The 55405-nt window shown below is 53.5% G+C and carries 40 protein-coding genes (1 of these 40 running past the window's edge); 17 read left to right on the forward strand and 23 right to left on the reverse strand.

The window, feature by feature from the left end:
• The 4 genes from FRY97_RS09445 to FRY97_RS09460 all read right to left on the reverse strand — a co-directional run.
• Window positions 1-227, reverse strand: the beginning of a protein-coding gene (locus tag FRY97_RS09445; RefSeq protein WP_147167202.1) for a TonB-dependent receptor. Its footprint begins 2143 nt before the window's first position; 227 of the gene's 2370 nt are visible here — the first part of the coding sequence; the start codon lies at window positions 225-227; its stop codon lies off the left edge, out of view.
• 15 nt (window positions 228-242) lie between these two features.
• Complete coding sequence (locus FRY97_RS09450) at window positions 243-1550, reverse strand: hypothetical protein (protein ID WP_147167203.1); 1308 nt, start codon at window positions 1548-1550, stop codon at window positions 243-245.
• Between the two features lie 1028 nt (window positions 1551-2578).
• Window positions 2579-3217, reverse strand: a complete 639-nt coding sequence (locus tag FRY97_RS09455) for a Crp/Fnr family transcriptional regulator (RefSeq protein WP_147167204.1) — start codon at window positions 3215-3217, stop codon at window positions 2579-2581.
• Window positions 3218-3319: 102 nt separating this feature from the next.
• Window positions 3320-5737, reverse strand: coding sequence for a TonB-dependent receptor (locus tag FRY97_RS09460; RefSeq protein WP_147167205.1), 2418 nt, complete (start codon window positions 5735-5737; stop codon window positions 3320-3322).
• 146 nt (window positions 5738-5883) lie between these two features.
• On the opposite strand from FRY97_RS09460, the gene FRY97_RS09465 reads away from it, so the two are divergent.
• Together FRY97_RS09465 and FRY97_RS09470 are read left to right on the forward strand one after the other, a co-directional pair.
• Entirely contained in the window at window positions 5884-6504 is a 621-nt protein-coding gene (locus FRY97_RS09465; protein ID WP_147167207.1) for a MarR family winged helix-turn-helix transcriptional regulator, read from the forward strand.
• Window positions 6505-6791: 287 nt separating this feature from the next.
• Window positions 6792-7919 carry a glycerate kinase gene (locus FRY97_RS09470; protein WP_147167208.1) on the forward strand — a complete coding sequence of 376 codons (1128 nt, stop codon included), beginning with the start codon at window positions 6792-6794 and terminating at the stop codon, window positions 7917-7919.
• On the opposite strand, the gene FRY97_RS09475 is transcribed toward FRY97_RS09470, so the two are convergent.
• Complete coding sequence (locus FRY97_RS09475; RefSeq protein WP_147167209.1) at window positions 7905-10448, reverse strand: PKD domain-containing protein; 2544 nt, start codon at window positions 10446-10448, stop codon at window positions 7905-7907. The genes FRY97_RS09470 and FRY97_RS09475 overlap by 15 nt on opposite strands.
• A gap of 401 nt (window positions 10449-10849) precedes the next feature.
• Complete coding sequence (locus tag FRY97_RS09485; protein ID WP_147167212.1) at window positions 10850-11176, reverse strand: 2Fe-2S iron-sulfur cluster-binding protein; 327 nt, start codon at window positions 11174-11176, stop codon at window positions 10850-10852.
• A 257-nt stretch (window positions 11177-11433) separates the two neighbouring features.
• Between FRY97_RS09485 and rplS the strand changes: the two genes are divergently transcribed.
• Window positions 11434-11790, forward strand: a complete 357-nt coding sequence (gene rplS / locus FRY97_RS09490) for a 50S ribosomal protein L19 (RefSeq protein WP_147167213.1) — start codon at window positions 11434-11436, stop codon at window positions 11788-11790.
• A gap of 157 nt (window positions 11791-11947) precedes the next feature.
• The gene (locus tag FRY97_RS09495) at window positions 11948-13747 is read left to right on the forward strand and encodes a serine hydrolase (RefSeq protein ID WP_147167214.1); all 1800 of its coding nucleotides are present in this window, start codon (window positions 11948-11950) and stop codon (window positions 13745-13747) included.
• A 15-nt stretch (window positions 13748-13762) separates the two neighbouring features.
• Here FRY97_RS09495 and FRY97_RS09500 read toward each other — a convergent pair whose 3' ends face one another.
• Window positions 13763-14956, reverse strand: a complete 1194-nt coding sequence (locus tag FRY97_RS09500; protein WP_147167215.1) for a DNA binding protein — start codon at window positions 14954-14956, stop codon at window positions 13763-13765.
• Window positions 14957-15125: 169 nt separating this feature from the next.
• Here FRY97_RS09500 and hpf point away from each other — a divergent pair, with 169 nt between their 5' ends.
• Window positions 15126-15428 (forward strand): ribosome hibernation-promoting factor, HPF/YfiA family, encoded by a 303-nt coding sequence (gene hpf / locus FRY97_RS09505; RefSeq protein ID WP_147167217.1) that lies wholly within the window; start codon window positions 15126-15128, stop codon window positions 15426-15428.
• Between the two features lie 294 nt (window positions 15429-15722).
• On the opposite strand, the gene FRY97_RS09510 is transcribed toward hpf, so the two are convergent.
• The gene (locus tag FRY97_RS09510) at window positions 15723-16505 is read right to left on the reverse strand and encodes an enoyl-CoA hydratase/isomerase family protein (RefSeq protein WP_147167218.1); all 783 of its coding nucleotides are present in this window, start codon (window positions 16503-16505) and stop codon (window positions 15723-15725) included.
• 180 nt (window positions 16506-16685) lie between these two features.
• Between FRY97_RS09510 and FRY97_RS09515 the strand changes: the two genes are divergently transcribed.
• From FRY97_RS09515 to FRY97_RS09525, 3 genes are all read left to right on the forward strand, one after another.
• The gene (locus tag FRY97_RS09515; protein ID WP_147167220.1) at window positions 16686-18113 is read left to right on the forward strand and encodes a pyridoxal phosphate-dependent decarboxylase family protein; all 1428 of its coding nucleotides are present in this window, start codon (window positions 16686-16688) and stop codon (window positions 18111-18113) included.
• Window positions 18114-18190: 77 nt separating this feature from the next.
• Window positions 18191-20752 carry an alpha-glucan family phosphorylase gene (gene glgP, locus FRY97_RS09520; RefSeq protein ID WP_147167221.1) on the forward strand — a complete coding sequence of 854 codons (2562 nt, stop codon included), beginning with the start codon at window positions 18191-18193 and terminating at the stop codon, window positions 20750-20752.
• An 860-nt stretch (window positions 20753-21612) separates the two neighbouring features.
• Window positions 21613-23100, forward strand: coding sequence for a hypothetical protein (locus FRY97_RS09525; RefSeq protein ID WP_147167223.1), 1488 nt, complete (start codon window positions 21613-21615; stop codon window positions 23098-23100).
• 313 nt (window positions 23101-23413) lie between these two features.
• On the opposite strand, the gene FRY97_RS09530 is transcribed toward FRY97_RS09525, so the two are convergent.
• The 3 genes from FRY97_RS09530 to FRY97_RS09540 form a co-directional block, all read right to left on the reverse strand.
• Window positions 23414-23971 carry a hypothetical protein gene (locus FRY97_RS09530; protein ID WP_147167224.1) on the reverse strand — a complete coding sequence of 186 codons (558 nt, stop codon included), beginning with the start codon at window positions 23969-23971 and terminating at the stop codon, window positions 23414-23416.
• Window positions 23972-24102: 131 nt separating this feature from the next.
• Window positions 24103-25500, reverse strand: coding sequence for a hypothetical protein (locus tag FRY97_RS09535; RefSeq protein ID WP_147167225.1), 1398 nt, complete (start codon window positions 25498-25500; stop codon window positions 24103-24105).
• A 423-nt stretch (window positions 25501-25923) separates the two neighbouring features.
• A complete protein-coding gene (locus FRY97_RS09540; RefSeq protein WP_147167226.1) occupies window positions 25924-26487 on the reverse strand; it encodes a 30S ribosomal protein S16 in 564 nt (187 codons plus the stop codon).
• Window positions 26488-26928: 441 nt separating this feature from the next.
• Here FRY97_RS09540 and FRY97_RS09545 point away from each other — a divergent pair, with 441 nt between their 5' ends.
• A complete protein-coding gene (locus FRY97_RS09545; protein WP_147167228.1) occupies window positions 26929-29616 on the forward strand; it encodes a choice-of-anchor L domain-containing protein in 2688 nt (895 codons plus the stop codon).
• A gap of 5 nt (window positions 29617-29621) precedes the next feature.
• Here the strand turns inward: FRY97_RS09545 and FRY97_RS09550 are convergent, their stop codons facing one another.
• Window positions 29622-30098, reverse strand: a complete 477-nt coding sequence (locus FRY97_RS09550; RefSeq protein WP_147167229.1) for an Lrp/AsnC ligand binding domain-containing protein — start codon at window positions 30096-30098, stop codon at window positions 29622-29624.
• A gap of 537 nt (window positions 30099-30635) precedes the next feature.
• On the opposite strand from FRY97_RS09550, the gene FRY97_RS09555 reads away from it, so the two are divergent.
• From FRY97_RS09555 to FRY97_RS09565, 3 genes are all read left to right on the forward strand, one after another.
• Window positions 30636-31025 carry a hypothetical protein gene (locus tag FRY97_RS09555; protein WP_147167231.1) on the forward strand — a complete coding sequence of 130 codons (390 nt, stop codon included), beginning with the start codon at window positions 30636-30638 and terminating at the stop codon, window positions 31023-31025.
• On the forward strand, window positions 31022-31552 hold the full coding sequence (gene yjjX / locus FRY97_RS09560) for an inosine/xanthosine triphosphatase (RefSeq protein WP_147167232.1): 531 nt from the start codon (window positions 31022-31024) through the stop codon (window positions 31550-31552). The genes FRY97_RS09555 and yjjX overlap by 4 nt, the downstream gene beginning before the upstream one ends.
• Window positions 31553-31807: 255 nt before the next feature.
• A complete protein-coding gene (locus FRY97_RS09565) occupies window positions 31808-32596 on the forward strand; it encodes an OmpA family protein (protein WP_147167233.1) in 789 nt (262 codons plus the stop codon).
• A gap of 16 nt (window positions 32597-32612) precedes the next feature.
• Here FRY97_RS09565 and FRY97_RS09570 read toward each other — a convergent pair whose 3' ends face one another.
• Window positions 32613-33041 carry an NUDIX domain-containing protein gene (locus FRY97_RS09570; RefSeq protein WP_147167235.1) on the reverse strand — a complete coding sequence of 143 codons (429 nt, stop codon included), beginning with the start codon at window positions 33039-33041 and terminating at the stop codon, window positions 32613-32615.
• A gap of 499 nt (window positions 33042-33540) precedes the next feature.
• Here FRY97_RS09570 and FRY97_RS09575 point away from each other — a divergent pair, with 499 nt between their 5' ends.
• From FRY97_RS09575 to FRY97_RS09585, 3 genes are all read left to right on the forward strand, one after another.
• A complete protein-coding gene (locus tag FRY97_RS09575; protein WP_147167236.1) occupies window positions 33541-34656 on the forward strand; it encodes a PLP-dependent cysteine synthase family protein in 1116 nt (371 codons plus the stop codon).
• Between the two features lie 138 nt (window positions 34657-34794).
• Window positions 34795-36138: an ATP-binding protein gene (locus FRY97_RS09580; protein ID WP_147167237.1), complete on the forward strand. Its 1344-nt coding sequence runs from the start codon at window positions 34795-34797 to the stop codon at window positions 36136-36138.
• Window positions 36138-37385, forward strand: a complete 1248-nt coding sequence (locus FRY97_RS09585) for a tetratricopeptide repeat protein (protein WP_147167239.1) — start codon at window positions 36138-36140, stop codon at window positions 37383-37385. Before FRY97_RS09580 ends, FRY97_RS09585 begins: the two co-directional genes overlap by 1 nt.
• 288 nt (window positions 37386-37673) lie before the next feature.
• Here the strand turns inward: FRY97_RS09585 and FRY97_RS09590 are convergent, their stop codons facing one another.
• The 6 genes from FRY97_RS09590 to FRY97_RS09615 all read right to left on the reverse strand — a co-directional run bounded on the left by FRY97_RS09590 (window position 37674) and on the right by FRY97_RS09615 (window position 44800).
• Entirely contained in the window at window positions 37674-38279 is a 606-nt protein-coding gene (locus tag FRY97_RS09590) for a TrmH family RNA methyltransferase (RefSeq protein WP_246141647.1), read from the reverse strand.
• A gap of 147 nt (window positions 38280-38426) precedes the next feature.
• Window positions 38427-39929, reverse strand: coding sequence for an ABC transporter substrate-binding protein (locus FRY97_RS09595; protein WP_147167243.1), 1503 nt, complete (start codon window positions 39927-39929; stop codon window positions 38427-38429).
• Complete coding sequence (gene guaA, locus FRY97_RS09600; RefSeq protein ID WP_147167245.1) at window positions 39886-41439, reverse strand: glutamine-hydrolyzing GMP synthase; 1554 nt, start codon at window positions 41437-41439, stop codon at window positions 39886-39888. Before guaA ends, FRY97_RS09595 begins: the two co-directional genes overlap by 44 nt.
• 120 nt (window positions 41440-41559) lie before the next feature.
• Complete coding sequence (nusB, locus tag FRY97_RS09605) at window positions 41560-42495, reverse strand: transcription antitermination factor NusB (protein WP_147167246.1); 936 nt, start codon at window positions 42493-42495, stop codon at window positions 41560-41562.
• A 146-nt stretch (window positions 42496-42641) separates the two neighbouring features.
• On the reverse strand, window positions 42642-44252 hold the full coding sequence (locus FRY97_RS09610) for a hypothetical protein (RefSeq protein ID WP_147167248.1): 1611 nt from the start codon (window positions 44250-44252) through the stop codon (window positions 42642-42644).
• Entirely contained in the window at window positions 44249-44800 is a 552-nt protein-coding gene (locus FRY97_RS09615) for a DUF1599 domain-containing protein (RefSeq protein WP_147167249.1), read from the reverse strand. The genes FRY97_RS09610 and FRY97_RS09615 overlap by 4 nt, the downstream gene beginning before the upstream one ends.
• A 273-nt stretch (window positions 44801-45073) precedes the next feature.
• On the opposite strand from FRY97_RS09615, the gene FRY97_RS09620 reads away from it, so the two are divergent.
• Entirely contained in the window at window positions 45074-45736 is a 663-nt protein-coding gene (locus FRY97_RS09620; RefSeq protein WP_147167251.1) for an IMPACT family protein, read from the forward strand.
• A 9-nt stretch (window positions 45737-45745) separates the two neighbouring features.
• Here FRY97_RS09620 and FRY97_RS09625 read toward each other — a convergent pair whose 3' ends face one another.
• From FRY97_RS09625 to FRY97_RS09635, 3 genes are all read right to left on the reverse strand, one after another.
• Window positions 45746-47686 carry a S9 family peptidase gene (locus tag FRY97_RS09625; protein WP_147167253.1) on the reverse strand — a complete coding sequence of 647 codons (1941 nt, stop codon included), beginning with the start codon at window positions 47684-47686 and terminating at the stop codon, window positions 45746-45748.
• Between the two features lie 774 nt (window positions 47687-48460).
• Window positions 48461-50266, reverse strand: coding sequence for a PKD domain-containing protein (locus FRY97_RS09630; RefSeq protein WP_147167255.1), 1806 nt, complete (start codon window positions 50264-50266; stop codon window positions 48461-48463).
• A gap of 396 nt (window positions 50267-50662) precedes the next feature.
• Window positions 50663-51469 carry a T9SS type A sorting domain-containing protein gene (locus FRY97_RS09635; RefSeq protein WP_147167257.1) on the reverse strand — a complete coding sequence of 269 codons (807 nt, stop codon included), beginning with the start codon at window positions 51467-51469 and terminating at the stop codon, window positions 50663-50665.
• Window positions 51470-51873: 404 nt separating this feature from the next.
• On the opposite strand from FRY97_RS09635, the gene FRY97_RS09640 reads away from it, so the two are divergent.
• The gene (locus FRY97_RS09640) at window positions 51874-54156 is read left to right on the forward strand and encodes a TonB-dependent receptor (RefSeq protein WP_170254570.1); all 2283 of its coding nucleotides are present in this window, start codon (window positions 51874-51876) and stop codon (window positions 54154-54156) included.
• A 329-nt stretch (window positions 54157-54485) separates the two neighbouring features.
• Here the strand turns inward: FRY97_RS09640 and FRY97_RS09645 are convergent, their stop codons facing one another.
• Entirely contained in the window at window positions 54486-54842 is a 357-nt protein-coding gene (locus FRY97_RS09645; RefSeq protein WP_147167261.1) for a hypothetical protein, read from the reverse strand.
• Window positions 54843-55405 lie beyond the last annotated feature (563 nt).

The following is a 55405-nucleotide window of genomic DNA, read 5'->3' on the forward strand; positions in this document are numbered from 1 at the left end:
GCATAGTTCGTTATTACGCCCCTGCCAGTTTCTAGAGCATAAACACTTGCTCCTACCAACGGCTCTTGCGTAGCGGCATCCGTGAGATAACCGTGCAGAGCACAGTTCTGAGCATGCCCAACCGAAACAGTAAAACAGAGCAGGATGACACTAAGGCCTGAACAAATACCGGACCTGAACAAGTAGCCCCGGCCCGGCATAGATTGATTCGCTGAGGAAATATTCATATTTTTTATCAAGTTCTAAATGCACGGACCCTGAAGTGGGGGTTGCGTATAGCAAGTACCACTATCTGTAACAGGATTTCCTCTGTAGGCATAATGCTCCATTGAAAAAGAACCACAAAAACCTCTGCAATCCTCACATTGGAAAACCTCCGTAACAATTTCATTGTCGTTCTCCGCTTGATCAGAAATATTTACAACTGTTGAGGCACCACCAAGTTCCAACACACTGATGCTGCCCTCATGCCTGATAACAGACATCTCATACTGCCACCATATACCAAAAAGTCGGCGCTGGCCTTTGGTACGGACATTTCCCGTGAGGTTTCCTGTGAAAATATTAGTACGGTGCTCTAATTCCCCCTTAACTCGCCTGCGCTTTCTTCTGCTTCCACCTTCTTTCCATTCGCTACTACAAGTATGTATGTTAGCCCTTGCATTGCTGCCAGAGCGAAAAATAGGAATACGCTGGAAAGTCTCATTATTGAGTAGTTGGCTCTCACTTTGTGTAAAGAAAGTGTCCTCAGGGACTACTAGTGCAAAATCTCGATAAATCTTGTAAATATCTCCAGCAATTTGGAATAGCGCTTCTTGATTAGCCATGTATTGTAGCCCTGGATCATCTACTACCTTTTCATAGGAAACTTCTCCAGAGTCGTCTATAAGCACACCTATGTTGGAATAGGCATCTACTCCTGCAAAAACAGCTGCCTCAGATAGTTCTTTAGTAGCAGTCATAAAAGCACTCTTGGAAGATGTAAAGCCTTTCAATTCTTCCAATATAGGTTGTTTTGTGCCATCATTGACAATCGATGATCTAATATGATCTGCATCCGCAATTGACTCAAAAATCAGACGGCCATCTTTCAGATAAACATCCCTGCCATAAATGATTAATTTTTCATCGAAAGCCGTTACATCGAGATTTGGATGCAAAGTAGAAGCTTTTTTTGATTCCACTAAGGGCTTCCCATTGGCCTCCACAGGTAAAGCATGCTCTTCTTTATCACAGCCTGCGAAAACCAGTGTCAATAGTAGGACTACCATTGATATAAACTTCAGATGCCTTCTTCTCAGGAGGGGCCCAATATAGAAGATCGGGAAAAAGCCAGAGCCGTTTGCCTCTGAAAGCAGGGGGCTGCCTTTCCTGTGACTAAATAGATTTGAAAATCCAGATAGGAACTGTCCGCCTATTGAGCACTTAAAGAAACTAGCTCGGCAAACCGTTTTAAGCGCTACACTAGGCGTGATGCGTGATGCGTGATGCGTGATGCGTGATGCGTGATGCGTGATGCGTGATGCGTGATGCGTGATGCGTGAGAACATAGCGTTATTTTTTAAAAGGGAAAACAATATTTTATTACACAAATATAAACAATGCCGATATTAAACCAAGACAACAGCGCTGCATTTTCAAATAAAAAACAAATGTATCCTGTTTTCAAAATAATACACTGTTCGTGCATTCAAGTAATAACTGTAACATCAATATGCGCGCGCACCAGGCCACTCAGCCCCGAAAAGCCCTTGCGCCTATCCGTGGCAGTACCATAGAGAAAATACCGCTGTGGAGAAGAAAAACTAAGCATGGTCCAGGTCTTGAATGATTTGGGCCAGGGCCGAAATCGACTGACTAAGCAGCCTCCATTCTTTATCCGGCCAACAGATCACCAGTTCGTGTTCTTCAGCAGGCTGGAACTGCCGAAAACCTGCCCCTTCTCCGGGCATGGGCCAGACAGGCGCCGTTAGTATTCATAGCATTTGCTCGGGTGGGCGCCTCGCTGCACACAAAAAGCCTTTTTGCTTAAACCTAAGGTGGCTTGCTCCGCTAATAAAGCCCACCATTTTGTACGCGTGTGCTTGGATTCAAATCTTTGGCTTTACCTAAATGCGGATCCACCCGAACCAGCAACCAAGACGCCTTTGCTCGGACGCTTATGCACTATACTCGCCGGCCTAGCGCTGCGCAGGGGTTTAAGAGCTGTTCGGATTTTACCCTTCGAGCTGCTCTTGCCAACTTTTGTCCTGCTCTTCGTTGTTTTTCGGTCATGTAGCTAGGCTATTGGATTCAAGAATGGGGCCCTTTGTCCCATTCTTGAATATAAAACGCCTCGATCAGGGCAAAATTTGGCTGCGTTCGCTCCAAAAGCAAAATCTGAACAGCTCTAAGCCCGATAGGGCCGAGCGGACAGCGAGCCCCGCAGCATAGCGGCACCTGCCACCGGGCAGGGGCAGGCCCATCACGCGAAGCAAGCTGGGCAGGCCTAAAGAAACGACAACCTGGATAGCGCCTAAGGGCACTAGCAACTGGCAATGAGCAGGCCAGCCCTATCACCTTTCCACCTCTCCCTAAATCAGCACACTTCAAGTGCCCCATCTCCCAGGCTGCGCACCAGCCCTTCTGCCTCGAGCTTTTTCAGGGTACGGGTGATGACTTCCCGGACAGTGCCAAGGTCTTCTGCCAGCTCCCGGTGGGTCACCTCTACGATGCGGTGCCCTGTGAGGCGGCAACGCTCCTGAAGATAGGAGAGCAAGCGTTCGTCGAGCCGGTGGAAAAGCACCTGCCCAATATTGTCTACCAAGCCAGCATAGCGCTGCTGATACTGACGGAAAAACAGCAGGTTCAGAACGGGGTAATCGCGCAGTAATTGGGGGATATCATCACTTGAGATCAGCAGCAGAGCCGTGTCCTCCTCCGCCTCTGCCACAATCTGACTAGGCTTCCCTTCCAGTACGGCACTAAAGGACATGACGCAGCTCTCTTCAGGGCGGATGTAGTACAGCAGCAACCGCCGGTCATCCATCGTCAGGTATACCTTTACCCTGCCCGACAGCACCACCGGGACCGCACGCACATACTGCCCTACCTGCAAAAGGGTAGCCCCAGCTGGCAATTCTGCCAGCCGGCCTTCCCGCAGCAGGTGCTCTTGCAGTTCTGCAGGCAGCGCTTTCAAGCAGCGCCTTACCCAAGCCGATTTATCTGCTGATACCATTTTTTGCCCGCAAGATAAAATAGTCGGCGCTGATAAAGTAGGCCCAGCACAAAGTTTTGCCCCCTTCCGAAAAACCAGAAAGGGGCTTTGCTGCTCAGCGGTTTATATCTCTATCATCAGCCCGATGCTCGGCAGCACTGTGCCGGTGCCTGTATTGATGGTTTTGAGCAGGAACCGCTGTTGGTTCACAGGGGCATCCGGATTGGCGATCACGCCATCTCCTACCGGCTGCCCATCCTCATCTAGAGGACGGTCGAGGATGAGCTGATCTTGGCCGACCGCGTTGCCGGTTACATTTTCTACATCAAGGAAGATATTTAGGCTCCACTTGTCAAAGAACCACTTCTTGTCCACCCGGATATCAATGGTGCTGCTCAGGTCCTGACGGCGGGTGTTCAGGAGGTTGTAATTCGGTATGCCGCGCCCGTTGGCCTGCCAGTTGAGGACCAGGGAGGAGGCATCGGAGAAGGGCGTAAAAGGCAGCCCGGATTGAAACCGCCAGTTGACGCCCACTTCCCAGTTTTTCCCAAAGCGCTTGCCAATGACCAGGTTCGCAATGTGGCGGGCATCCCAAGAGGAAGGCACGAAATTGCCGTTCTTGTCCTGAAATTCGCTCCAGCCCAATGTGTAAGAAGCTATGCCGTAGAAGCCTTTGTAAAGCCGCTGCTGGAACAAGAACTCCAGCCCATAGCTGCGCCCGTCCGAGCGGGGCACCACCGGCTCGTTGCCAATCACGCCAAAGTCTCCGCCAAGGTTGGCCAGCGTAAGGCTGTCGCGCAGCAGGAATGGGTAGTCCCGGTAATATTTGTAGTACCCTTCGATGCTGATTTTGGAACTGCTGGCGGTGTTGAACTCAAAACCTGCCACGACGTGGTCGTTCCGCAAATAGCGGATACCGTTCTCCCGGTTTACCAGCACGCCATCTTCCTGATAGCCCATGACGGTATAAGGAGGCAGCTGGTAATAAATGCCTGTGTTCATATTAAAGCTCAGCCGCTCCCCGAGGGCGTAAGACAAGGAAAAGCGGGGGGAAAACTGCTCTGCCAGGTTGCTCATCTCATCGCTGTAGTCATTGGCATCCATGCGGAAGCCTAGGGAGAGGGATAAGCGCTCATCAAAGAATTTGCGGCTGCCCTGCGCAAAGAGGCCATAGCGGTTGAAGCTCAGTTCGGAAGCAAAATCAATGGTCTGTGGGCCGGCCGAGGTAAAAATGCGGTTGAAAGTGCTGTTGTTGTACTTCACCATCTGATAGCCCGCTCCGTAGTTCAATTTGAAGTTGCCCAGCCTCAGATCATGCTCTACCCTGAATTTATTCTCGATCTCCTGCGACTTATAGTCCAAGACCAGGTTGTCCGGGCTGCTGTCGTCGTTATTTAAGTATTTGATGCTCTCGTTGTTGAGCATATTGCGGCTCACCACAAAAGTCCAATAGCCATTGTCTGCATAGCGTTTGTACACCAAGCCGTTGGTATAGTTCCACTGAGGGGTGACAGGCAGCTGATTGAGCAGGAACTGCTGTTCTTCCGTTTCGTTAGCATCTAGGTTGAGGTCGAATTGATCGATAGCACCCAGCCCGATAAATGTGAGCTCGTTCTTATTGTCGATTTTGTATTTGACCTTTGCCTGGAAATCGTTGTAAGTAGGCAGGAAAGGCAGCCCGATGACATCGAACAAAAACTGCAAGTAGCTGCGGCGGGCAGAAGCCAGATAAGTCACCTTTTCGCCAATCGGCCCCTCTAGGGTCACGCCGATATCCGTTGCGCTGAGCATAAAAGTACCGCCCATGCGGTCGTCCCGGCCATCTCGCTGCTGAAACTCCAGCACAGAGCTGAGGGCATTGCCCCGGTTGGCGGGAAAGGCCCCGCTGTAGAAGTCTACCTCTCTGATAAAGTTGACGTTGATCAGCCCTACCGGGCCACCGGACGCCCCCTGCGTAGCAAAATGGTTGATGTTGGGCACTTCCACATCGTCCAGGTAAAAACGGTTTTCATTGGGCGCGCCCCCACGGATGATGAGGTCGTTGCGGAAGCTCGCAGGCGTAGTCACCCCGGGCAGGGTCTGTACGACCCGGGAAATATCGCGGTTGCCGCCGGGGTTGCGCTGTATCTCGGCCACGCCTATGGTGCGCAAAGACACCGGGCTCTCTTCCGTTTTCTTGAACGGAGAAGCCCTTACCACAACCTCCTCCAGCTGTTGTGCCGCCTCCTCGAGCGCAAAATCCACTACAGCAGGCTTGGAGTTGGTCACCTGAATTTCATAAGCCGTCGCCTCAGTATAACCGATGTAGGTTACCCGTACATCGTACAGCCGGGGCTCCAGGCCTGTTATCTCATAGTTGCCGTCTATATCGGTTGTGGTGCCCTTGTCTGTGCCCAATACCAGAACATTGGCAAAAGAGATGGGCTCGTTATTGACTGCATCCTTCACGGCGCCCTTCACGATACCGCTTTGTGCAAAAACCGCTGTGCTAAGGCAGCTGCCTATACAGAGTAAAAAGGTAGCTAGCTTTGAAACTTTCATGTGCTTTTTTTGTCCTCCCCCCTGTGGAAAGGGAGGGGCTTACCAATAAATCAACCCGGAGAACGCTCCCCATAACGTTGCCAGAACATAAACGGCAAAAAAGGGTTTATGCCATATCATACTTTTTTAGTGCAAAATAAAACCAAATGCAAAAAGAGCAGATTTTGCAGGTCCTAGACTGGCTGGAAGCCTACGGCCCGGAGGAAGGGGAGCAGCTCTCGCCAAAAGCCTTTGGGCTGTGGCTGCAGCGCCAAACTGGGGAGGGCGCCAACAGCAGCCCGGAAAGCAATATCGACGGCTTGATCTCGATGCACTTAGGCTTCATGGCCAACTATGCAGCATTCTATGGGCGCCGGGTCTTCAAAGGGTCTGAGCTCTACTCTTTCACCGATTGGGCCTTCCTCGCTACGCTCAGCCAAGCAGGGGCCATGACCAAATCTGCGCTCATACAGGCCAATATCCTAGAGAAAAGCACCGGCACAGAGGTCATCAAACGGCTCCACCGGCAGCAGTTCATCCGGGAAGAGCCCAACCCGGAAGACCGTAGGGCCCGCTTAGTCCTCCTTTCGGAAAAAGGCAGGGCTGTGCTGCAGGAAGCCAACGAACGGGTTTTCCCTTTGGGGAAAATCATCACTGGCACGCTCTCTGAAAAAGAAAAGCAATCGCTGCTCAGGATACTGCAGAAATTGCACGCCTTCCACGCCCCTTTGTTCAAAGCCAAGGATGATGAAAAATTCTGGGAGCTGTTCAGGCAAAACCTGCCCTGAGCGCCCCCGCCAAAAAAAATGAACTTTTTTAATCCGCCCTTCCACCTCCTTACGTAACTGTAACCGATTAAAACGTTAAACAGGGGCCCTGTACTGCTCTGACAAATAAACACAACACACAAAAACCGAAATAGCCGGTGGCCACTAACGCACAAAGTTGAGCAGATTTCCAGGAAAGCCTCTTACACACAAGATGTTCCTTATTAGTGCCCCCGGCTATTTCATTTCCCCTCCCTTCCTTTTTCCCTTATCTTGCGCCGGCATTACCCTACAACCTCCGGTTGCCTATGAGAATATTGGTCGCATGTGATTCCTTTAAAGATGCTTTGCCAGCGGCAGCAGTCTGCGAGGCCATTGGCCGTGGGCTTCAGGAAGCGCTCCCTGCAGCGGCAGTCTCCCTGCTCCCGCTCGCCGATGGCGGAGAAGGGACAACCGAAGTGCTCGCTGCACATGCAAAAGCCACTTGGGCAAGAGCCCAGGTTTCCGGCCCGCTCGGCCGGCCTGTTCAGGCGGCCTATGCACGCTCGGCCGACCGGCAGACCGCTTTCCTCGAAATGGCTGCCGCCTCAGGCCTTCAGCTGCTAAAGCCCGAAGAGCGCAACCCCCTCCTCACCTCCACTTTTGGCACGGGCCAGATCATTCAACAGGTTTTGCAGGCAGGCGCCAAAAAGATTGTCCTAGGCTTAGGGGGCAGTGCCACCAACGACGGGGGCATAGGCATGGCTGCAGCCCTGGGCTACCGATTCCTCGACGCTTCCGGGCACGAAGTGCCCCCCAATGGGGGCAACCTCATCCGTATACAGGAAATCGACAGCAGCGGGGTGCCTGCTTCCCTCCACAATGCAGCTTTTACGGCCCTTTGTGATGTAGATAACCCCCTGACCGGCCCAAGGGGGGCAACACAGGTCTATGGGCCACAAAAGGGGGCCTCCCCTGTACAGATAGCCCTGTTAGAAGACGGGATGGCGAACCTCGCGGCCGTCCTTCGTCAAACCTTCGGCAAGGACGTCAGCCATCTGCCCGGCAGCGGAGCTGCTGGCGGCATGGGCGCAGCCTGCATGACTTTCCTCAATGGAGAGCTGAAACCAGGTATTCAAGCCATTATGGAACTGACCGGTTTTGAGCAGCAGCTAAAAAGCGTGGACCTGCTGATCACAGGGGAAGGGAAAATAGACGAACAGACCCTGCAGGGAAAGCTCATCTCGGGCCTTTGTGGAAAGGCACAAGCCGCTGGCGTGCCAGTGATTGCTGTATGCGGTGCGCTTTTGGCTACAGCCAAATCCATACAGGACATTGGCCTGAAGGCTGCTTTTTCCATCCAAAACCGGCCACTGAGCCTCGAAGAAGCGCTAGCAGAAACCGCAGACCGACTGCAAGCCACTGCCTTCAATATCGGCCGGCTACTGCAGCAATAAAGTCCAAAGCCCCATCCCTTCTACCTTTAGAAAGTACCTGCCTTTCGGCAAATACGAAAAGTCCCAGCAAAGCCCATTGGCGTGCCCCTTGCTCACCGTTTGCCCTTGTGCATTAAAAAGGGCCCAGGGCAAATGAAGTTGAACATCAGCTCCGCCCTCTAGGCAGACCAGGCCGCTAGAAGGATTGGGGGCCAATACCCTGGCTGCGCCGCCTGCCTCTTCAACTGCAGTGGCCGATACCAGCACCAAACGGGTGACAGACTGCGCGCAGTTGGGGTTGAGGGCATTCAGCGTGACTTGATACGCCCCTGCCTCTGCATAAGTATGTACCGGGCTCTCCGCATTACTCGTGCTGCCATCGCCAAAGTTCCAGCTATAGGAGACCGCAGCCGCCGAGGTGTTTTCAAAGGCCACTTCCAGCCCTGATATGCTCCAGTCAAAAGCTGGAGCTGGCCGCTCATAAACGATAGCCGCCTCCTGCCGGACTACCGTGTCCGCCCCCAAAGGGCCTGCGGCTTGCAGAGTAGCAGGGAAAACGCCTGCACCGGTATACACTACCACAGGGGATGCTTCTGCTGATTGTGCAGGGTCGCCACCAGGGAAGCTCCACTCCAAAGTTTCGAAGAGGCCACTAGACTGGTTTTCAAAAAATACGGCCAGGGGCGCGCAGCCAGCGTTGATGCCCAAAATGCCTATCCCTGCCGTAGGGGCATCCCCCACCGCTACTATGCGGGAGAGGGTGTCTGCACCGCAGGCATTCTCAACGGCCAGGGCGACCTCATAGAGGCCCGGAGCAGTATAAGTGTACTGTGGCTCCGCAGACGTACTGCTGCCCCCATCTCCGAAATCCCACGTATAAGCTGCCGCATCTGGGCTGCTCAGGTTGGCAAAGGAAACGCTTAGCCCTGACACCTGCCATGAAAAGTTTGCAGCAGGCGGCTGCCCTTGTGCCAGGTACACACTTCCTGAAAAGACTTCCCCAAAGCAATTGCCCGCTCCATAAAGCCGGAAACGGTGCCCAGCTTCCCCCTCCGGGTTCAGCAATTGCAGCTGCAAGGTATTGACGCCCTGATAAGCCGGTCCGTTCTGAAGCGGCAAAAAGCCATTGCCGGTATCAGCCTCCCACTGCAGCTCCGTAAGGCTGCCGTTGGCCTCAGCGGAAAGCACCAGGGTATCGGCACAAGCCAGCAGGGTATCGGGCACCGATAGGGAAAGCTCGGGGGGGCTGCCTATTTCCGCTATGCTCAACGGTATGCCCTCTACCGCCAACAAGACCCCCGCTTCGCCCGCCATCGCACCATTGGGAGACTCCGGGCAGGCCGCCGAATTTTGCGAAAGCCCAGCTGCCCCGCCCGAAAGCTGTACGTTTGCAACCGGCCCGGCCCAAGCCACCGCACCGCCACTGCCGCCCCCGCCAGGCCCAAAACACTGCTCTTGGTTGTTATTATCGGTATGGCCGCCGGCGCCGCCCACCGCTTGACAGCTCAGCGCTGTGCTTTCTCCAGAAACGAGCAATAGGATGGTGCCGCCGGCACCGCCGCCGCCAGCGCCATCCCCTCCGGCAGTTGCAGCGCTTCCCCCGTTGGCGCTTATCGCATTCCCATTGCCCAAAATGGCATTGGCCACGATCAAGGCAATACCACCGCCATTGCCTCCTGCTGTGCCTACTTCATTATTGTCGTGCCCGGCACCGCCCCCACCGCCCATGAACAGGCGGCCCGCTGTGGCTGGGATATTGCGCCCCGGCTCTCCCGGGCTACGGCCCTGACAGCCAAAAAAGCTGGGGTTGTCGTTTTCACCCCCGATGCCGCCCCGGGAGAACAGGGCGCCACCGCCACCGCCTGCGTTGTGGTCATTGCCGCCACCGCCACCGTTGCCGGCAGGCCCGCGGCCACGGCTGAAGCCACCGGGGAAACCGGCTATGCCTTCCCCTTTTTCTCCGCCCCTTATACTTTGCCCCGCAAACCGGAAATCGTTGTAGTTGATCAGCCAGGTACAGTTGCCATCGTAATCAATCCCTGCCTGACCGCCACGGAACCCCTTGCCAGAGACATCTATATCTGCCAGCAAGCGCAGGGTATCTGCCCGGAATGCCAAGACCCCTCCTGACTGCCCATCCCACGGGGCGGCAGTGAGCGCCCCCTCCACAACAGCATCGTGATAATAAGGAAAGCTGATCAGCTGCAGCCCGGCCCCGGGCTGATAATCATCGTAAAGCAGCGTTTTGGAAAACTGTACCGTATCCCCATTCACAGCAGCTACCGATACCTGTTCATACCTCCCGGCCGGCCCCAAGGCCTCAATCGTGCCAAAAGCTGCGGTATTAGCGGTATTGATGGCCGCCCCCTGCATTTGAAAAAGCAAAAGGGTGTCGCCGGCTTCTATAAAAGAGGGCGCATCTACCAGGGCCCAACCTGCACAGGCACTTAGGGAAGTGACCGGTACATACTGATTGATAGTGCCAGACAGGGAAGCTTGCCCGGCAAGCCTAAGGGATAGAAGCAGGAGCCAAAAAGTGCATCTTCGCATGACATGGAGTTTTTCTCTACCCCCTAAGGTAAGCCAGCCTAGTGCGACTAGACCGAATTATTTGATAGTATTTCCATTCTTAAGCCCTTTTTGGCGCGTGGCCTTTAATGGCCCTAAATTTGCGGCGCAATCCACTAGCCACTTCCCAAAGGCGCAAACCAGATTATCGTTATTTGCCTGCCCCTGAGGTAAGGATGAGGGGGCCTGCCCCTGCCAGCAGGCAGGTGCCGCTATGCTACGGGGCTCGCTATCCGCTCGGCCCCTCGCCCTCGGGCGTCGGGTCTGGCCTTCGGCCACCCCTGCGCAGCGCTAGGCCAATGCCAGGCTAAAGCCCCAAGAACTTAAACGCCGGCCGCACTTTGGTTTACGCCACTTCCTAAAGAGAAAGGAGCTTAGCGCGCTTAAGCTTCCTCGTCTTCCGGAGCGAGCTGCACTTTCAGCCCGTCCAAAGCTGGCGACATCTGCAGCTGACAGCCTAAGCGGGAGTTGTCTTCGACGAAGAAGGCCTGGTCCAGCATATCTTCCTCGTCCCCTCCCATTTCGGGAAGCTCATGGCTGCTCAGGATATAGACATGGCAGGTTGAGCAGAGCGCCATCCCGCCACAAGTCCCTTTTACGGGAAGCTCGTACGCCTTGCAGACCTCCATGAGGTTCATATTCATATCCGTAGGCGCTTCGAGCTGATGCTCATTGCCCTCCCGGTCCACGACAGTCAGCTTGATATCCATAGGTTTTGAGAGATCGTTGGTGAAGGAAATGCCCTACAGTATTGAGGGCTCACTTTATCAGGCCGCAAATATCGCAACTAATTAGGAGCTGAATGCTATTTGGCGCCAGGATTCTTAAAGCACTGAGCCCATTGGCTCCCAAAAACAACAGCGCCTTCTTTTTTATCTGGGCTTAAGTTAGGTTTTATCAAGCCCATAGCTTACCTTTGCAGACCAAATCGAAAGGACCCTGATAATCGTCAAATAAGAGAAGTACGATGGATGCTATCAAGTTTGTACATGAACAGATGTTGGCTAAGAAAGAACTGCCAACTTTCCGCCCAGGCGACAACATCGTTGTAAGCTATAAAATCGTTGAAGGAGACAAGGAGCGTATCCAGGATTTCCGCGGCGACGTCATTAAAATCAAAGGGCACGGCTCGGGCATGACATTCACTGTCCGCAAAACATCAAGTGGTATTGGTGTTGAGCGTATTTTCCCAGTCTCTTCCCCCAATATCGTGGACGTTAAAATCCTTAAGCGGGGAAAGGTACGCCGTGCAAAGCTGTACTACCTGCGGGACCTTGTCGGCAAGAAAGCCCGAATCAAGGAGCGCAAGTTCATCAAGCAGTAAATCGAACCAAGTGTTTATACAGTCCGGGCAGTCAGCACAACAGCTGGCTGCCCGGATTTTTTTTGCCCTTTGTAGAAAAACAGCACCCCCTGCTCCAAATTTTCGCGGCAAACACCGAAACATAGCTACTTTGACAACGGACTAATCCGACCTCCCTATGAGAAAGGTATACGCTGCGTTTTTGGCCCTTGCTGCTGCCGTTGGCATCCTTCAGCCCTACCCTACCCTGCGGGCCCAATCTACAGACTTTGCCCCTATCGACAGTATGGCGCTGCAGCTGCTGCGCGACTGGAAAGTGCCGGGCATGGCTGTTGCCATAATTGAAGGCGGGAAAGGCGCCTACATCAAAGGCTACGGCCTGCGCGACCTGGAAGCCCAACTGCCCGTAGATGGCCAGACCCTCTTCTGCATTGGTTCTGCCACAAAAGCCTTTACCGCCCTTGGCGTTTTGCAGCAGGCAGAGGCGGGGCTGCTCAACCTCGATGACCCCGTGGCAGTACACCTTCCCAGCTTCCGCATGTCCGACCCCTATGTTTCCCGCCACCTTACGGTAAAGGACTTGCTCTGCCATCGTTCTGGGCTACCCCGGCATGATTTGAGCTGGTACGGCTCGCCAGCTAGCCGGGAAGCGCTCATTGCCCGGCTAGAACACTTAGCGCCTAGCGCCGGTTTCCGGGAGTCTTTCCAATATCAAAACTTAATGTTCCTCACCGCCGGCTACCTAGCTGGCCAGGTGAGCCAGTCGGATTGGGAAACACAGATTGAGACACAAATATTCGAGCCCTTGGGTATGGAACGGACCGGGTTTGATGTTGCTGAGATGGAAGCGGACCCCAATGCAGCCCGCCCGTATGCCCTCGAAGAGGAGCAGGAGGTCACTCGCGTCCCTTACCGAGATATCCGTACCATAGGCCCTGCAGGCTCGATCCAAGCCAGCGCAGCCGCCCTCATCCCTTGGCTCGGGGCACAGCTCAATGGGGGGGCGTGGAAAGGTCAAACGATAGCCAGCCCTGCCTCAATAGCAGCGTGCCAACAACCCGCTATGGCCATATCCGAAGCGTGGGGCCAGGCTTTGCTGTTCGACAATCAGGGGGCGCCTTCTGCCTACGGGCTGGGATGGTTCTTAAGCCATCACAAGGGGCACAGGCTCGTAGCACACGGCGGGAATATCGATGGGTTCTCTGCTGAGGTCGCATTGCTGCCAGGAGATTCCATTGGCGTTGCCATTCTCTCCAACCTCAACGGTACGCCAGCACCGCGCATCTTACGCAACTTTATCTTTGACTACCTGCTGGGAGAGGAGGGAACAGACTGGAACACCCCTCAGCTGGCCCGATGGAAGGAAATGTCCGCTAAGCCTGAGGCTGCGCCCGAAGACCTGGCGCGAGTGCCCGGGACCCGCCCTTCCCATCCTTTGGCAGACTACACCGGCGTGTACCACAACCCAGGCTATGACGACCTTGTCATTGTGGAAGCCGGAGACGGGCAGCTTGGGCTGAAAACCGTTTCAGACACCGGCCTCATACGGCTAGAACATTACCATTATGATGTCTTCACGCCTCAGGAAAACGGGTACGAGCAACTAAAAATACAGTTCATAAGCAATGAGGAAGGCAAAATCAGCCAACTGATGGCCCCACTTGAGCCAGCGCTGCCGCCCCTTTCCTTTGAGCGGCAGCCTGAAAACAGAGACTTTACCGTGGAAGAGCTGCAAGCCTTTGCCGGCGACTACCTCATCATGGGGGTGCAGAAGGTACAGGTCCGGGTAGAAGATGGGGCGCTAAAGCTGGAAGTCCCTGGACAGCCCGTTTATACCCTTGAACATGTAGAAGAGGAGACTTTCCGCCTCCGGGGCCTAGATGGCTACAAAGCCCGATTCCTCACTGGCAGGGATGGCAAAGCTCAAAAAATCACGCTCCTGCAGCCTAACGGCCAATTTACCGGCGAACGGCAATAGCGTTAGCACGGGCGCTCATTCTACCTTGAACTGCCGGATCATGAGCGCGCCGCTTTCTTCCAGATTGGAGCTGACGATGATGGTCTGCTCGCGCACGCCATCATCAATAGCCACCGCCACGGTGTTAGGACGGATATCGCCCAGGTCGTCTGCATGCAGTACCAGGAAATTGGAAGGCTGGGAAAGGGTGACCGGGATGGCGATGCGGCGCTTGCTCACGCGGTACTGATGAAGAATGCGCTCCCCGTTCAGGAAAAGAGTGGCGACGTCCCCATCGACTGTACCGTTGTCCCATATTTTTATTTTCAGGTTGGGGGCAGCCACTTCCACTACCCGCTGCACCTTGATGGCCCGCTGATTATCTGACTCATAGGGACGGGATACGGCTTGCTGTACCTGAACAGCTTCTGGGTTGAGGAGGGCACGCTCCAAGTACAGGCTGCCGCTTGCACAAGGCCCGGTTTCCAAGTTGTACCCCTCAATAAAGCCCTTCCAGCCTCCATCGAGCACCAGGCGGTTTTCTTCCTTACGGAAACGCAAGCTGCCAGATTTGATGCACCAAGGCCAGTCGGGGTCCTCTCTTTCTACGACCTTGCTCTCTTCGAATTGCAGCACGCCTGAAACCGCATCGAATGTATAAGACAAGGCCATTTTAGCACTGCCGCCACTGCCCTCAGATACGATATAAGATACCCCTTGTCCATCCGCTTTCAAGTTAAGAGCAATGTAAAAGCCATAGCCGCGGTCGGATTGGGAAAGCGCTCCTGACCATTGCCCTTCAATGCCCTCTACAGCCTCCTGCCTGACGTGTGGAGCGCCAGGCCTATGCAGGGACATTTGCCCAGGCGTACAGCCATCAGCCCGCCAAGGCCCGCTTAGGCGCTGGCCGTCAGCTGAACTTTCTAAAGTGGCGTATTTCATGCACCAGGCAGGTGACTGCGGCGACAATTGGGCCACTTCCTGCAGCACCAGCTTCGCGCCATCCCAAAGCCCTGTGACCTGAAAACGAGCCGCATGCCGCCCATCCATAGTCTCTGCTCGTGCTGTACCGCTCACCCCCTGCCCTGCCTGTGCCAATTGCAGCGCATAGCGGAAGGTATCTGCCTTGCCCTCCTGCACGAGCCAGCCCTCCCATTCCCCTGAGAGGTCTTGCGCCCAAACCGCGCAAGCTGCCAACAACAAACTAACAATAAGCAGAGGCGTTTTCATGATGTATGCCTTTGTTCCATAACAAAGATATGATAAGGATCAGCCATTGCAGTTGACAATGATCAATCAGGGGCAGTGGCAGTGCCTTTATCTTAGCAGTACAACAAAAGGGCAGAGCAAGTAAAAGTACCGGAGCTGCCCAATTTCTAACCGAACTAACCACGACGAGATGAAAGTACAAGTGAATGCCACTTTCCAGGTGAACGACTACCTGAATGAATTGATCCAAGAAAAAGTCGGTAAGCTCACGCAGTACGCCAACACCATCACTAACGCAGAAATGTACCTAAAAATTGGCGAGAACCGCCACCGCCACGCTGAGGAGCAGATTGTGGAGCTCCGCATAGACATTCCTGGCCATACCTTCTTTGCAGAGGAGCGCAGCGATGTTTTTGAAAAGGCTGTAGCCGCTGCGACGGATAAGGTAAAGCGCCAAATGCGCAAGCATAAGGAGCAGGTAGCTGGTCATTGACATCCGCCTTTTGCTGGATACCTATAGCGGGGCTGCTGCAGTTTTGCAGCAGCCCCGCTGCAGCGTTATCCCCCTTTCAGGGGGCGAGAACCAAAATGTCGCAGGCGTTTATGCTTTTGGGGCTCTAGCCTGGCATTGGCCTAGCGCTGCGCAGGGGTGGCCGAAGGCCAGACCCGACGCCTGTAGGGCGAGGGGCCGAGCGGGCAGCGAGCCCCGTAGCATAGCGGCCCCTGCCCGCTGGCAGGGGCAGGCTCAAAAAACGGCAATCTGGTTTGCGCCCCTTTCAGGCAAAGCTTATTGCCCTTTGAAATCAGGCTTGCGCTTCTCGATAAACGCAGCAGCCCCTTCCCGGAAGTCCGCAGTGCCTGTCGTTTCGCCAAAGGCAGCAACTTCTTTCTCGAAGCCGTCTACATCATACTGGAAATAAGCATTGATGGCTTCTATGGTTTTCGCGATGGCCACAGGCCCTTTCGCTGCAATTTTGGCGACCATTTTTTTGGCCAGCTCCATAGCCTCCCCTGCCGGAAGGACTGCATTGAGCAAGCCATGACGAAGAGCGTCTTCTGCTGAAAGCATATCTGCAGTAAGCAGCAGCTCCGTAGCTTTGGTCTTGCCGAGGTACTGTATCAGCCGCTGTGTGCCCCCGTAGCCAGGGATAAGCCCAAGGTTGACTTCCGGCTGGCCAAAGCGGGCTTCCGGGGTAGCGATCCTAAGATGGCAGGCCATGGCCAGCTCGCACCCGCCGCCCAAGGCGAAACCATTGACGAGAGCGATGACCGGCTTCGGGAAGCGCTCGATCAGGAAGAAAATATCCTGCCCCTGCCGGGCCATATCCTGCCCTTTCTGCGCATCCAATGCTAAAAACTCTTTGATATCTGCCCCTGCAACAAACGCTTTTTCGCCAGCGCCAGTTAGGATCACCCCTTTCAAGCCCTCCCTTTTTGGAGCATCTTCGGCAAAGAAATGACGGAGCTCTGCCATCGTTTTGCTATTGAGCGCATTAAGGGCTTTCGGGCGGTTGAGGGTCACGATGAGGATACCGTCCTGTCCGTCAATCAATAAATTGGTATAGGGCATAGCTAGATTTTTTTGTTCGGGGCGAAAATAATCATTCTGAACGGAAGACGTGGGCTGGCGCTTTGCAAAGGCTGAAAAGCTAGCCAGTCATTCCAGCTATCCGCAAAGGTATTGGCCTGCCTTAATTTGGGAACTTTGCCCCTCATTGCTATTTTGCTGCTTCTCAAACGGAAAACGACCATGCTAGACCGAAAAGACTTCAGCTTATATGCAAGTGCCATTACCAAATGGATAGCAGACTACTTTCAGCAATTGGAGCAGCTGCCGGTGAAATCTGCAGTAAAGCCAGGCGAAATTTATCAGCAGATACCAGCCCATATCCCTGCTGAGGGGGAGCCTATCCCGGATATGCTCAAAGACCTTAGCGATATCATCCTGCCCGGTATCACCCATTGGCAGCACCCCAACTTCCATGCCTACTTCCCCGCCAACAGCTCAGTAGAGTCGGTCTATGCAGAGATGCTGACCGCAGCCCTGGGGGTGCAGGGTATGATCTGGGAAACCTCCCCTGCTGCGGCAGAGCTGGAAGAGCGCATGATGGAATGGCTACGCGATGCTATGGGGCTCCCCTCAAACTGGGAGGGCGTCATACAAGATACGGCATCTTCCGCTACGCTTGTAGCACTGCTCACCGCCCGCGAAAAAGCCACTGATTTCCAGTCCAATGAAACCGGCACTCCTGGACACCTTAGGGTATACTGTTCCACGCAGACCCACTCCTCTATAGAGAAGGGCGTGAAAATTGCCGGTATTGGCCGGCGCAACCTCATAAAAATCCCCGTAGATGAGCAGCTGGCCATGCAAGCAGAAGCCCTGGAAGCTCAGATCCGGGCAGACCTACAAGCAGGCCTACAGCCGTGCTGTGTCGTTTCGGCTATTGGCACTACTGGCACATTGGCCGTTGACCCCATAAAGGAGATCAGCCGGATATGCCAGGAATATGACATCTGGCACCACGTGGATGCAGCCTATGCCGGCTCTGCTCTGCTCTTGCCAGAATACCAGTGGATGGGGGAAGGCATAGCACAGGCCGACAGTTTTGTTTTCAACCCGCACAAATGGCTGTTCACCAACTTCGACTGTACCGCCTACTACGTTAAAGACCCTGGCATCCTGGTCCGCACGCTAGACATCCTGCCGGAATACCTGCGCACGGCGACCCGGGGGCAGGTCAATGACTACCGAGACTGGGGCATCCCCCTTGGGCGGCGGTTCCGGGCCTTGAAGCTCTGGTTTGTCATGCGGTCTTATGGGCTTAATGGGATGCAGGAAAAACTGAGGCATCATATACAATTGAACCGGGCATTTGCGGAGGGCGTGGAGCAGCATGCTGATTTTGAACTGCTCATGCCCCCTTTCCTTAATGCCACCTGCTTCCGCTATGCCCCGCAGGGCCTGCCGCCCCAATACCTGGATGAGCTGAACGAGTCTCTGCTCCAGCGGGTCAACTCCAGCGGTGAGGCCTACCTGACGCATACCAAAATAGGGAATACCTATACCTTGCGCATGGTGATCGGCCAAACTTACGTTGAGGAGCGGCATGTAAAAAAAACCTGGGCCCTGCTGCAGGGCCTTGCAGAGCAGTGCAAAAAGGGGGCACATACTTAGTGTAAATTTCACAAGAATACTTACCTGTTTCCGGAGTAATCCGGTTATTTTTGTTGGGTATCAACCGAATATCTAAGATGATTGGACAATTGAAAGACAAGCAAATACAGCTGAAGCGCATTTACATAGAGGCGAAACTACCCGAACCCCTGCAGCCGCTCAAAGAGCTGGCGAACAACCTATGGTGGTCTTGGAGCAAAAGCGCGATTGAGCTGTTCGAATCGATAGACCGGGAGCAGTTCATCAGCCTCCGCTACAACCCGGTAGCCCTGCTTGAAGAGCTGAGCCCGGCACGAGCACAAGAGCTGGCTGCAGACAGCAGTTTCATCCAACAGCTCAATTCGGTATACGCTGAGTTCCAGTCTTACCTTTCGGAAGAGCCAGCGGCCGATAGCCCGCAGATTGCCTATTTCAGCATGGAATACGGCCTTCATATCAGTTTACGGTTGTACTCTGGAGGGCTGGGCGTACTGGCAGGCGACTACCTGAAGGAAGCTTCTGACTCCAACTCCAACATGGTCGCCGTCGGGCTGCTGTACCGCTATGGGTACTTCGAGCAGGCGATTTCCCTGCATGGGGACCAAATCAACAACTACCCCCCTCAAAAATTCACAAAACTCCCTATCCGCCCAGTGCGTGACGCTCAGGGAGAGTGGCTGAAAATCAGTGTAGGCCTCAAAGGGCGGATGGTCTACGCGAAAATCTGGGAGCTGAAAGTGGGGCGGATATCCCTTTACCTGATGGATACGGATATAGACGAAAACGACTGGCATGACCGCACCCTGACCCATCAGCTCTATGGAGGCGACAACGAGCACCGGCTCCGGCAGGAAATTTTATTGGGCATTGGCGGGGCCCGGGCCCTGCAGGCGCTCGGCGTTGAAGCTGACATTTACCACTGCAATGAAGGCCATGCCGCTTTCCTTAACCTGGAAAGGCTCCGGGGGTACGTCCGGGAACAACAGCTCAGCTACGCGGCAGCGGTAGAGGCTGTGCGCGCCACATCCTTGTTCACCACGCACACTCCGGTACCCGCCGGGCATGACTACTTTCACGAAAACCTTTTACGGGACTACCTGTACAATTATGCGCTTGAGCTTGGCATAGATTGGCAGACGTTCGTCGCGCTTGGCAAAATCGACCCGCACAACCACGATGAGCTCTTCTCCATGAGCCACTTGGCCATCCGCCTTTCACAGGAAGTCAACGGGGTAAGCCGCCTGCACGGCGCTGTTTCCCAGAAAATGTTCAATGTGCTTTACCCCGGCTACAATCCGGAAGAGCTGCACATCCACTATGTGACCAACTCTGTACACTACCCGACCTGGATTGCCAAAGAGTGGCACGACTTGTACGTGGAGACATTTGGCGAAGCATTCCTGAAGGATCAGTCCAACAAAGCGTACTGGCGCAAAATCTATGACGTCCCCGCCGAACAGATCATGGGCATCCGCCGCAAGCTCAAAGCCCGCCTGTTGGGCTATGTCCGCGATACTTTACAGGAAGACCTGACCCGCCGTGGCGAAAACCCGCGCAGCATCTTTGAACTGCTCAATGCGATACAAGAGGATGCCCTGGTCATCGGTTTTGCCCGCCGTTTTGCAACCTACAAAAGAGCACACCTCCTCTTTTCCAACCTCGACCGGCTGGCAAGCATCCTGAACAACAGCGGCCGGCCGCTGATCTTCCTTTTTGCAGGGAAAGCCCACCCGGCTGACGGTGGCGGGCAGGGGCTCATCAAGCACATCATTGAAGTCTCCAAGCGGCCAGAGTTTAAAGGGAAGGTTATCTTCCTGGAAAACTACAATATGGAAATGGCCAAGCTGCTGGTACAGGGCGTAGACATCTGGCTCAATACCCCAACGCGGCCCAAGGAGGCTTCCGGCACTTCAGGCATGAAGGCCGCCCTCAATGGCGTCATGAACTTCAGCGTGCTTGACGGCTGGTGGGCCGAAGGCTTCCGCCCCGATGCCGGCTGGGAGCTGCCCCTTGAGCGGACGTACGACAACCAAGAGCTGCAGAACGAACTGGATGCCGAAACCATCTACAATACGCTGGAGCACGATATACTCCCTAAGTATTATGACGTGGACGAAACGGGCATTTCTGAGCGCTGGGTAGCTTATATCCGGGCCATTATCGCAGAGGTGGCCCCAGAGTTTACCATGAAGCGGATGCTCGATGACTACTACAGCCGGTTTTACAATAAACTCTACGAGCGCGGGCAGCTCGCCAGGCAAAATGGCTGCAAGCAGGCCAAAGCCATCGCTGCGTGGAAACAGAACATGAAACAACGCTGGGACCACATTGAGCTGGCCCAGGCAGATACTTTCGACAGCGACAACCAGGCTCTGCAGACCGGGGAGGCTTTTAAGGCCACGCTCCGCATTTACCTCAACGGCGTACAACCTGAGGACCTTGGCGTAGAGGTCGCCTTCTTCAGCAGGGTGAACGAGGAGGAGCTGGAGCTGAAATTCACGCAGGAACTGGAACTGAAAGCAGTCCGGGACGGGCTTGCAGAATTCACCTGTACAGTTGACCCCAAGCTCGCTGGCGTATTTGAGTATGGCTTCCGGGCTTTCCCTAAGTCTGAGCAGCTCGCGCACCGGCAAGACCTGCCCCTTGTGAAGTGGCTGTAAGGGCTCCTTTGGCGACGGCCGTACGCTAAACTGCACTTGCCTGCCTGTTAGCTTCGCTGGCAGGCAGGCTTGTATTGGCTCCATCCCCCACTTCTTCAACTCAACTCCGGTTTTCAGGAAAGCAGCGGGCTAGCGCTGCGGAGGGGTGGGAAGCCCGCAGGGCCGAGCGGATAGCGAGCCCCGCAGCATAGCGGCACCTGCCGTTAGGCAGGGGAAGCCCCCCATCCTCACGGCAGGCCAAAAAAACAATCTGCTCGCGCATAGTATTTCTAGCCCTAACAAAAGCAGGGCTACAGCCGGGATCTCCACTGTAGCCCTGCTTTTGGGAAGGGGGCAAAAAAAGAACTGGGCAGTAGCAAAAGCTCTACCCAGTCCGAAAATAGCAACTATCTACTTATCTCCATTTAAGTTTATGCCCACCTTTGTGGGCATGCCCTTCTGAAAATAAAACACCCTAAATTCTTGCGGCCTGGCATACTGGCCTTTATGTCTTACAGGCGTTGGGGTGGCCAAAAGATGCTGGCCGGAGCCCCTGCTGCCCTGTGAAAGTCCCTCATAGTATCCCGGGAGCGCCCCCGGAAGAGCATTGCGTTCTTTTTGCTTTGCTCCTTGTCGATTGCTTACAGTTACAAATTTAAGGGAGGCCGGCACAGGTTTCAAACCAATAAAAAGCCTTATATTAAATTCCTAAGATCAAAACACCTGGTCCTAAAACACATAATCAATTAATTATCAAAGTTTTAAAATAGAAATTTGATTAAGTTTCAAAGCAGTCAAAAAAAATACGCTTTTTCGCCACTTTAACAGAAAACGGTATATTTTTAACAAAAAACGGTAGCAAAACACAAGAAAACGGCAAAATGAAGCAACAAAGCGACCTTTTTGACCTCATCAAATCCATGTCAAGGTCTGAAAAGCGGTATTTCACCCTTCATGCCAAAAAGAACGGGCGGGGCCATAGCCGGTACCTTGACCTGTTCAAGGCGGTCAATAAGATGGGCCAATACGAGGAAGGCAGCCTGCAACAGCAATTTGGGCCTAGCCTGCCCACAGACAAGCACTACCTTTACGAGTCGATTCTACAAAGCATGCGGGATTACAACCTCTCCAAATCCCGCACTGCAAAAATCAAGACCATGCTGCTTGACGCCCGCTTGCTATATCAGCGGGGGCTTTACCAGCAAAGTGAAGAACGGCTGCAGCAGGCGCACGAGCTGGCACAGGCTATGGACGACCAATTAGCGCTCCTGGAGATCAGCAGGGAACAGCTGAACTTTGTCTGGACAACGAAACCACAAGGGTACGGGGAGAAAATCGATCAGCTGCTTTCAGAAAAAGACGATTACATCAGGCACATCAACGAAGAGCTCACCTTTCTGTCGATGGCCTATAAAATACAGCTGGCCAAAGATCAGGGGCAACAAAAAAGGCTTCAGGAAGAGATTGGGGAAGAGCTGTTTAGCGGTGATGAGGGCATGCCAGAGACCGCTCACGCGCAGCGGCGCTATTTGCAGTGTGGCGCCTTGTTTGCCGATTTAAGGGAAGACCATGAAGAAGCCACTCAGTTTTATGCCCGTATGGTAGCGTGGTGGGATGCCTACCCTCTGATCAGGGAGGAAAGCTACAACAGGTACCTTGCCGATGCCTTCAACCTGCTGCACGCTACCTACACCCAAAAGCGTTATGCCCCCTTCAAAGCGATGCTGCAGCGCTTGTCCAATGAAAAGCCGGTCAACTACCACGACCAACGGCTGGCGTTCAAACAATTGGCCAACTATCAGCTGCTTTATCACATCAACCTTGGCATAGCCGAAGGCCATCAGGAGCTGATCAAAAAAGTAGAGGAGGGCATGGCCCTTTACCGGCTCAACGAAGTCAGCCGGCTCATTATCGCATTCAACGTGACCGTCCTACTGCTCATCCTTGGGCAGCCGGAAGCTTGCCGCCGTTGGGGCGGCACGGTACTTGACCATTACAACAGCACCCTCAACAGCACTGCCTTCCGGTGCTCCACCCTGCTCATCGTACTGCTTGCGGCCATCAGCCAAGATGACATAGACGGGCAGGAATCCGCTTCCCGCGCCTTGTCGAGGTCGGTGCGGAAAGCCACAGGCGCATTCCCTGCTGACTTCTTCCGCACAGCGGCAGCCTATCTGAAAAAAATCGGCCGGGCTGCACCCGGAGAGGCAAAAGACATGCTCGAAGCACTGGCCGAGCATCTCAACACCAATGACAACAAGCCCCCCTTGGGCATGGACGACCTCCTCCTGAATTGGATACAAAGCAGGCTCAGCGGCTTACCGCTCAATGAAGTGTTCAGGAAACAAGCTCAGGCGGGGGAAGCATAGATGGCAGCGTGTGGCGCAACCGCGCTAGCTTTTTCGAAGCCACTCTACCTGGAAATGGCCAGATGCTATTGGGCGCAAACCCAATTGTCGTTTTTTTGCCTGCCCCCTCCGCAAGGATAGGGGCCTGCCCCTGCCCGATGGCAGGTGCCGCTATGCTGCGGGGCTCGCTATCCGCTCGGCCCCTCGCCTTACAGGCGTCGGGTCTGGCCTTCGGCCACCCCTGCGCAGCGCTAGGCCAAGGCAGGCTATAGCCCGGAATGCTTAGCCCCCTGCGGCATTTGGGCTCCCCCACCCATGTTATCCAACCAGGCCACTATGCATCCGTCTCTTCCTCTTCGTGCAAGACCAGGCTTTTCAAGAGTATAGCATTGCCTTTGCGCTGAACGCTCAATACGTGGCGTGACAAGTCAAAGAAGGCGATTTCCGGTTTATAGTCTACCTCTGAGCCCCCCTTGCGGATTTCCACCTCGGTAGCGCCAACAAAGCAGAGCGTCAGGTTCCGTTTGTGATAGGCGGCAGACCACACTGTTTTTTCAAAATCAAGCTTAGCCTCTTTCCCGTTTGCACTGAGCGCGAGCGGCTGAGCGGAAGATACAGACAAGCCTTCCCCTTTAGTGGGCGGGGCCTGAAAATCGGTAGCAACGGTAAGCTGCCCCTTTAGGGTGCCGATGAGGATGCCCTTGTTATTGTCGAGGGGGAAAGCGATGGCGCGCCCATTATCGATGAGGAATAAGGTATCCATTTCAGTGGAAAAGGTAAGGCTGTTGACCATGGTATAGACATTTTGCCGGAATATCCGCACAGGCAGCTGTGAGGGGCTGCCAAGGAGCAGCCGTTGCAGCCAGGAAAGCAATCGGCGGATGGGGTTCATAATTTAGATTTGTTCAATGGCCCGGAGGCGAGCCGTAGCAAAAATAACAAATCCCGAGTGCCCACAAAGGCAAAGCGCCCGCTGCAGTGCAACGGGCGCTTTGCCTTATTTCCAATTTGCCCCTAAGAGCATTACGCATCAGCCTTTTTCCGCTTGCGGCGGGTTTTGAACATTTCCACCACTTCTTTCTCTTTGAGGAAGCCGAGGTCTTGGAAAGTAGTAGAGACGAATTTCTTGATATCCTGATAATCTTTGCCCCGTTTGTCGGTGTACTTCTTGAGCAGCTTGCCGACATACTCCAGGCTCAGCTCTTTGAGCAGCTGATTGAACTGCTGATTGGCGAAGATGCTGATGTAAGCAGGGTACAGCTTCGAGATTTCGAATAATTCAGGGTAATCCGCCACCTCCAGATTTTTGACCAAACGCGCGAAGTAGCCGTAGATGGTCTGACGCACACACTCGTTGATGACGCTCAGCCCTTCCCTGCGCATGTAAAAGTGCTTGACCGCCTCCTGTGCTTCCTCTGTGGTGTAACCTTTGCCGTGAATGACATCCATCAGGCCGTAATAAGCCGACAGCTCGTCTTCAATGCTGTGGTCTACCACTTCAGACATCAGTTTGTCCGCCTCAGGGGCAATCGTCACATCTTCGCTAAGATGAAGCTCCAGGAGGTAATCGAAATACGACTCTTCAAACCCTGCAGTATCTTTCCTGATGGCATTGAAGTGTTTGGAGAGGTGAGCACGGTCGTCCTCGCCCAAGTCGAAGAACAAGGCGAAGAGCACCATGACTTCCATATGCTCCCTATGCCCCTGGAACTCTTTGTTTTCCACAAATGCTTTGAGGTGTGGTATGATGCTAGAGTTGTCATACCCGCCTTTAACACGGAAAAGCAGGAAGCGTTTGAGCTGTGCATAGAGGACCTTAAGCTCAGAAAGGCTTTGCGGGAACTCTGCAGACATAAAGTTATCACTGCGGAACTGCCGCTGATAGCGCTGATAGCCTAGCACACGCTCTTCCAGCAAGCGGTAGCGCTCCAGCTTTTGGCCCTGCAAGAAATAACGCACCCGCTTGTTGTCGATAGCATTGATGAGGTTAGTGACCCAGATGTCGCTGCTCAGTGCAAACCCCATTTGAATAGACTGCCCGATACGCTTGCGCAGCAGGTCAAAGTTAGCAGAATTGCAGATGGCCAGCAGCACCTCCTTGAAGTGGTCCTGTGGGCGGGCATACTTCATGCGCTCGGCATGCACTTCCCCCCTCAGGACCGTAAACCCGAGGATTTTAGGCAGGTAAAGCCCTTCGAACTCAGGCTTCAAGAGCAAGGTTTCGAGGTCAATCAGCTGAAGCGGGTGGCTGCCGGCCACCTCGTCGTATATTTCAGCAATGCGGGGCTCGAAAGCCTCTTTCAACTCCATATATTGCTCTTCCTCCTCTTCTTCGAGGTAGGCTTGCAGCGCTTCAGACTCCTGGATTTCGGCAGCCAGCGTGTCTAGCCGTTCAATGTAAGCTTTCGCTAATGGTTGCATGGTTAACTGATTTTAGCGACCCGCAAAAGCGGGTAGATAAACGTCTTGCGCCCGGGCGGTGCTGCCCATTTAGAGCGTGTTGGGATTTTGGTCTTCTAATCAAAAAATGCAGTTTGCAGACCGATTACTAAAGCCCCAACACGCTCTTGGAGATGCCGGAGCAGCATTTCTTCACCCTTTTGCCTGCGCAAGGCTAAAAAACAAACCTGATAGTGCAAATTAATGCACTACCAGGTCAGAATATTAGAATTAAAGTATTGCCTTGGTAGTTTGTTGGAAAGGCAGGCTTCCTGCATCGCCAACGCTGACAAAGATAACGGATTGCGCCAGAACCTACAAGCTTTGCCCGATTTTAATAGCAAAAGGGCGCTGCCCACTGTTGTACAGCAGGCAGCGCCCTTTATCATTCGGCAAAGACTTGAGTTAGTCTTTCTTTTCTTCTTCGCCTTCGGCCGGAGCTTCTTCCGCGGCAGGAGCTTCTGCTTCAGGAGCTTCCGCGTCCTGTCCTTCCACGCTTTCAGCAGCAGCTTCTTCTACAGGAGCCTCCTCCTCCTCGACTACAGGTGCAGTCTTGGGCGGTGGCGTGCCTGAGAGCTCAGCAAGGCGCTGACGGTTTTCTTCAGCTGTTTTTTCAAAGCGGTTAGCGATTTTAGCTTCTTTAGCCTCGATCCACTCCTGATACTTTGCTTCAGCTTGCTCTTCTGTGAGCGCACCTTTCTTGACACCAAGCATGAGGTGGCGCTTGTAGTATACCCCCTTGAACCGAAGGATAGCTCGGACAGTATCCGTTGGCTGAGCTCCTTTTTCGAGCCAGTCGAACGCTTTGTCACGGTCGATTTCGATTGTAGCAGGCTTTGTCATTGGGTTGTAAGAACCCAGCCGCTCGATAAAGCGGCCATCACGAGGTGAGCGGCCATCCGCTATCACGATGTGGTAGAAAGGACGCTTCTTGCGGCCCTTTCGCTGTAAACGTATTTTAACTGCCATTGGCTTGTTAAAATTATTATGATGAAACATTACCCGCTTACCTTGGAGACCAAGCGGCGGGTTTTTAACGGCGGCAAAGATAGGGGAATTCCTGCGAACGTTCAAGCTAAACCCTCAATCCTTTTTTTGCAGGCCTGGCTTACTGATGCACCACAAAAACAGACAACGCTGCATTGCTATCAGCGGTCGGCCATCAGCTCAGGGCCACCTCTCGAGGTTTGGGCCCGATAAATTGTTTTTACCTATATTTGATACGTGAATAGCAACTATCGTGCTGAACGTGCCTGCGGCATTTGCAGCATGATGTAAGTGCCAATGCTCTTACACCCCCCATTACCCTTCAATTGGGGCACTCTCCTGCCCCGGCAGCCCAGTGCTCCGGACAGTCCTCAGGGCTGCCCCTGAATATTTTATGAAGGTAAACCCGGCTCAGCCCAAAGCATGCACAAACGAGTTGTAACACATATTCTGATCTATGTACTTTTGCTGCTTGCCACAGCGGGCTACCGTTATGCCCCGTTAGTGCCTGCCGCACCAGCACCCCCACCCTATGGCATTGCCACGAGCAACGAGTACACGGTAGAAGAGCTCATTCGCGATATCTTCGTGGCAGGCACCTGCGACAATGTCTCCAATATTGAGGCCATTGGCGATACCCGTGGCATTGGCTACTTTGAGGACGAGCAATCTACCCTCGATATGTCGCGCGGGATCATACTCGCCACCGGCCCCATCGAACATGCAGCAGGCCCCAATGAAGCCACTGACCGCTCTGGCAACTTCAACGATAGCCAGGGCGATCCAGACCTGAGCCTGCTTGCCACTTTTGATGTCCGAGATGCCGTGGGCATTGCTTTTGACTTCGTCCCTCTTGATTCTACCGTCTCTTTCAGTTACGTTTTTGCCTCCGAAGAGTACTGTGAGTTTGCCGGCAGCATCTACAACGACGTGTTCGGCTTTTTTGTCAGCGGCCCCGGCATCAACGGTAATTTTTCCAATCAAGCTGAAAACGTTGCCCTCATTCCAGGCACCAATGATTTTGTGAGCATCAACAACGTCAACCACCAGGAAAACGAGAGCTATTACGTACATAACGAGCTCAATGAAGACTTGGTGATTTGCAATACCCCGCCTCATCCGGGCGCCTACCTCAGCCTCATTGAGTACGACGGCTTTACCGTACGCCTTACCGCTAAATTGAACCTGGTGCCCTGTGAAACGTACCGGATCAGGCTTGTCGTCTCCGACGTTGGCGACAACTTCTTTGACTCTGCCGTATTCTTGGAAGCAGGCAGCTTTGACCTTGGCGGAGAAGTGAGCGTAAAGACCAGCCCGGTGGGGGCTTCGGCCTTGCAACCTGCTGAGGAAGGCTGTGGCGGTGCGGCCATCGTTTTTGAGCGCCCGCCCGGCGCCCCAGATGAACAGCCGGTTTCTGTCAATTATATTGTACACCCCTCTAGCACCGCTACCGCAGGGGAAGACTTTGCCCCTTTGCCCGGGTATGTCACCATCCCGGCTGGCAGCAGCAGTGTGAGCGTTCCGGTAACAGTTTACAATGATGGCATCCCTGAGCCCCAGGAGCACATCTCTATTTGGCTGGATATCCCCTGTGCATGCTATGCCGATTCCACAAAAGTATACCTTCAGGACAGCCCGCCCCTGCAGCTGCAATTGCCTGACGCCTACATCTGCGAAGGTGGCACAGGCTCTTTGCAGGCCGGCTACCTTTCCGGCACCCCGCCCTACACCTATGCTTGGAGTACAGGCAGCAACAGCCCGTCTATCGATATACCAGGAGTGGCTGGCAATTCCTATGAGCTGACGGTCACCGATGCCTGCGGCAATATGGCTATGGACACCGCCGTCTCCCACTTGGTAGCCCCCCCTTCCGCCGTGCTGAGCGGTATGGCAGATATTTGTGCAGGCGATACCGCATGGCTGCCGCTGCAGTTGTCCGGATCTCCGCCCTGGGAGATCAAGTACCTCCTGAACGGGGAGGAGCAGCCTTCCCTCATTTTGGACAGCCACGGGGATTTCCCGGCTACCCTGAGCGGTGCCTACCAACTGACGGAAGTCTTTGACGCCGGCTGCAGGGGCGAGGCTGAAGGCAGCGCCAATGTGATCGTACGCGAAATACGAGCGGTGGGCAACACCACAGATGTATCCTGCTTTGGGGCGGAAGACGGCCGCATCTCCGTCGTACTAGAAGGGGGCAGCCCTCCTTATGATTACTTCTGGCTAGACCTTCCCGCTCCCACTCTTGAACGACAAGGCCTTACCGCCGGCGATTATGTGCTTGCTGTCGCTGATGCCGGTGGGTGTCAGCAGGAGTTTACTTTTTCTATAGGCAGCCCTGCCCCTATCCAAGGGCTACAGCCTGACTGTGAACGGCTCGAAAACACAGGGGAGCTTGCCTTCTCCATTTTGGGCGGCAGCCCGCCTTTTGAAATATTTGTAGATGGCCAGCTGATGGCACTCGAAAGCCTGCCCAACCTCCTGCAAGCCGGGCAAGCTTACCATATCCGCATAGCAGACAGCAGGGGGTGCACCTTTTCAGAAGAGATGGCCTGGCCCGCCGGGGCAGCTGACTACCTTAGCCTCCCATCCAAGATCACCATCAAACTTGGGGAGATGGACACCCTGAGGCCCCTCATAGGATACCCTTTGGCATTAATCGACGAGGCGGCCTGGCTGCCAGCTACCGGGCTGTCTTGCACAGACTGCATGGAGCCGGTCCTCCAAATCATAGAAAGCAGGCACTACACCTTTACAATGACCGATATTTACGGCTGCCAAGTGTCCGCCGATGTATTTATAGAGGTAGATGAGCGCATCAGTACTTTTGTCCCGACTGCCTTTTCTCCAAATGGCGATCAGGTCAACGATTTGCTGACCGTATTCGCCAATGATTTCCAGGTGGCCCAAGTGCTGCAGTTCCAAGTTTTCGACCGATGGGGAGGGATGATGTATGAAGCCCGGGACTTCCCGCCCAACAGTCAGCGGATTGGTTGGGACGGCACCTTCCGGGGCTCCCCTATGAACGAGGGGGTCTACACCTATGTAGCAAAGCTGCTCCTATCCAACGGCAACGAGCGCATCCTTGGGGGCCACTGCATACTCATGAGGTAGGCGCGCTACGCTTCTTTTTCTACAATATTGATCGGTCTATTGATGCTCTCCTGCAAAGAGATAAAGGTTTCTGTACGCTGTATGCCCGAAATTTTCTGGATTTTATCGTGCAGCACCTCCCTGAGGTGAGTGGTGTCCCGGCAAATGATCGTCGCAAAAATGCTGTACAGCCCTGTTGTGTAATGAGCAGCGACTACTTCCGGTATTTTTTCCAGCTCCCCGGCCACATCCTCGTACAGAGAGCTTTTATCGAGGTAGATGCCTAGGAAAGCGGAAATATCATAGCCCAGCCGCTCGTGGTCCACAGCAAGGTGATAGCCCTTTACAATCCCTGCATCCTCCATTTTTTTCATGCGCACGTGGATCGTCCCCCCTGAAACAAAGAGCTGTTTTGCAATATCCGTGTAAGGCTTTTTTGCATTCCGCATGAGGATTGATAAGATTTGTTTATCCAAATCATCAATTTCTGCTCCTTTAGCCATAATTAACAATTTACTTATCAAAGCCGCATATTACTTGAAAAAATTCAAAAAATCACTTTTCAGCTTGCCTTATCTGTATAATTTTTAACCCTATTCAAATATCTTTCGGTATCTCTGCGCCCCTGCCATTGGGAGCCCTGCGCTTTGAGCCGCCGTTTTTGTTGAAGCCTGTTTACCCTGCGGCTTTTGACTGGGTATTGAACATCTGATCTACCCCAGCCTTATTTAAAAGGATAACGGAGTGACCTTGCGCTAGGGCTGACGTCTCAGGAGGCAAGCAGAACTTCGGCTGCCCGTGCAATGGTGGAATCAACTGCGCGCCGGCTTTTTCAAGAGCTTAGCCTATACGGAATGCCTCAGAAAAGGCATAGCGTGAGCAGGAAAGCGCCTTTTCAACCTTGGGATGCCCCCTTGGCACCAAGTCTATTCAACGACATGAAAAAATTGGCGGGTATACAAAGGGGAAAACCTAAATTGCCCGTTATCTTTGATAATTTCGTACTGAAGAACTGATCAATAACTCCTTCACTACCCACTATGAAAAATACCGTTTTGTCCAGCCTTCTGCTCGGCGCAGCTGCCATTGCCATCCTCCAATCCTGTGCTGAGGAGCCCACTCAAATCAAGGAGAACCTGCCTGGCAGGTGGGAGATCACTTCCGCACTCCGCGACGGCCAATCGGCAGCTTCTTTGGCAGAGCTCTACTACGAATTCAGCGAAAATGGACAGATGAACACCAACCTGCCCATTGCTTCCGGGGCCAGTACTTACACCATAGACGGGCTGGGGATCACCCAAGATTACCAAGGGCAGGAGATTTACTATCAAGTAGCTGATATTTCTGACAGCACACTGATACTAGAGACAGAGCTTAGGGATACCCGCTTCACTTTTTATTTCCGCAAGGGCCAACCCGCTTCAGAATGATCACTGTTGTAGCCGCATCTCAGAATCCGGTCAAGCAATTGGCTGTGCGCGAAGCCTTCAGCCAGGCTTTCCCTTCCCAGAAAATAAAGGTAGCCGGCGTCAGCGTAGCTTCTGGCGTAGCAGACCAGCCCATGACAGACGAGGCGACCTTACAGGGGGCCATCAACCGGGCACGCAACGCTAGGGCACTGCATCCTAATGCTCAATTCTGGGTAGGGCTCGAAGGTGGCGTTGACGAGTGCCCGGTATCTGGCATGCAATCTTTTGGCTGGATGCATATCCTTTCCCCCGATCGGGAGCAGAGCTGCCGCAGCGCGTCTTTTCCACTCCCCACAGCGGCGGTAAAAGCCCTCAAAGCTGGCGAAGAGCTCGGGCCGGTTATGGACCAGCTGTTCCATGAGCACAACTCACGGCAAAAGGGCGGAGCGGTCGGGCTGCTCACCAATGAGCTTGTGAGCCGGAAGGACCTTTACGTGCAGCCCCTTATTTTTGCGCTCGTCCCTTTTCTGCACCCCGGCAGGTTCTAGCATCAGGTATGGGCACCACAGATCAGGGGCATCCTTGCTGCCTTGCACAATAATCACACCTCAGCTTCAGTTTTCCAAAAGCCTGCTGCAGATCATCGGCTTGTTGCGCTGGCTCAGTGCAATGGGAAAAGTGAGCTGTCCTAATCCTGTAATACCCCGGCGCATCAAGCCTGATAAGCCGCTAAGGCGGCTTATTCACTAACCGCTCTTCCTGTCCGCAACTGGGAGGAGAGAAGGGCATAAATTCCTATTCGTATGAAAACACGGCTTTTGATCGGCGCACTTTGCAGCCTGTCCGTATTCCCTGCCTGCAACAAAGACAAAATCACTGGGCTGGAAAGGGAGGTCAAAGAAAAGGAAAAGCAGATTGAACAACTAGAAGCACAAGTACAACACCTTCAATTTACCAACAATAGCCTGTTGGACCGCATGTCAGACCTCTCAATTGTCAATAAAGAAGGGGCGGAAAGCATACGGCAGTCCTTGCAAAATATCAACCAGCAATATGCCTTCATTGAAGACCTGACCAACCGCATACAGGAGAAGGATTCCCTCAACTTGGCTTTGGTGATGAACCTCAAGCGCTCTCTGGACGATGTCAGGGATGAAGATGTCACTGTAGAAGTGCGTGGCGGGATGGTGCACGTTTCTATTTCAGACAAGCTGCTTTTTGAGTCGGGCAGTGCGACGGTGACCAGCCAAGCTCGATCGGTACTGGGCAAAGTGGCTACGGTGGTCAGCGACCATAAAGATTTGAACATTATGGTAGAAGGGCACACCGACGACATCCCGATTTCAGGGAGCTGTATGAAGGACAACTGGGACCTCAGCGTCAAGCGTGCTACAGCTGTGGTGAGGGTACTGGAGCAAGAGCATTATGTAGTGCCAAAGCGTATGATCGCTGCAGGGAGGTCGTCCTACCTGCCCAAGGCAGACAACGGGACACCGGAGGGGCGAAGCAAAAACCGCCGCACAGAAATTCTGATCATGCCACGCCTCGACCAATTCTTCCAATTGCTAGAGCCTGTAGCCGTAGCGGATTAAAGCACCTGAGGGGGGACTACCGCTTGAGGTACTCGGAATATAGATTGCCTTGCCGGTACTGCTGCAATACATGACGGACGGTGGAGGTCAGGTTTTTGGGCAAGCCGTCCAGATAAAACCATTCCACCTCCTTAAACTTATGCGTCTCCTTGGCTTGCAGCTCCCCTCCCCACTTGTAGGCTTTAAAATAGAGGACGAGCCGGTGGTCGTCGCCAATGGTTTTGTGAAGGACATGGACCAACTCCAAGTCGCGCTCCCGCAAGCGTACGCCTGCTTCTTCATAAGCTTCGCGCACTAAAGACTGGCGTGCAAACTCACGCGACTCTACCGTGCCGCCCACCAAGGTATAATTCCCTCCGTTTGGCTTTGTCTGCTTGAGGAGCAATATCCTGCCGCGATGATATAAAATGAGGCGAGCCTTTAAGCTGATCGTACCTGTGGGCATCCTATCTATGTGGTTATATGCGCAATACTTGAAGCCTATACACTGCCAATCAACTACTTAGCGGGCATCATTTTACGGGCTGAGGTATCTAGCCTGACGGATACCTCGGCCCCTCACCCTTCAAAACCCTAAATACCTGATTCGCAGCCTGCGCCAATCATCGAACATCCTTTAGTGCAATAAATTTTGGAGCTGCAAAATACGGCCTCTGTACTTGCTTTCCGGTATCAGGGTGAAAAAAATCACCGCCCCCCTTCCCCCAGATGCCAACCTAAACTGCCTGATTTTGTTTACCTTTGTATGACGACATTCGTATCGGGAATGTAAATCTGTATACAAAAGGCCGCCACTGGCCTGCAAAAACTTTTGTGCCAACACCCGCTTGACCTCCTCCCTGCCATGCACTGATCAGTGGGCAGCGTAGGTGGAATTCAAGTTCATCACATGAGCTTTGCTATACCTTCAAGACCGTAGCTACAGCTCAAAACTGATAGTTTATATGCGATACGAAAACGTTCTGGCGACTATCGGCAATACGCCCCTTATTCATCTAAGCCGAATTTCCAAAGATATTCCAGCTACTGTTTACGGTAAGGTTGAATCGTACAACCCGGGCCAGTCAGCAAAAGACAGGACTGCGCTTTTCATGGTAGAACAGGCTGAGCAGGAAGGGCTGATCAAGCCCGGCGATACCATAGTCGAAGCGACCTCCGGAAATACCGGCTACAGCCTCGCTATGATCTGCAGCTTGAAAGGATACCGCTGCGTGCTTACCGTATCGAGCAAAGCTTCTCAGGAAAAACTGTCTTTGCTCAAAGCCATGGGCGCAGAGGTGGTCGTATGCCCGGCAGATGCTGCCCCAGAAGACCCACGCTCTTACTACTCCCGCGCCAAACAGCTTTCTGAGGACATCCCCGGCGCATATTACCTGGCCCAAAATTTCAACCTCAACAACTCCAAAGCCCACTACAGCTCTACCGGCCCCGAAATCTGGGAACAGACCGAAGGGAAGATCACCCATTACGTGTGCTGTGCAGGTACCGGAGGGACACTTTCCGGCACAGCACGCTACCTCAAAGAGAAAAACCCTGATATTAAAATCATCGCGGTAGATGCCTATGGGTCTGTCCTCAAAAAATACTGGCAAACCGGGGAGTTTGATGAGAGCGAAATCTACCCCTATAAAGTGGAAGGGCTGGGCAAGACCATTATCCCGGGCAATGTCGCTTTTGACCTCATTGACGACTTTATCAAGGTGACCGACCGCAGCAGCGCTCACCGCGCGCGGCAGCTCGCCCGGCAGGAAGGGCTCCTCGTAGGCTATTCAAGCGGCTCGGCTATGCAGGCCGTCTTCCGTCTGAAGGAACAGCTCAAGCCGACGGATGTAGTGGTCGCTCTTTTCCCAGACCATGGCACCCGCTACCTTGGCAAGATTTACAACGATGAATGGATGCGGCAGCAGGGCTTTATGCAAATGGAGCCTCAAAATCAGCAGCACCCGGCTGCCAATCAGCATATGAACGAAGACTCCTACACCCGCTACCGTAAGATTTACCGTGCCTACCGTATGAAATACAAACGATACCTGCGCCAAACGCTGAAAAGCATGAGCTAGGCCGCAGTGGCCTACCCAACACTGCCGAGCGGGCATTAGCGGTTTGTGCTAATGCCCGCTTTTGCTTTCTTCCTCTTTTGCCCTTTCAAATCCCCACCCAAAGCCCTATCTTGCCCCAACCCAAAAATGCCTATATATATGGATGATATCCAACAACTACGCGAAGCGCTCAAAGGCTCACCTGACAACCTGCCCCTCCGTAAGTTCTTGGCGGCTGCCCTCATGAAGCAGGAGCGGTTGGAAGAAGCTGAAATGGAGTACAAATCGGCCCTGAAGCTAGCCCCGGACGACCGCGACCTGAAAATCGGGCTCGCAGATGCCTTCCGCGCTCAGCAGAAGACGGGCTCGGGCCTGGTCATCCTCGAAGAAATCCTGGACAGCAAACAGCCGCCCGCACGGGCATGGCTGGTTTATGCCAAACTGCTGCTACAGAGCGGGCAGCCCGTGCAGGCTAAAGAAGCTTATGACAATGCCATAGCCCTGGATAACGGCCTGCGCGATGCTTACCTCGAATCAGAGATCAACCTCAGCCAGCAAAAACCTTCCGGGCCCGAGCGCATCAAGCTCAGTGCTGGCTCCCCCAAAGACGACGGGCAGGCAGATGCAGCAGGGATCGATATCGAGCGCCCCGATATCACCTTCGGCGATGTCGGCGGCATGGAGCAGGTCAAGGAAGAGGTGCGCATGAAAATCATACACCCGCTCAAACACCCGGAAATTTACCAGGCTTATGGCAAAAAAATCGGTGGGGGCATCCTGCTTTATGGCCCTCCCGGCTGTGGGAAAACCCACCTCGCCAGGGCTACCGCCGGGGAAGTCAGCTCTAGTTTCATACCCGTCGGGATCAGCGACATCCTTGATATGTACATTGGGCAGAGCGAGCGCAACCTCCACAGTATTTTCGAAAAAGCCAGGAACAGCAAGCCTGCCGTCCTTTTTTTCGACGAAGTGGATGCACTTGGCGCAAGCCGGTCTGACATGCGGCACAGCGCTGCACGGAGCATCATCAATCAGTTTCTGGCAGAACTGGACGGCGTCTCCAACAATAACGAAGGGGTGCTCACCCTCGCCGCGACCAATGCCCCCTGGCACCTGGACAATGCATTCCGCCGCCCCGGGCGGTTCGACCGCATCATCTTTGTGCCCCCTCCCGATGAAGCGGCACGGGAAGCCATCCTCCGCCTTAAGCTGCAGGGAAAACCCGTTGAACCGCTCGACCTCAGCCGGCTCGCGCGCAAAACGGAAGGCTTCTCAGGGGCAGACCTGGAAGCTATCGTCGACCGGGCCATCGAAAGCAAGCTGGACGAAGCCATCCGCAAAGGGGCCCCTCAGCCCATTTCTGCTAAAGACTTAGAAGCGGCTGCCAAAAAACACCGCCCGACCACACGGGAGTGGTTCAGCACAGCCAAAAACTATGCGCTCTTTGCCAATGAGTCTGGGATTTATGACGACATACTGGACTACCTCAAGATCAACAAATAATGGATTACCACCTGGAGCGCGGCAAATTGCTGCTGGCGCAAAATCGCATACCTGAGGCCGAAGCTGAATTCAAACAGGCACTGGCCCAAGACCCTAACAATGGCCTCATCCTAGGCTGGCTGGCTGAATGCAGCTTGCTCAGCAAAAAGTTTAAAGAAGGCTTAGAACTGAGCGAACGGGCGCTTGGGCTGATGCCCGACTCCAACTTCATCCGCTACGCACTGGCTCGTGCCTACTTTTACAACCAACGCATTGCGGATGCGCGGCAGGCCGTTCGGCAGGCTCTGGAGCAAAACCCCAACGATGCAGATTTCTTCCTCCTCTTGGCACATATCGAGTTCCATCAATCTATGTGGGCCCCTGCCCTCAAGGCGGCCGAGCAAGGCTTAGCCCTTGACCCTGAAAACGTAGGCCTGATCAACATACGGACTCAGGCCCTGGTCAAACTCGACCGCAAAGCTGAAGCAGCACATACTGCCGATTTTGCCCTCCACAAATCACCAGAAGACAGTTACTCCCATGCCAACCGGGGATGGGTAGCTATAGAGCAAGGCGAATACAAAGCAGCTCAACAGCACTTCATGGAGGCCCTGCGCCTGAACCCCAACAGTGATTATGCCCAATCCGGGCTCAAAGAGTCGATCAAAGGGCAAAATGTGATCTACCGGGGCATGCTACGCTACTTCCTATGGGTTGCGAAAATGAATGAGCAAAACCGCTGGGCTTTCATCATAGGTGCTTATGTAGCCTACCGCTTAGTGCTCGCCCTCGCAGATAACTTCCCGGCACTGTCCCCATTCCTTTACCCGATCGTTGGCTTTTACATCCTCTTTGCCCTTTCTTCCTGGATCGCAGTCCCCCTGTCCAATCTTTTCCTGCGCCTCCACCCTATTGGCAAACATGCGCTCAGCGATGATGAGCGCTTGGCCTCCAACCTGGCAGGCGGAGTGCTTGGCGCCGCATTGGCATGCCTTGCCGGCTTTCTGCTGACCCAGTCCTCGGCACTGCTGCTGATTTCCGTGATACTCGGGCTGCTGCTTGTGCCTACAGGCGGCGCTTTTAGCGTAGAGCCTGGCACCAAAGCCCGGAAAAGCCTGTTGGCATACGGCGGCCTGCTCGCCATTTGTGGCATCATCGGAGTATTCTGGCCCCAAGGCAGCTGGTTTTTAATCGTCTTTGGCATCGGGATTTTTGCTTATGGCTGGGTAGCCAATTACCTAATAGGGCAGGATGCCAAGGCGTTCTAAGGAGTCCGTTACATGCCAAGCTCCAATGTGGGGTAGTGTTGATGGCTTTTAAAAGCCTCCCCCTAGGGGATAAAAACCGCCCCTCTATAGCCGTTTTTGTGGGGCCTGCCCCTGCCCAACGGCAGGTGCCGCTATGCTCCGGGGCTCGCTATCCGCTCGGCCCTATCGGGCTTGCCACCCCTGCGCAGCGCTAGGCCAATGCCATCTTACTGGCTCGAAGCTGGCTATGCGCCCAACCATAGGGCAACTAGCTGCAGCTTGCAAGCCCACAACGATCACCCCAAAACATCAAGGCTGCTTGGGCCGGACGAACTTGTTGTAGTTCTTCCTCGTATGGCGCTCCAGGTAAGCCTCCTGCAGGGCATCACGCTCAGAGGCAGAAAGAAGATTGCCGGCGCCGTACATATCCGCCGCACGGCGCTGCCGGAGTGCCTCATATAAGGTCACTGCACAAGCTACCGATATATTCAAGCTTTGCACCATCCCCATTTGAGGGATAATAAAGTTGCCCGTGGCATGGGCGAGGGACTCTCCCGACACCCCATCGTGCTCATTGCCAAACAAGAGCGCAACAGACCCCGTGAAATCTATATCGTACAAATCAACTGCTGCCTCGCCCAGATGAGTAGCCCAAATATGCTCATAATTGGATTTCACATGTTTGAAACAGGCCTCTACATCATGGTACATATGGATATCAAGCCACTTTCGCGCGCCTGAACTGGCGTTCCGCCCGATTTCGATGCGGTTGTGCGCCAAATCTGGCGCAGTATACAAGATAAAAACCTCACGTATGCCTACCGAATCGCACGAGCGCAAAACGGCCCCTATATTGTGGGGGTCATGTACATTTTCTAGTATTACAGTAAGATTGGGCTGCCGGCGGGCAGCCACTGAGAGTAGACGTGATTTTCTTTCTGGCCTCAAAACAGACAAATAACCTTAACAATAAGCACAGGGGCTTTATTGCCCCTATCCGCTTAGACAAAATAAATGCAGAGCGCCCTTGGCATCCGGATGCCCGAAGCCAATGCCTAACCCTTATTCGTACGCCGCCTGAAAACGATAATCCTCAAACCTCAAGATGTTGACATGCTTGTTCTCAAACCGCTGTATCGGAGGGTTTTCCACCCCGGTAGTCGTCGCTTCGACCACCCGCTCAAAATCGAACCGCGTGTGTAGCGCTTGCTGCGGCTCCTTCTCCAGCATATACTGAAACTTGGTGCCATACTGCTGCAGCATTCTGCCAAAGTAGGCTGCAATATCATACCCCAAGTAGGCTTCGCTGCCCGGAAGGACACCATAGCGGTCAAAAAAACGGTTGCGGAAGAAAGCCACATCTGTATCGTAGGCATCAAGGTACGTATCGCTGCTGATATGTACGCTGAGGTCTTCATACAAATCAAAATCAATGCGCTCGTACTGCTGCCACTGCGGCATACCATATACTACAATATGCGCCCCAGTCGTGCTCATCATGAGCTTAGCCTGGCTCAGGAAAGCGTAAATGAAGGTTTCATTAGACCAAGAAGGAAGGATGAACACCGTCGTATCCCCTTCTGAGAGGTAGGGCTCAAGCGCGATATCGCTGAAGCCAGAGCTCCCCTCCACCCCATCATCTTTCACCACCATTTCTTTGAGCATCAGGGTATCAGCCCGGCGGCCTTCGAGGCGGAAGTTTTCCTCCTGGAAATAAGCGAAACGTGCTTTTTCCGCTTCCTTGTCACGGGCTACCAAAACCAAGCTAGCGCGGCCAAACCTGTCCCTTGCGTGCCGGGTAATAGCCTGACAGTGAGAAGCCAGCGTTGGGCTCACCTGCAAGTAATTGGGGTTGGTTGCTGTAATCCGGGAAGAGGCACTATGGGGAGAGACATAAGTGATGTTATTGCGCCGTGCAAACTCCGCCAGCAGCTCCACGTTATCGCTACGGTAAGCCCCGATGAGGAGGTGAGCATTAAAGAGCTCCGTCCGTTTGCTGAGCTGCCCAGATAAGACCTGAGGGCTAGCCTCTGTGTCAATGACCTGCACGTTCAGCTTAACCCCTTCCTCTTCCAGCTCGTCAAAGGCCATTTGCATGCCGCCATAAAAATTGAGCGCCCAAGCAGAATTCCTGAAAATCTCTTCGCTTTCCGGGTTAAAGCGGTCAGAGAGGAAAGGGAGCATTACCCCTACGTTGTAAGCCGTATAGAAAGCCGTGCCATAATCTCCGCGGCGGATCAGCTCTGAAGGGTTCCCCACCGCATTTTCATCTACCAACGGAGCAGTAGATAAGATGGGCTGAATGCTATCGGTAGGGATCAGCTTCCAACGGATAGTATCCATGCTCTCCACCGGTGTTTCCTCTACTACAATCAGCGTCCCTGTCTCCGGGTCGTAGATTTTACGCCCAGGCAGCGGGTCCAGCTCTTCGCCGATTTCCTCCGGCTTGCTATCGGATTCTGCCTTGCGGAAAAGCGAACAAGAGGAGATGAAAGCGCTCAGGAGCAAGAGCAGCAGGAGCTTATTCCCATTCAATCGTGGAAGGCGGCTTAGTGCTGATATCATAGACAACGCGGTTTATTCCTTTTACATTATTAATGATTTCACTGGAAACAGTAGCCAGGAAATCGTGCGGCAAGCGGCTCCACTCGGCCGTCATCCCATCCCTGGAATCAACGGCACGCAGCGCAACAGTCTTTTCATAGGTCCGTTCATCGCCCATTACACCTACCGATTGGACCGGCAGCAGGATAGTGCCAGCCTGCCATACTTGGTCGTACAAGCCGAATTTACGAAGATTGTTGATATATATCGCATCTGCTTCCTGAAGCATGGCCACCTTCTCAGGGGTAATGTCCCCCAAAATCCGGATACCCAGGCCCGGCCCGGGGAAAGGATGGCGCCCCAAAATGTTTTTAGGCACATTCAGTTCCGCCCCTACTTTGCGCACCTCATCCTTGAAGAGCATGCGCAGCGGTTCTGTAATGCGGAGGTCCAGCTTTTCAGGCAGCCCGCCTACATTATGGTGTGACTTAATGGTGACCGAAGGCCCATGCACAGAAACTGATTCGATAACATCAGGGTAAATCGTCCCCTGCCCCAGCCATTTAATGGCACGGTCCTCTGCTTCCAGCTTTTTGGCCTCTTGCTCAAATACCTCAATGAATACCCGCCCTATCACCTTTCGTTTGCCCTCAGGGTCAGATATTCCGGCCAGCTCGCGATAAAACTGCGCTTTGGCATCTACCCCAACGACGCGCAAGCCCATATCCTTGTACGAATGCAGTACTTCTTCAAATTCATCTTTGCGCAGCAGCCCATTGTCCACAAAAATGCAGATCAGGTTATCCCCAATCGCTTCGTGCAGCAAGGAGGCCGCCACGGTAGAGTCTACCCCTCCCGAAAGCCCCATGATGACGTGGTCGCCGCCAAGCTGCGCTTTGAGCTCCTCTACGGTCTCTTCCACAAACGCAGCCGGTGTCCAGCTGCCTTCGCATCCGGCTATGCCGATCACGAAGTTCTCTAAAACCTCCTTGCCATGTAAGCTATGAGTGACCTCAGGGTGGAACTGAATACAGTACACCGGTTGATCGAAGGCCCCTTCCCGAGATTTGTACGCCGCCACATCCACGTGGGCCGTGCCCGCCAGCAGCTCAAAATCTTCTGGTATCTCCATGATGGTGTCCCCATGAGACATCCATACTTGCGAGCCTTGCGGCACCCCTTGCAGGAAAGGGTCTTCTTGGTAAATGCGGCTGAGCTCAGCCTTGCCGTATTCCCGCTTAAGTGAGCGCTCTACCTTGCCGCCCAGCTGCTGCGCAATGTATTGTGCGCCATAACAAATGCCCAAAACAGGGCGCTTGCCGATCAGCTGCCCCAGATCCGTTTGCAAAGCATTGGCATCCGTTACTGAAAACGGGCTGCCGGAAAGGATTATACCTTTGATGGAATCGTCCAGCTCAGGGATTTTGTTGAAGGGTACGATCTCACTGTAGACATTCAGCTCCCGGATGCGCCGTGCAATGAGCTGAGTGTACTGAGACCCGAAGTCGAGGATGAGGATTTTTTCATTCATGGCGCAAAGATAGCAAGTAAGCACGAAAACCAGCCGCTGCACCCCCTATGGATAAACCTAAAAAAACGAGCGCCTGCCTTCTTTGGGGCAAGCGCTCGTCTTTTTCGTGAAATGGACAGGCTATCCCTTTAGCCCACGCCCCTCTTTCTTGATTTTCCCAGCTTCCTCCAGCTGCTTCATCAACCGGTCAAGGATGCCATTGATGAAATCTTTGCTCTTATCGGTAGAGTATAGCTTTGAAATCTCTACAAACTCATTGAGGGTGACCTTGGTCGGGATCGAGGGGAAGCTTGTTAGCTCACAGACCGCCATCTTTAGCAAAATCATATCAATGACAGCGACGCGGTCTACATCCCAATTCCGCAGGGTAGGCTCTATGAGCGCCAGCAGATCTGTATCTTCTTCAATGACTTGCCGTAGCAGCTCCTCTCCAAAGTCTTCGACAGTCTCCCCTGTAGGCTTGTGCTCTAGGTAGAACCCCGAGTCGGCCGGCAAGGCTTTCAGGGTCTTCTTTACCGCACCGACCACAAGCGACTCATCGTCTATCCAATTCGAAAAGTTATCTTCCAGGAAATCGTTGTAGGCTTCGTTGTTGACCAGCAGCTTGAACAGCAAGAGCAGCATTTCAATATGGTCCTGATCTGCAAATGTAGTTTGGCGGCTGTACTGCTTGTACTCTTCTGTTTTTACCAGCTCTTGGTAAAACAGGCGGATGTTGTCCTGTTCCATGCGGTTTTTGAGCTTCCGCCGGCGGAACAGGTCGTTCAGCCCTTCATTTTGGGAAAGGGAGAGGATGGCAGGGTTTTCAGCCAAAACAGCGGTGAAGCTTTTGTCTTGGTCGCTGGGCAGCAGTTTGGCCATTTTCTTGGCCTTATCATGATTGGCATATTCAGCTGTACGGATCAGGCTCAACAAGGTAAAAAGGTACAAATCGTACGATTTCTCGATGCTCAGCCGGTACCGGCGAATCACATCCTCCACTACCAAGGTCTTGTCCTGGCTCATGGAGTACAGCATCTGCATTACTTTAATGCGGATATTCCTTCTACTCAGCATATTTCAATATTCCCTTTAAACAGCAGTCATCCGCTGCATGCCGGGGCACTGCAATCATGCAGGCAGCCCCAACAGGTGCAAATATACACGCCCAGGCACGGAATGCAAATTTTTCCTAAAAATCCTGCCCACTGCCTGCTTTTGCCTTACTGCATAAACTGTGCCTTTATTTCAGCATAAGACGGCAGCTTGCTGTAGTGCCATTTTTGGATGACCTTGCCATTTTTCAACAGCACCACGCCAGGATTGGAGCGCACAATCGTCTTGAGCAGGATATCGTCGCCGGTATAGAAGGGGTAGCTGCTGCCTGTAGCCGCCTTAAATTGCTCCAGCTTTTCGGGCGACGCAAAGCTAGTGGCTGCAAAAACACGGAAGCCCTCCTCTGTAGCAGAGGCCATGACCGGGTTGACCACCTCTGTCCAAGGCTTCAAGTATTTGTCTTTCCATATATAGGTCGTGCGCTCTACCTGCCGCTTATCTACACGGTCTACACGCTGCATCAGCTTAATGGTATCTGCTACGGCTACGGTATCTACCACATACACCGTATCCGAAAGCATCTCTGTAGAGACCTCTTCCCTATCCGTGTAAAGCTTGTAAGCCACGATCATAAAGCTGTACTCTGGGTTGTGGAGCAGCTCATACGTCACATCGCCCCCATCCGGGCCTCCAGAGAGCTCAAAATCGCTGATTTTGGTGCGCTCTACAACCTGCGTGACGGTATCGCCTTCTGCGCCCCACATCGATGCGAGATAAGCGGCCAGCTCTTGCTCAAAATCTTCCCCCTCTGCGCTAGGCACCATATAGCCATTGCTAGTTCTGACAAGGTTGACCGCCGGCTTGGCTTTCACTTGCTCATAGTCCCACTCCTCTTTAGGATAGCTTTTATAGTTTTCCAAAAACTGGGCGGTAGGCATTTCTTCCACTTCGCCTGTAGCCTTGTTGGTCACCTTGTAGGCAACGACTTCTGCGTTGTTCTCCGCCAAGTCCTCCAACTGCTTTTCCAAACGGATATTGGCATCCACATGGAATGGCCGGAAATCGGTGTGCGGGAGGTCCCACATGTAGTTGCTGAAGGAGTATAACGTCAAAGCGGCAATGCTCAGCAGCACGATGCTAATGCGGGCGGCTTTGCTGAACAGCTGATGCTTTTGTTTGAAAAACAAGACGAACAAAGTGGCAGGCACCATGAGGAAGACGTCTTTGAAAAAGGATACCTTAGGCTCAAGCTTGATAAAGTCGCCGAAACAGCCGCAGTCCGTCACTTTCATATTGGTCGCCACATAAGGCCCCCAATCTGCAAACTGGAAAAAGTTGACCCCAGCTGGAACGTAGCCGGTGAGATAAGTAAAGCCGGTCAGGAAAGTAAAAAACAAGACCAACAGGAAAAATGCCCAGGCAGTAAACTTGCGGGAGGAGCCAACGAGGAGCATAATGCCCAATACGATCTCAAAGACGATCATAAAGACTGAAAAGCCGATAGACATTTCTGCCAGCTTAGGGAACAGGGGCGCAAGGAAATTGAACCAAGTGCCGGCAAAGGTCGATTCGAACTCTGCAAAGTACTGCTCCATTTTGTAAGCTGTGCCCAAAGGGTCCACCGCTTTTACCCAGCCAGAGAAAACAAATAACGCCCCACAAAAATTCTGCAGGAAGCTGATGCCCCAATTGTTGACTCTTTTCGTGCCCAGCCCCATCAGCAGGGTGAGCAAAAGTGCAACTATAGCAACGGAAATAACAAGTGTACCAAGCGTCATAAGTCAGATCTTTTTTCAATCAGTTTGATGCGTGCAAAAATAGCATAATTGATGATGTCCTGATAGTTGGCTGCTATCCCTTCTGAAACCAAAGTTTGGCCTGCATGATCCTCTATCTGCCTTACGCGTAAGAGTTTTTGCAAAATCAGGTCCGTTATGGAGCCTAGGCGCATATCCCGCCACGCCTCCCCGTAATCGTGGTTTTTGGCTGCCAACAGCGCTCTTACCGCTTCCAGTTCCTGATCATACAGCGCAAGGGCTGCTTCGGGGGCCAGCTCCAAAGGGGCGCCTTCCGGCAAATGCAACTGCACAAGAGCCATAAGGCTATAGTTGATCAGCCCGGTGTAATCATCAACGATGTCATCCGCCACCTTTTGCTCCCCTTTCTCCTCTATGCTGCGGATGCGCTTCGCTTTGATATAGAGCTGATCGGTAAGGGAAGCCGGCCTAAGGATGCGCCATGCAGTGCCATAATCCCGGGTCTTAGCAGCAAAAAGCTCCCGGCACTCTGTGGTGATAACATCAAAATACTCCAGTGTGGTTGTCACGGTGGGTACTGTTTTTTTTTGCAAAGATAGCCCGGGGCAGCCGAATTCACACCACCAGAAGCTGGCAACCTCTGCTACCTGCAAAGATTATATCCTGCTGCTGCATTCCATGTTAAATGCTCGCCAAATAAGTGTTAACGAAGCTTGAACACGGCTATGCTTTGGAGCAGGCACCTGGCCCCTCCCTAAAAATCCCGGCCAGGCCCTGCATTTTCGGAAGCGGTACATATCTTTAGGCTTTATTTTTTAACCAATGCCAATCCTGCCCACTCTATGGCTGAACCTAAAGATACCTATCAGACGCTGGCCGGGCCGGCCAGCAGCGAATTCAGAGACCGGGGCAGCAAATTCCTCGGGTATGTGTCCCCTGCTTATTCAGAGGAAGACTGGAAAGGGCAGCTGGAGCAGGTCCGGAAGGAACATCCTAAAGCCCGCCATCACTGTTATGCTTTCCGCTTAGGCTTAGACCAGAACAACTTCCGGGCCAACGATGATGGGGAGCCTAGCGGCACCGCAGGAAGGCCCATACTTGGGCAGATCGACAGCTTCGGGCTGACCTACACCATGGCCATCGTGGTACGCTACTTTGGGGGCACCCTGCTCGGCACCTCCGGCCTCATCAATGCTTACCGGGAGGCTACCGCCCTGGCCCTGAGCCAAGCGCAGATCATCAATCGTACCGTAGAAGAGGTGTACCGCCTTTCCTTTGACTATACCCTGATGGGCAACGTCATGAGCAGCATTGAAGGGCTCAAGCTGAATATGACTGGCCAACATTTCGAAGAAACTGCGGCCGTAGACCTTGCTATACGGCGGAGCGAGGTGAAAGGGACACTGCTGCGGCTCAAGGCCGCTATAGGGGAGCTCTATCTGGAAGAAGTAGAGGAAGAAACCTCCATACCTGGCTTAGAAATCGAGTGGCGCAAAACGATTTGACGCCTGCCCCTACCCTTGCGCTACGGTACCTTGCCTGGCAGCTATCTCGAGTTTTTCTCCCGAAGGCAGCAAAAAGGTTTGTAGAAACAGTGCAACGGCCTGGTTGAAGGCGTCCCGGTTCGTTTTTTTGCGGAAGCCATGCCCCTCATCCCGTGCCAACATATACCAAGCTTCTCCGCCGCTCGAACGGATAGCTTTCAAAATCTGTTCCGCTTCGCTTGCTGGCACCCTGGGGTCATTCTGCCCCTGCACAATCAACATCGGTTTAGTGATCCGGTGCGCATGGCTGGTTGGCGAAATCTCCTCCAGATGGCGACGCATATCCGGGTCGCGTTCATCGCCATACTCCACTCGCCTCAGGTCCCGGCGGTAAGGCTTCGTATTTTCCAGGAAAGTCACGAAATTGCTGATGCCTACAACATCCACCCCACAGCTCAACCGGTCGCCATAATGGATCATGCTTGCCAAGACCATATAGCCGCCATAGGAGCCGCCCATCACCGCTACCCTGCTCGTATCAAGCTCCGGCTGCTGCCCAATCCAATCGAGCAGTGCCCCAATATCGCGCACGCTGTCCTCTCTTCGGTAGCCATTGTCCAGCTCTAGGTAGCGCTTGCCATAGCCTGAAGAGCCCCTCACATTGGGGGCGATCACAGCCAGGCCCAGCTCCGCCATATAATATTGAAAAGTAGGCAGGAAACCAGGGCGGAACTGGCTCTCCGGCCCACCGTGAATGTAAATGAGCACAGGCAGTGGCGCTGTGGCATCTTGCCCTGGCCTGAAGTAGAAAGCAGGGATCTTCCGAGGGCTCCCACCTGCCTTATCAAATGTAGGGTAAGTAATCAGCTCTGGCTCTGGCACGAGCGATGGCTGAGCGGCTGCGGTAGTGGCGTTAGTCCACTGTGTACATTCCCCATTCCGGGCATCCAAAACAAAAACATTTGCTGGGAGCGTGGGTAAGTCTAAAGTCAGGGCCAGCTCGGGGCGCTCAGGGTGCCATTTCATATTCCGGATAACCCCTCCTGGCAGCTGCTCTATAGCCCGATAAGACCTTGTGCTTCGGCAATACAGATATAGGCGGGAATAACCGTGTACATTAGCGACAAAAGCAGCCTCCTCTCCTGTAGGCGCCACCGCCACCCGCTCTATCTCCCAGGGCAGGTCGCCAGTAAGCCGTTCTGCCTGGCCGGTTTCTGGGCTGAATGTCCAGAGCTCGCGCCAGTCGTTCTCTGCGTCGCTTGTAAAATAAAGCAGCCCGCCATCGGCCGACCAATACCCCTCCCGGCAGGAGATGCCCGGGCCTGACTGTACGGACTGCAATTCGCCTGTATCTACATCGAGGAGATGCAGTGCGCTCTCCTGGGCAGATTTATAATGCAAGACCGTAGCCCATTGGCCATTCGGCGACCAAGCTACCGGGTACCAATATCCCCGGGCAGCAAAGGCCAGCTGCCATTCTTTTGTCGATAAATCGTAGCGGTAAATGTCCTGATCTCTGCCGTTGCGCATGGTGCTGCTGAACAAAAAGAAGCGGCCGTCAGGGCTCCATACCGGATTGCCGTGCTTGGAAATGCCGTCGGTAAGGCAGGTGGGCGCACCTCCGGCAAGCGGCTGCAGATAAAATTGAAACGCTTCGTCACCCCCATTGTCCTTAGACAACAAGGCTTCACCAGGAGAGGCCCCTGGCCGGACGATAGCCGCTGAGACCGGCTCGGAGAAATACGTAAGCTGTTCACAATGCCCTCCTGCCTTTTGCAATTGGTATAGCTGAGCGGATTCGCCCGAGCGGGTAGACACCAAAAGCCCCCTGCCATCGGGGAGCCAATCAGCAAAGCTGTATTCCCGGCTCTCTTGATATAGCCTTAACTTTTGGGTAAGGGATGCAGGTACCTGAGGGATGTTTTCCAGTAGCAAGTTGCCTATTACCCGTTTCTGATTCTGAACTGTCATAAATCTGTATTCACAACAGCGATGGGATATTCCAGACGCTGATGACCGCTTTCCTGGAAACTTTTTCACAGCTGCCAACTCCAAGCTTTTAGAGCTTGTTTGGAGCGGCTCCGCATTGAAAATCAATTTTTTATGCCCGTATGCTGTGCCAGCATAGCTGGCAAGGCCTTGGCGGAGTCACTAAATTTGAGTTTAGCGGGCTAAATGAAAATTTAGTGAGGAAGCCGGGTTCATATAACGTTGATCTCCAACAGGAACAAACTCCAAATCTGCTCTTGCTGTATGGCTAGCCCTGAACAATAGGACACAGCGGGAAACCGCGCTTCAGCGCAGATACTGGGATTATGACTGAGGGCGAGCGGGCATCACAGCCAGGTATGCGCTGACATGGCCTGCTCCGCTTTGTGCATTTTTTGGCAAAAGCCTGCTTTTGCAATAAGCCTAAACAACAAAAGTACAACTATTTCGAATACTATTCCACCAATCGCAGCAAATCCAACAATACAGGAAGTGCCTTGAAGCGCACCGTAGCACGCTCCAAGGGTCGCAAAACAAAATGTCGCAGCCGTTTTATGCTTTTCGGGCTTTAGCCTGGCATTGGCCTAGCGCTGCGCAGGGGTGGCAAGCCCGACAGGGCCGAGCGGATAGCGAGCCCCGGAGCATAGCGGCACCTGCCCTCACGGCAGGGGCAGGCCCCACATCCTCACGGCAGGGGCAAGCCCAAACAACGACAATCTGATTGGCGCCTGCTCCAAGGCACTGCCCGTCAGCATTTTAAAACAGGCTGAACGGCAAGCGGTACAGCGGGCCCTGAACCGGCTGCAGCAGCAGTACATAGAATCCCGGGGCTTCAGGGATAAAAGGCAACAGCAGGTCTCCTGCCGATACTTGCTCAAAGGCTGTATGGCTAAGGCGGCGGCCACTAGCGTCAAGCACTGTCAAGCCCAGCTCCCCTTCAAACGCATGCCTCAGATAAAGCCCAGCCGCCGAGCGGCCAGGATTGGGGTATAAGACAGGGGCAGCCACATCTTCTGCTCTGACATCCGTGAGCGGCTTGCAGTCCGGAAAATCTGGGTCATAAGTTTGAGCCTGAGCGTAGCTCCGGCTACAGCCACTGCTCAAGTCGGTAAGGACCAGCTCGTAAGTGCCAGACTCGCTGATGCAGTACGCCTCTTCCGTTGCACCGGGCAGCGGGCTGCCATCCTGCCACCACTGTAGGCTATACCATTGTGGCAAAGGGGTGCTGCCAAGCAGGGTAAGCAGGTTCTGCTCGTTTTCAAAGACAGGGAAGGCCGGCAGGGGTGCGAAGCTCATGCCTAGTGCAGCCGACCAGGCCGAACAGCCAAAAACGTTGGCCACTTGCAACTGATAACTGCCGCTTTCGCCTACCAGCAGCTCAGGAAAGGTAGCTCCGGGCAAAGCCATGCTGTCCCTATACCACTGCATCTCAAAAGCGGGCTCCGAAGTGAGCAGCAGGCTGTCCCCTTCACAAAGCCCCCCTGTAGGGATACCGTCCAAGACTGGCACTGCAGGGACCGGGAAAACTTCTACCTGGCCAAAAGAACGGATGGTATCTACCGGGTGCAAAATAACTGGCGATATCACAGAGCCTCCGCCGGTCAGCAGGCCGCTGCTGTTTTGCGTAAGCAAAAACTCCCCGCACAAATCGTCGGCCCCATCCAGCCCCTGATCATCATCAATCAGCCGGACGGTGTAGGTGCCCGGCTCTAAAAAAATATCCGGCTCGTACACTACTGGCAAGTTCGCATTTTGTATGTCTGGCGAAGAAAAGATACGGGTGCCCTCTGGGTTGTAAATCTCGAGCACCAAGTCTGGCGCGCCACCAAAAATATCGTTGCAGTTGGCTTCCGTGACGGTTACCTGCGTGAGCAAATGGCCGAAGGTATCAATAATGGCCTGGTAGCTGATGTTGTAAATGCCTGGCACGTCGTATTCTTGAGCGGGAGGGTTTTCCGATGTTGCAGCCTGGCCATTGCCGAAGTTCCATTCATAGGAATACCCCTCCTGCCCGCCTGAAGGGAGATTGTTCGTAAAGGAAGCGGTCACGGACCCACAGCCTGATACGTTATCGATCGTAAAACCCTCTGCAACGGCCTGCCCTGGCAAAATCAGTATAGGCACCCGGATGGAAGAGGAACGGGTGGCAAAAAGCACCTGTGCCTCAATGAGGACCTGTACTTCATAATAGCCGGGGATGAGGGGCGTGCCACAAAAGCGCACACAGCCATCTGTTTCGTTATCCACCTCAAATTCAAGCTGGCTCGCCTCCCACTCCAAGCCGGGGGGCACATTGGTGACCGAAGTGATGGTGATGGTAGAAATAGGCAGCCCTGCCGGCGTCTCCGGGTCAGAAGCATTGACCGGGGTCGTCGTTTTGGGCATACGGAAGGAAAGGTCTTCAGCATAATATGCCCCAGCCTGCCCGTCGGGGGCAGCCGTGAGGAATATCGTATCTGTAGGCAGCCCTTGTGGAAGATTGGTGGCACAGCCCGGGCAAGAGGCGTGGGCCAGGGCCAGCGCAGTGGCCCACAAAATGATAGTCGTAATGATGGATTTCATAACTTCTGATTTTCCCTGGCACAGGGGCCAGGCCTGATTAAACAACGCCCTTCCCCTCACAGTCGCAAGGGGGAAGGCCAAATCCAATACGGTCGTCATCAGGGTGTCGGAGCGGGGCTATGTTGCTGCAGGGTGTGTAAGCAGCGCCCCGCTCCTATCAGAAAGGCTAAGAGGTTAGCCAAAGGCTGGAGATCAAATGATTCAGTTGCTATTCGGAAGTGTGGTAGTGTTGCTTAGCGCTTTTTTTAGCGTGGTTTCGCCACTAAAATCAAGGGCTTATGCCCCTAGGCTCTAACGATGTCACTAAACTTGAGTTTAGCGTGCTAAATGAAATTTCAGGGAGGAAGCTAAGTTCATCAAGCGTGGATTTGCAATAGGAACGGGCTCCCAACCTGCTTACCTGTTAATGATCATTTTGCTCGTGACAGCAGACCGGCCGTCTGTCACCCCATAAATATACAAGCCTTCCGGCAGATTGCTGCCATCAAACTCCAATTGATTCAGGCCAGAGAAAAGATTAACGGTGCGGGCATGTACCTTTTGCCCCAGCATATCAGCCACAAAAAACTGATAATCGCCAGTGCGGGCCACCTCCATCTCAATCTGTGCCAAGGTGCCGAACGGGTTGGGGCGGCTGCTCAACTGAATGCCAAGCGGCGCTGCTTCCCAGGTACTGACCAATAGGCAATTGTCAAATCCTTCCTCCCGGATGTTCAGGTAATAATGAGAATTTGGCTCAAGGTTCTCTGGCAGGACAATATCCAAGTTGATGCCTATGGCCGTCTGTATCTGTGCCAAAATGGACAAATCATGAACGCCCTGATCCTCTGCTGTTGGCGTGCCGTAAATCAGGATACAGCCGGATGAATCGGCCTCAAAAAGGCAATCGGGCGGGTTGCAGACGTAGTCCATGCTAGATGGCAGCTCGTTAATGCCATTTTCAGCAGGTACCTGCACGGCGTTCAGCGGCACTTGTACCCCGTTGAGGTCGTACACGCTCGGGATATTAAAGGTAAAAGCAAACTCGAAATAACTGCCCACACAGGCCGTGTCGGCAATACCAGCCTCTGGCCGCTCCATCTCGTTGTATGGAAGGGGCGAGACTACCACAGAATCAGGCACATTCTCATTGGGTGCACAATCTTGCGCCTGCAGGCTTCCGAGCGCCATAAATGCTAGTGTGAATAATGCAACTTTCTTCATAAAATCAGTTTTTTTGGGAATACATTTGATGTGCCGAAGTTAGAAAACTTTTGGTAATCGCCTCCAGATTTCCACTATGGCCCGCCAGCCAGCTTACAAAGATAGCACGGCAACCCCTACCCGCGCCAAAAGAAAAACAGCCTATAAACACCTAAAAACCAATGCCAAAGCACCCCACTCCCCTTAAACATCATCCTTCAGGGGTACAGGTTTACGATATTATTCCCTAATTTTGGCAGGCAACTCCTACTTCGTCCCACCTCACCAAAGCACCCTTAGATTTCCTCCCTCTTGCTGCGCTTCCTGCTGAGCGCCATACCGTCTCTCCTAAAGCCGGCGGGCAAAGCTGCTGCACGACAGGGGCAAATCAACCAGCTATTTCTATAAACCTAATGCTGCAGATCATGCAAAAACTAATCCTTGTATTGTTAGGCGCCCTGATTTCGTTTGGTGCCGCCGCACAGCTCACCCCCGTCAGTGGCACCGTAAAAGACGCCGTGACCGGTGAGCCCCTTATCGGGGCAACCATCCTCTTAGGCGAAACGGGCAGCATCACTAATTTTGATGGGACTTTCGAGCTCATGCAGCCGCAAGGGGCATTCAGCATTACCGTACGCTATGTGGGCTACGCCGCTTATACTGAAGAGGTGCGCATAGGAGAGCAGCCGCTCTCTGGCCTGGACATTAGCCTACAGCCACAAGCTACTGTACTTGAGACCGCCACCGTCACAAGCGGGAAATACCAGAAGCCACTTAGCGAAGTCACTGTATCCCTTGAAGTGCTGCAGCCACAGCTTATAGAAAATACCGGCAAAATCACCTTAGACGAAGCACTGGAGAAAATCCCAGGCGTCACCATCATCGACGGGCAAGCCAACATCCGTGGCGGTTCGGGGTACTCACAGGGGGCTGGCAGCAGGGTCTTGCTATTGGTTGACGACATCCCCATCCTCAGCGCGGACGCAGGCTTCCCCAACTGGGACGATGTGCCTGTAGAAAACCTGGCACAAGTAGAAATCGTAAAAGGTGCAGCCTCCGCCCTCTACGGCTCCGCTGCACTCAATGGGATCATCAACGTGCGCACCGCCTACGCCAAGTCGCAGCCCGAAACTGAAGCAGCCATTTTCAATACCCACTTCTTCAGCCCGGAAGATGAGCGCTTGAAATGGTGGGACCGAGCCCCTTCTACCGTTGGCGCAAGCCTCGCGCACCGGCGAAAAATAGGCAAGCTAGACCTCGTCCTCGGCGGCTACTACCTCAATGAAGACAGCTACAACAAAGACAGCTACAAACGTACAGGAAGGCTCAATTTCAGCACCCGTTACCGTGCTACCGAGCGCCTTACCCTAGGCCTGAACGGCAATTTCAACGCCGGCGAAACCGCCTCCTTCTTTTATTGGGCTGCAGATACCGCCGCCTACGTTGGCGCACCTTCCACCTACGCTACCCGTACCCGCCTACGCTTCAACATAGACCCCACCCTGACCTACTATGACCGTGGCAACAACCGCCACCGCATCCTCAGCCGGTTCTACAATATTGACAATGACAATGACAACAATCAGGGCAATTCCTCTGATATGTACTATGCAGAGTACCAATTCCAACGGCGGATGGCCAGCAAAGACCTCGTCTTCACTGCCGGCCTCGTCGCCTCCGGCACAGATATCGAAGCAGAGCTCTATGGGGATACCACTTTCACTTCCCGCAACTTGGCTGCCTACGCTCAGCTCGACAAAAAGTTCTGGGGCAAACTCAACGCTTCTTTTGGCATCAGGTACGAGGACAACCTCCTGCGCAACCCTGGGTTTGAATACGATGGCGGCACTGTAGCCCCTAGCGATGAGCAGGAAGCCAAGCCTGTTGCCCGGCTTGGGCTAAATTACCAAGCCTTGAAAGCCACTTTCCTCCGGGCCAGCATCGGACAGGGGTACCGATACCCTACCGTTGCCGAAAAATATATTGTCACCGATGCTGGTGCCATCCGCATTGTGCCCAACCCCTCCCTACAGTCAGAGACCGGCTGGACGGCAGAGCTGGGGGTCAAACAAGGGTTCAGGCTGGGGCAGTTCGAAGGTTTCCTCGATCTTGCGCTCTTCCGTTCACGCTATGCAGATATGATGGAATTCAACATCGTTGGGCTCAGCTTCCAGGCCATCAATATTGGGGATACCCAAATCGACGGCTTCGAGCTCACCGCTGCAGGCCGGGGCAATATCGGGCCTATACCATTCAGCCTTCTGGCCGGCTATACCTTCACAGACCCCCGCTTCGTACAATTTGACAACACCCCATCGCAGGCAGGCCAAACCCCTACGCAAGGGCAGATCAATGCCAATAATTCTTCCCTTGATGACAACCTCCTCAAGTACCGGTCGCGGCACCTCTTCAAAGCAGACCTCGAGGCCACCTTCGGGAAAGCTAAAATTGGCATAGAGGGGTTCTACAACAGTCAGATCGAAGCCATTGATGCTGCTTTTTTCCTCATCGTCCGAGGGCTCTCCGACTTCCGGGCAGCCAATACCAAAGGGTTTACCGTCATCAATCTCCGCGGCAGCTATCAGCTCACCCCTTGGGCCAAAGCCTCCCTCCTGCTCAACAATATCGCCAATGAGCAGTACAGCACACGCCCCGGCCTGCTCGAAGCCCCACGGAACCTGACCTTCCGCCTGGACTTTGATTTTTGATATTTATGGGCGCACCCTGCCGCCGGCTATCCCCGGCAGCAGGGCCGCTACGCTACCGGGTTCGCTATCCGCTCAGCCCTGCGGGCCAAGCCCGTCCGCATCGCTCGCGCGGGCAATGCTGTACCTACAAATATCATCAGGAGCAATGAAGAAAATCAGAACCCGCACATACAGGAACCCTTAGCTTGATACCCTAACCATCAATCACAAGCCATGTTAGGGACCAACACACTCTTATTGGGATTTGCAGCGCTCATCGTTATCATCCCTGTTCTGAAAGGGCTGATCCGCTCCGACCACCTTGGGTAGCGCCCTTCATTGCCATACCCCTACCCAACAGGGGCACTCCAATCGAAAGCAATGATCCGGCTCTTTACGCCCGGCGTGAGCTGATGCACAATACTTGGCCCGGAAAGCAATGCCAATTTCGAGTTCGTCCATTGTGCGATATCCGATACAGGGCAGTGCCAGCCCACGTCCTCCCCTACAAAGGGGTCTATGAGGATCAGTTCTGGAAGGAAATGCTTTGCAGCCTGTCGGCACGCTTTGATATTGGCCGCAACCTGTACAAGGGGCACCACCTTGAATGCCCTTAGAATGTTCTCTACCGCAACATCCGAAACCAGCCGGTTGGCAGTGACAATCAGTATCTTTTGATAATACTCCTTCGTTTGCTCTCCGCTCATGGGCAGCAAGTTTTTCCCCTTAGCTCTAAGACTATACCGGAGGCAAGAGGCCTTTCGGACAGCCAAAGGGCCAAGGGCTAGTGTTGTACATATTTGTTTACGCACCCTGCTGTATGCAAGGGCAAGCCTGCTTACAGGCGCTTTCTGTCTCAGGAACATTTGACCATGATCCTGCTGCAACAACAGTGTTTGAAGGAGCTATTCATATTTGCCTGATGCAAGCACAGAGCTTACACGCAATAACACAGGCAAGACGGCTTACAAAAAAGCAGGCCTATAATTGAGGCCATAAGATACTACCACATTTGCATTTATTCAACCCTGCTGCACTCAGCTACCCAAAACCACAAAGGCGTTGTGAGAACGGATTCTCACAACGCCTTCTTGTGGTTTTGATGAGCTAAACCTTAAGCAGGCTTAACCCTCAAAAGTCTATTTTCGATTACTCCGTAGCAATCATCTGCTTGGTGCCCATGTACTCACCTGCCGCAACGGTGTACTGAAGTACGCCCGTTGGCAGTGAGGCACGGTCGAGCACTACGCTGTTGTAGCCTTTCACGCCT

It is taken from the genome of Phaeodactylibacter luteus (assembly GCF_007993045.1).
In the GTDB taxonomy this organism is placed as follows: domain Bacteria; phylum Bacteroidota; class Bacteroidia; order Chitinophagales; family Saprospiraceae; genus Phaeodactylibacter; species Phaeodactylibacter luteus.

Bases quoted from the DNA above. Each gene is read 5' to 3' on its own strand.
- FRY97_RS09555 (WP_147167231.1), top strand. From the start codon at position 30,636: ATGAAAAATACCGTTTTGTCCAGCCTTCTGCTCGGCGCAGCTGCCATT.
- FRY97_RS09530 (WP_147167224.1), bottom strand. From the start codon at position 23,971: ATGAACCCCATCCGCCGATTGCTTTCCTGGCTGCAACGGCTGCTCCTT.
- FRY97_RS09465 (WP_147167207.1), top strand. From the start codon at position 5,884: ATGCAAAAAGAGCAGATTTTGCAGGTCCTAGACTGGCTGGAAGCCTAC.
- FRY97_RS09625 (WP_147167253.1), bottom strand. From the start codon at position 47,686: ATGACAGTTCAGAATCAGAAACGGGTAATAGGCAACTTGCTACTGGAA.
- FRY97_RS09565 (WP_147167233.1), top strand. From the start codon at position 31,808: ATGAAAACACGGCTTTTGATCGGCGCACTTTGCAGCCTGTCCGTATTC.
- FRY97_RS09515 (WP_147167220.1), top strand. From the start codon at position 16,686: ATGCTAGACCGAAAAGACTTCAGCTTATATGCAAGTGCCATTACCAAA.
- FRY97_RS09495 (WP_147167214.1), top strand. From the start codon at position 11,948: ATGAGAAAGGTATACGCTGCGTTTTTGGCCCTTGCTGCTGCCGTTGGC.
- FRY97_RS09570 (WP_147167235.1), bottom strand. From the start codon at position 33,041: ATGCCCACAGGTACGATCAGCTTAAAGGCTCGCCTCATTTTATATCAT.
- FRY97_RS09535 (WP_147167225.1), bottom strand. From the start codon at position 25,500: ATGCAACCATTAGCGAAAGCTTACATTGAACGGCTAGACACGCTGGCT.
- glgP (WP_147167221.1), top strand. From the start codon at position 18,191: ATGATTGGACAATTGAAAGACAAGCAAATACAGCTGAAGCGCATTTAC.
- FRY97_RS09610 (WP_147167248.1), bottom strand. From the start codon at position 44,252: ATGACGCTTGGTACACTTGTTATTTCCGTTGCTATAGTTGCACTTTTG.
- nusB (WP_147167246.1), bottom strand. From the start codon at position 42,495: ATGCTGAGTAGAAGGAATATCCGCATTAAAGTAATGCAGATGCTGTAC.
- FRY97_RS09485 (WP_147167212.1), bottom strand. From the start codon at position 11,176: ATGGATATCAAGCTGACTGTCGTGGACCGGGAGGGCAATGAGCATCAG.
- FRY97_RS09645 (WP_147167261.1), bottom strand. From the start codon at position 54,842: ATGAGCGGAGAGCAAACGAAGGAGTATTATCAAAAGATACTGATTGTC.
- FRY97_RS09450 (WP_147167203.1), bottom strand. From the start codon at position 1,550: ATGTTCTCACGCATCACGCATCACGCATCACGCATCACGCATCACGCA.
- FRY97_RS09635 (WP_147167257.1), bottom strand. From the start codon at position 51,469: ATGAAGAAAGTTGCATTATTCACACTAGCATTTATGGCGCTCGGAAGC.
- FRY97_RS09550 (WP_147167229.1), bottom strand. From the start codon at position 30,098: ATGGCTAAAGGAGCAGAAATTGATGATTTGGATAAACAAATCTTATCA.
- FRY97_RS09500 (WP_147167215.1), bottom strand. From the start codon at position 14,956: ATGAAAACGCCTCTGCTTATTGTTAGTTTGTTGTTGGCAGCTTGCGCG.
- FRY97_RS09510 (WP_147167218.1), bottom strand. From the start codon at position 16,505: ATGCCCTATACCAATTTATTGATTGACGGACAGGACGGTATCCTCATC.
- FRY97_RS09460 (WP_147167205.1), bottom strand. From the start codon at position 5,737: ATGAAAGTTTCAAAGCTAGCTACCTTTTTACTCTGTATAGGCAGCTGC.
- FRY97_RS09575 (WP_147167236.1), top strand. From the start codon at position 33,541: ATGCGATACGAAAACGTTCTGGCGACTATCGGCAATACGCCCCTTATT.
- FRY97_RS09585 (WP_147167239.1), top strand. From the start codon at position 36,138: ATGGATTACCACCTGGAGCGCGGCAAATTGCTGCTGGCGCAAAATCGC.
- yjjX (WP_147167232.1), top strand. From the start codon at position 31,022: ATGATCACTGTTGTAGCCGCATCTCAGAATCCGGTCAAGCAATTGGCT.
- FRY97_RS09640 (WP_170254570.1), top strand. From the start codon at position 51,874: ATGCAAAAACTAATCCTTGTATTGTTAGGCGCCCTGATTTCGTTTGGT.
- FRY97_RS09475 (WP_147167209.1), bottom strand. From the start codon at position 10,448: ATGCGAAGATGCACTTTTTGGCTCCTGCTTCTATCCCTTAGGCTTGCC.
- guaA (WP_147167245.1), bottom strand. From the start codon at position 41,439: ATGAATGAAAAAATCCTCATCCTCGACTTCGGGTCTCAGTACACTCAG.
- FRY97_RS09470 (WP_147167208.1), top strand. From the start codon at position 6,792: ATGAGAATATTGGTCGCATGTGATTCCTTTAAAGATGCTTTGCCAGCG.
- FRY97_RS09545 (WP_147167228.1), top strand. From the start codon at position 26,929: ATGCACAAACGAGTTGTAACACATATTCTGATCTATGTACTTTTGCTG.
- FRY97_RS09620 (WP_147167251.1), top strand. From the start codon at position 45,074: ATGGCTGAACCTAAAGATACCTATCAGACGCTGGCCGGGCCGGCCAGC.
- FRY97_RS09525 (WP_147167223.1), top strand. From the start codon at position 21,613: ATGAAGCAACAAAGCGACCTTTTTGACCTCATCAAATCCATGTCAAGG.
- hpf (WP_147167217.1), top strand. From the start codon at position 15,126: ATGAAAGTACAAGTGAATGCCACTTTCCAGGTGAACGACTACCTGAAT.
- FRY97_RS09630 (WP_147167255.1), bottom strand. From the start codon at position 50,266: ATGAAATCCATCATTACGACTATCATTTTGTGGGCCACTGCGCTGGCC.
- FRY97_RS09455 (WP_147167204.1), bottom strand. From the start codon at position 3,217: ATGGTATCAGCAGATAAATCGGCTTGGGTAAGGCGCTGCTTGAAAGCG.
- FRY97_RS09595 (WP_147167243.1), bottom strand. From the start codon at position 39,929: ATGATATCAGCACTAAGCCGCCTTCCACGATTGAATGGGAATAAGCTC.
- rplS (WP_147167213.1), top strand. From the start codon at position 11,434: ATGGATGCTATCAAGTTTGTACATGAACAGATGTTGGCTAAGAAAGAA.
- FRY97_RS09580 (WP_147167237.1), top strand. From the start codon at position 34,795: ATGGATGATATCCAACAACTACGCGAAGCGCTCAAAGGCTCACCTGAC.
- FRY97_RS09540 (WP_147167226.1), bottom strand. From the start codon at position 26,487: ATGGCAGTTAAAATACGTTTACAGCGAAAGGGCCGCAAGAAGCGTCCT.